Here is a 57,671-nt window from a genome sequence, read left to right on the forward strand (position 1 = left end):
TAGCACTAACGCAAATCACGGTTGATGTCGTGACTACAGTATTGCTGCTGATGAGTTTATCGTTATTGCCACAACTCACCCCGTATGAATCAAGTCGTACTCGTCGTTGGCGCGATGCCATTTTGGCGATTGGTGGTGGTTTTGGTATAGGCTGGATTGCTTGGTTAATTCTGACCCGTGATCATAATTCGATTTCTTGGTTCTTTGCACAGCAATCTATTCCTTTAGGCGGTGGCTCAAATATCGTGAATGTGATCTTGGTCGACTTCCGTGGCTTCGATACCTTTGGTGAAATTACCGTGCTTGGTATTGCAGCCATCGGTGCACTTTGTCTGATGGATGGCATGCGTGCGCATGGTACAACGATGACGCAAGGTCTAACCTTCCGTTTCAATCCTTCACCCTTGATGTTTCGTATGACGGCATCATGGGTACTGCCATTGGCATTGGTGGTCAGCCTATATATTTTTCTACGTGGACACAATTTACCAGGAGGTGGATTTATTGCTGGCTTAATTACCTCTATGGCATTGGTCATTCAATACATCGGTTTAGGTCAAGACAAAGCTGAACAACTCTTACGTGCAAAATCAGGTCGTTTGTATGAAATTTGGATTGGTGCGGGTTTAACTATCGCAGGTTTAACAGGTCTCGCAGCATGGTTCTGGGGACGTCCGTTCCTGACCAGTGCGCATATCTATGTGGAAACTAGTATTTTTGGAAAATTCCATCTCGCATCCGCAGCGGCATTTGACTTAGGCGTATATATCTGTGTGGTTGGCGCAACAATGTTGCTCATTTCAGTGCTAGGCGACTCTCGACATTCGAGTCTTTCTGGCCCTGTACCTAAGGAGTAACTCATGATCAGTCTAGAATTTTTACTCGCTTCAGCCATCGGTTTATTGGTGGCAACAGGAATTTACTTACTGCTTCGTGCACGTACATTTCCCGTGGTATTAGGTTTAGCCATGATCGGCTATGCAGTCAATTTATTCTTATTTGCGATGGGACGAATCAATATCAATGCGCCTGCTGTACTCACTGATGCAAGTAAAGTCACAGATCCTTTACCACAAGCGTTAGTGTTAACCGCAATTGTGATTGGTTTCGCCACAACTGCATATATTGTGCAACTGGCATTACGCAGTCGCTATGAGTCAGGGACAGATCATGTGGACTCCAAAGATGAGCCGAGCAACTTTGACTCTCGTGAGGATGCACCATAATGAATTTTCTTGATTTTTGGCTGTCTCACACGCCTATTTTCAGTATTTTAATTCCTGCCTTTACAGGTTTTATTCTCATTTTACTGGGTAATCCAGGTTCAGGTTCATTAGCAAATGACTGGCGTCAACCGTGGCGACGGAGTATTAGTTTAATTTCTGCTGTTCTCGGTTTTGTTACAGCACTTTACTATCTCTACCAAGCCAATACTGGGCAGATTTTTGTGTATCAGCTCAGTGAATGGTCAGCACCTTTCGGCATTGTACTGGTTTTAGATCGCTTATCTGCACTGATGTTAGTACTCACCTATGCACTTGCTACACCACTGCTTTGGTTTGCCAGTAAAGAATGGGATGAACGTGGACGTTATTTCCATGCCATGTCACATCTGCTTCTTATGGGGGTATGTGGAGCGTTCTTAACAGGCGATTTATTTAACTTATTCGTCTTTTTTGAAATTTTATTAATGGCATCTTATGTCTTGTTGTTGCATGGACAAGGCAAAGCACGCTTCCAACTCGGTATTCATTACGTCACGATTAATCTTTTAGCTTCAGCTCTGTTCCTTATTGGCTTGGGCATGATCTACGGTAGTGTCGGCACTCTAAATATGACTGATGTGGCACGTATTATTCCAACCTTAGAAAATGATCAGCATACGCTCGCTGTTGCAGGTGGATTACTGCTATTTGTGGTCTTTGGTATCAAAGCAGCAATGTTACCTGTAGGTTTTTGGCTACCGAAAACCTATGCCGTTGCTGCAACCCCTGTCGCAGCACTGTTTACCATCATGACCAAAGTCGGAATTTATTCGATTTTAAGGGTCAATGGTACTGTTTTTCAGGATACATGGGGACAGCAAATTTTCAGCAACTATTTGTTGATTATTGGTTTAGTCACCTCTTTATATGGTGCAATCGCGGCGATTGGTACTGAACGTTTAAGACGTTTTGTTGGCTTTATGATTTTGTCTTCAGTCGGGACTATTTTGGTTGCGATTGCATTATTAAATGAACAGGCATGGTCAGCAGGTTTGTATTACATGGTGCACAGTACCATTATTGCGGCATCGTTCTATTTACTCTGTGGTTGGATCACGTCACAACGTGGCATATTCAAAGACCACCTCAAAGTTGCACCTAAAATGAAGCAAGAAAAAGCCGTTTCAATCAGCTTTTTTATCATTGCTTTAATGATGGCAGGTTTACCGCCATTTAGTGGTTTTTTAGGCAAGGTTTTGATTTTGCAAGCAACTGCTGGCTCAGCATATCAATTATGGATCATTATCATTGTTTTATTGGTCAGTTTACTCAGTATCATCGCATTTACCCGTGCTGGCTTTATACTGTTTTGGCGTGCAACAAAACCTGAAGATAATCCCAAAGAAGAAGCCTTTGCTGCTTATCAGCAATTACCTGAAAAATCACCTGCACGAAATGATAAAACCATTTACATTTTATTATTTGGTTTGATCATGTATGTGGTCTGTGCTCAACCGCTTGTACATTATTTAGAATTAACATCGAAACAGTTAAAAGATACCCAACTGTATCAAAAAATGATTTTAAAAACAGATGCTGACCATAATGTCATTAGTGTACAACCCTTTGATCCAAACTACTTACCAGAAACGAAATATGGGGGTGAAAGCCCTGATGCCAATGCTCATCTGATTCCTTATATTGTTTCGCCAAAAACCATGCAAGGCGAGCATATTTCTGAGTTTAAACAACGCCAAATTCAACAGCAAGGACATGAGTTAACCCCTATTGATGACAATAAACTAAAACCGATGGAGGAACAATAAATGGACAATAAAGTTTCATTCCTTGACCGTTATTTTCCTCATCCTTTTATCTCAATAATCGTGGCTTTAAGTTGGCTCATGCTGGGACATAGCTTTGAGTTATTTGATATTTTTTGCGCTTTAATTTTAGGGATCATCATTCCTAAACTGCTTCAACCTTTTGTTGTACGCACACCTAATATTCACTGGACTTTGGCAGCTAAACTATTTTTTGTCGTACTGTGGGATATTATTATTTCTAATATCCGTGTTGCTAAACAAGTACTTGGTCCAACAAAAAATTTACATCCCAAATGGTATCGGGTGCCTTTAGAAACTGATCATGAACATGTCAATACCTTACTGGCCATGATTATTACCACCACCCCAGGCACTGTCACAGCAGGGATCGACCAAGAACGTGGTGATATATTGGTACATTCGTTGAGTTCAGATGATCCTGAAGCGGAAATTCAAGACATTAAAGCTCGTTATGAAGCCCCTCTGATTGCCATTTTTAATGCAACACAAGGAGATGATGCATGATCATTTTGCCTTATGCTTTAGGAATTTGCTTATTGGCATTGGCTATCTCAATGCTATTTTGCCTCTATCGTTTAATCATCGGACCTTCGATCGTTGACCGTTTATTGGCGCTTGATACCTTATTTTTAAATGCCACTTGTCTGGTGGTCTTGCTTGGCATCTATTGGGCAAGCACCAATTTATTTGAAGGGGCATTATTGGTTGCAATGCTTGGTTTTGTTTCAACTGCAGCATTAGCACGTTACTTCACCACTGGTCATGTGATCGATTAGGAGCAAAAAATGGAAATCAATATGCAACTGATCATGGAAATTATTGTTTCATTCTTCCTAATTGTAGGTGCATTCTTCCTGCTAGTCGGTGGCATTGGGATGGTGAAACTGCCCGATTTATTTATGCGCCTGCATGCACCAACTAAATCGAGTACTTTGGGTTTAGGAAGCTTTTTATTGGCTGCGATGATCTATGCAGCTTTTCAAGGTCGTTTTGGATTTGCAGAATTGCTCATCACTTTATTTGCATTTATCACAGCACCTGTATCTGCAAATTTAATTGCACAGGCCGCGATTCACCTACGTTTACGCTCCACCTCAGGTGATGTACCCGAAGCTCTTGACCGCCCTTTACCTTGGCAGCGTCAACGTAAACTTAAACAGTTTGATGATGAAATTTAACTCAAAAGCCAATGATCGACATTGGCTTTTTTATATCAAAGCATTAACTATATAGAGCTGGATGAGCATCTTCTTGGAAGCTTTCCATGCCATAATCATCTGCTAACTTTTCTTTCCAATACGCCACGATTTTTGAATAATCAATTTCATCAGGATGAAAATCTGCTTTGTAATATGACAAATATTCAGGAATTAATGAAATCAACATTTTGGAAATCATATATACACCAAAAAGATTTTGTGGCACTTTAGGTAAGCTTTTCTTCCAATCTTGCATAAATAAACGCGTTGCAGAATAAAACGTCAAACTTGCAAAACCTGTCGTGACATTGCGCATTACACGGCGACGTACTTGATCATCATGGTAAATCGCTTGATACACATCAAAAGCCACTGCACGATGTTCAATTTCCTCAATTGCATGCCATACCCACAGTTTAATTGCATCGTCATCTAAGGTTTGCAGCACTTCAGGATGACGTAAAATATAGCCCCCCAAGAGTGCCGTAAAATGTTCAAAAGCAGCCGTTACCGCAAGTTGTAACTTTGGATGCACGCTCTTAATAAAAGCATCACGACGACCTAACCAAGCTTGAAAACTATCTAAGTTATAGTCATCACGACGCCAAGCATCATTAAAATCAGCATGGGCTTTAGAATGCATCGCCTCTTGACCAATAAACGCCGCAATCTGTGCTTGTAATTTTTCATCCGTGATTTTGTCACGCACATTCCGCACGCTATGAACAAAGAATTGTTCACCAATTGGAAATGTTGAAGACAATGCTGTCAATAAATGTGACATGACTGGAGAATTCGCAAAAAAATGTCTGCGAATATTTTTCGGGTTAAAGCTAGGTTTACGTACTTTAATCCCAATCGCTTTTGGGCGGTTTAAATATGATTTTTCTTTCGCCACTTGTGCAACTGTCATCGGGATAATCCTACATTTGTTGGAATTTAAATCTATACTGACAGATCATTCAAAATTGTATATTGCCAAAATGATCACACAATTGGCATAAACGTTAATTGAGTCATTTCAGCCAATTTAACCGCAGAACACTGGTTATAAATAAAATCATAAACCATTGAATATGAAATGAATAATAAAAAATAAATCACATATATTTTTTTACATTTTACCCTGTATTTCATCATAAAAACAAAACCCGCATGACTGCGGGCTTTGGAAATGGGTCTTTGAATTTTAGACGTATCATCCAATCAAACGTCAAGGTAATCCAAAATACCTTCTGCTGCCTGACGACCTTCCCAGATAGCAGTCACTACCAAGTCAGAGCCACGCACCATATCGCCACCCGCAAAAATTTTCGGATTAGATGTTTGGAATTTATATTCTTGTTTCTCAGCGGCAACAACACGCCCAGAACCGTCAAGGTTAATATTTGCATCTGCAAACCAATCTGCTGGACTCGTACGGAAACCAAATGCCAATAAAACTGAATCAGCTGGTAAAACTTCTTCAGAACCTGGAATTGGCTCAGGGCTACGACGACCACGACTGTCCGGTTGACCCAATTGAGTCGTAACAAATTTAACACCTGTTACTTTTCCATTTTCACCAACAATTTCAATCGGTTGACGGTTAAATTGGAATTCCACACCTTCTTCACGTGCATTTTTTACTTCACGACGTGAACCCGGCATGTTTTCTTCGTCACGGCGATATGCACAAGTCACAGAAGTCGCACCTTGACGAATTGAAGTACGGTTACAGTCCATCGCAGTATCACCACCACCAAGAACGATCACCTTTTTACCTTCAACACTGATGTATTCAGACGGATCTTTTTCCCAACCTTGGGTGCGGTTCACATTCGCAATGAGGAAATCAAGTGCATCGACCACACCATCTAAATCCTCACCTGCAAAACCACCTTTCATGTAAGTGTATGTTCCCATACCCATAAAGACTGCATCATAGTCAGCAAGTAACTGATCAATGGTCACATCCGTGCCAATTTCAGTATTTAAACGGAATTCAACGCCCATACCTGAGAAAATCTCACGGCGACGTTTCATCACATCTTTTTCCATTTTAAATTCAGGAATACCAAAAGTGAGCAAACCGCCAATTTCAGGGCGCTTGTCGAATACAACAGGCTTAACACCATTACGCACTAAAATATCTGCACAACCTAAGCCTGCTGGACCTGCACCAATGATGGCAACTTTTTTATTGGTCCATTTCACAGATGACATATCTGGACGCCAGCCGAGTGCAAACGCCGTATCATTAATATATTTTTCAGCATTACCAATCGTCACTGCACCAAAACCGTCATTTAAGGTACATGCTCCTTCACATAAACGGTCTTGTGGACATACACGACCACACACTTCAGGCAAAGTATTGGTTTGATGGCAAAGCTCTGCCGCTTGGAAAATGCGACCTTCTGCAATCAGTTTCAACCAATTTGGAATGTAGTTATGTACTGGACATTTCCATTCGCAATATGGATTACCACAACCTAAACAACGGTGGGTCTGATTTGCTGCCACTTCGGCTGTAAAAGGTTTATAAATTTCCACAAACTCTGCTTTGCGGACATTGAGATCTTTTTTCTCAGGGTCTTGGCGTGCGACATCCAGAAATTGAAAGTCATTGTTTAGGCGCTCAGCCATGTCTCTCTCCGTGGGTAGGCACAAACAGTGGATTGATCTGTTGTGCCTGCCTATGTATCAGCAGTAGTAGAATTATTGTGGATCAGCTTTGGTTGTTTTTAATAAGGTCTGTAAATTTGCAGCCTTTGGTTTAACCAACCAGAATTTACGACTGTAAAAATCAAACTCATTACGAATTTTATACGCCCAAGCACTACCTGTTTCAGCAATATGTTCATCCAAAATACGAAGTAAGAATTCTTGATGTTCTTCCATCGCTTCTGTAGAAATACGGTTCAATTCGATAAGTTCATGGTTATAGTAATCAACAAAGTCATTATCTAAGTCAAGTACATAAGCAAAACCACCTGTCATCCCTGCACCAAAGTTGTGTCCAACTTTGCCCAGTACTGTCACGATCCCGCCTGTCATGTATTCACAACAATGGTCGCCTGCACCTTCAATTACTGCAAACGCACCAGAGTTACGTACCGCAAAACGTTCACCTGCTGTACCTGCTGCAAACAACTTACCGCCTGTTGCACCATAAAGACAAGTATTACCAATAATCGCGGTTTCTTGAGTTTGGAAAGGTGAGCCTTTTGGTGGGAAAATTGAGACACGGCCACCCGCCATGCCTTTACCCACATAGTCATTCGCATCGCCTTCAAGGCTGATATGCAAACCACCTGCGTTCCACACACCCAAAGACTGACCTGCTGTACCCGTCAAATTCACTTTAACAGGATGGTTTTCCATGCTTAAGTTACCATAACGCTTCGCAATTTCACCTGAAATACGTGCACCGATTGAACGATCACAGTTACCGACAGTAAAGTGATATTCACCGCCTGTACCTGCTTCAATCGCAGGCAACATTTCTGCCACCATTTTCTCTGCAAGAACACCTTTATCAAATGGTGCATTGCCTTGAACTTGACAATATTGCGCTTTACCTTCAGCAGCAGGATGCGATTCTAACAACGCACTTAAGTCAAGGTTGGCATGTTTTTCAGTTTCACCTGGTAACATTTCAAGTAAATCAGTACGACCAATCAAGTCTTTTAAGCTTGCAACACCAAGTGCTGCCAACCATTCACGTGTTTCTTCGGCAATGAAGTGGAAGAAGTTAATCAACATTTCAGGTTCACCAATGTAGTGTTCCTGACGTAAATGATCTTGTTGAGTTGCAACACCTGTTGCACAGTTATTTAAATGGCAAATACGAAGATATTTACAACCCAAAGCAATCATTGGTGTAGAACCAAAGCCAAAGCTTTCAGCACCAAGAATGGCAGCTTTAACCACGTCTAAACCTGTTTTCAGACCGCCATCGGTTTGTACACGCACTTTACCACGGAGATCATTTACGCGAAGCGCTTGGTGAGCTTCAGAAAGACCCAATTCCCATGGCGAACCTGCATGGTGAATCGAAGAAAGTGGAGATGCTGCTGTACCACCGTCATAACCTGAAATGGTAATAAAATCGGCATAAGCTTTGGCAACACCTGCGGCAATCGTACCGACACCTGGCTCAGATACCAATTTCACCGATACCATCGCTTGAGGATTGACCTGTTTTAAGTCAAAGATCAATTGTGATAAATCTTCAATTGAATAAATATCATGGTGTGGTGGTGGAGAAATAAGCGTTACACCTGGTACAGAATAACGTAAACGTGCAATTAAGCCATTCACTTTACCACCCGGTAACTGACCACCTTCACCCGGTTTTGCACCTTGCGCAACTTTAATCTGTAAAACTTCAGCATACGTTAAATAGGCAGGCGTTACACCAAAACGACCTGATGCAATTTGTTTGATTTTCGAGTTACGAATCGTGCCATAACGTGCAGGATCTTCACCGCCCTCACCTGAGTTTGAACGACCACCAATGGTGTTCATGGCAATTGCAATCGCTTCATGTGCTTCAGGAGACAATGCACCCAATGACATGCCTGCTGAGTCAAAACGTGGCAGAATTTCTTCAACCGACTCAACCGCTTCCAATGGAATGGAGTTATCAGTTTTGAGTTTTAATAAATCACGAATGGTTGCAATTGGACGTGTATTTACAAGCTCTGCGTATTCTTTAAAGTCAGCATAATTGCCTGAACGCACTGATTTATGTAAGGCATTGATTACGTCAGGATTAAAGGCATGGTATTCCTTGTCGAAGACGAATTTCAACAAACCACCCTGCTCGATTGGTTTACGTGATTTCCACGCTGTGTCTGCCAGTTTTTTCAAATCATTTTCAAGGTCAACAAAAGTTGCACCTTTAATACGGCTTGGTACACCTGTGAAGCATTTATTGACCACTTCTTCAGATAAACCAACGGCTTCAAACAACTGACCACCACGGTAAGAGGCAACAGTCGAAATCCCCATTTTCGAAAGAACTTTCAATAAGCCTTTTTCAATACCTTTACGGAAGTTGGCTTGTGCATGGATTGGATCGCCCAATAACTCACCTTTCGCGATCAAATCATTGATCACGTCATACGCTAAGTATGGATAAATCGCAGTCGCACCAAAACCAAGCATTACCGCAAACTGATGTGCATCACGTGCTAAAGCAGTTTCAACAATAATGTTGGCATCGGTACGTAAACCCACTTCAATTAAATAATGATGAATCGCACCTGTCACCATCGCAGCATTGGCAGGCAAGAAACCTTCACGGATTTTTTTGTCCGAAATCACCAATAATGTTTTGCCATCACGAATCGCCTGAGCTGCCTCGCTACAAATACGCGTAATTGCTGCTTCCAAACCTTCGTTTTCAGCATAGTTCAAATCGATGTCTGCAATTTCATATCCCTTACGACCAAGGGTACGAATTTGGTGCATTTTTGAATTAGATAATACAGGGCTTGAAATAATCAAACGGTCTGCATGCTCAGGACCTTGTTCAAAGACATTTTGTTCACGACCTAAACAAGTTTCGAGTGACATGACAATTGATTCACGTAACGGATCAATTGGTGGATTGGTCACTTGGGCAAACTGTTGACGGAAATAATCTGTCACATGGCGAACTTGACGTGACAATACAGCCATTGGTGTATCATCACCCATCGAGCCAACAGCCTCTTGACCACTTTCAGCGATTGGGCGAAGCAATTGATCACGTTCTTCAAAGGTCACCATAAACATTTTTTGTGCCGATTTTAAAGCATCGCCTTTTAAACCTTGGTCACATAAATACTCTTCAAGCTCAGGGCTACCTTGTACACGTACTGAATTTTCACGTAACCATTCACGGTATGGACGCATTTTTTTCAGGTGGTTGCTGACATCTTTAGTATCAAGCATTTTACCTGTAAAAGTATCAACAACTAAAATTTGACCTGGTCCCACACGACCTTTAGACACTACATCTTCAGGTTCATAACCCCAAACCCCAATTTCTGATGCAAGTGTGATATAGCCATTTTTAGTAATCACCCAACGTGCTGGTCGTAAACCATTACGGTCAAGCATACAAATTGCATGACGACCGTCTTGAATAACCAGACCTGCAGGACCATCCCAAGCTTCCATATGCTTAGAGTTAAACTCATAGAATGCACGTAAGTCAGCATCTAGAGTTTCCACGTTTTGCCAAGCTGGTGGGACTAACATACGTAATGCACGGAACAAGTCCATACCACCACCGACCAAGATCTCAAGCATATTATCCATACTTGAAGAATCCGAACCTGTACGGTTTACAATCGGATTTAAATCAGTTAAGCCTGGTAATAATGGATTTTCGAATTTCGGGGTACGTGCTGCAGCCCAATTGCGGTTTGCAGTAATGGTGTTGATTTCACCATTGTGTGCCAAATAACGGAATGGCTGTGCCAATGGCCAACGTGGCAATGTATTGGTAGAGAAGCGTTGGTGAAACACTACGATATGCGAATCTAAACGCTCATCTGCAAGGTCAGTATAGAAGTCTGCAATATAAGCAGGCATCATTAACCCTTTATAACTGATCACAGTTGAACATAATGTAGTGACATAAAAATATGGATCATTCGTGATTTTTTGTTCAGCACGACGACGTGCCATAAATAACTTACGGTTAAATTCCGCTTCAGTCACACCCATTGGGCAATTGACAAAAATTTGTTCAAATGCAGGTAAAGACTGCATTGCGATCGAACCAAGTGCATCATTATTAGTTGGAACGACACGCCAACCAATCACACGACAACCTTCTTCTTCGATTTCTTTGGTCAGTACTTGTTTTGCATGTGCTGCTAAAGCAGGATCTAAATTTAAAAAGACGGTTCCGACCGCAAAAATTTCACTCAGGGTAATATCACTGATTTTTTTTGCTTCTTCACGAAAGAATGCTTTTGGCATCGCTAAGAGTAAGCCACAACCATCACCGGTCTTACCATCTGCAGCAATACCACCACGATGCGTCATACAACTTAAACTATGAATTGCGGTCTTGACGAGGTCATGACTTGCATCACCCTGCATATGGGCGATCAAACCGAAACCACAGTTATCTTTAAACTCATCCGGTTGGTATAAACCTTGAGCGGGAGCTACAGTATTAGGCGATGGCATGTGCATAGCGTACCCTTCTTTTAACAAAGGCCCATAAGGGCAAAAATCTAATATATAAAACCAGTGAGAGTATTGACTAATCATTAGTAATACACTTTCGGTTCTCACTACTCCAGTTCGTTTTGAATTAAATTGCAAATAGTTTTTACTTGTTCACTCTGCACTTATTTAAAGCAATCCAACTGGTTTCAAGCATCAATTGATTTAATCAGTTTGCGCCAAAATAGGGACAACTTCATCAATCAATGCACCAATAAAGCAATAAATATGCCAAAACCTATTTTTATTCACCATTTAATGCAAATCTAATAAAAATAAAGCTTCTTTTCAGTATTTATTCTTTATTTCTTTTATACATCATTGCACCATTCTTGTGCAAATGCTTTTATTTAGCCCCAAATTCGCTCTATTTTAGTACCATTCAGTTAAATGGGTCACTAATTTCCTGCGTAGTTGGTTTTCGTTCTATTGTTGGTGCAGTTGTTGTATTCGTTGTAGGCGTTGTGGTTGTCATTGGCCGCTTTTGCTCTGTAGCTGCTGGATCTTTATTTACTGGAGCTGTAGAGGGTGTCGAAGTTGTAGGTGCGACTGTTTTGGTTGTACTAGAAGAAGATGGCGCAACAGGCTTAGGCTGTGCCAACAAAGACTCATCAATAATAGGTAATGCAGCAGGTCTTAAGTTGATATTATAAAGTTTATTTCCACCCAACATTTCCTCTGAACCCAAATCATTGACCAAACTTGCATATTGCTCCAAACCAACTACTTGCGGTTGAATCGTATTTGGTAATTTTAATGTGGTTAGTTGTTGTAATGCTGCTTTGGCTTGATCATCATTTTTATAAACACCATATGCCATGACATATTGTTCAGCTTGATCTTCAGCACTTAAACGAAAATAAATCAAATTTTTACGGTCTGCTTGCTTCAATAAAAAACCACGAATCACATCTTCATTCGATGATTTAAACAATTCAATAATATAATTTTTCTTATTTTCCTCAAAAAATTTAGTCCCACGAAACTCAGGCTCATGATTACCTGAAGCAACCACTCGCGTGGTCATTTCAAGTGGGCGGACTTCATCCATTAATGCACCAAGATGGGTCGTTGCAGCAACTTTCTCAGGTTGGATTTGAACTTGAGTTTCCTCAATTGGATTACTGACTTCAACCAACTCTTTGGTATCCGTCATGGCCCAAAAAATCAGTGCAGCAACAAAGCACAGCAATCCCATTATTAACCAAATATAGTGTTGAATATTCTGCCAATTTAAACGAATTGCTGCCATTGCCTGAACCTTATTATGCTTGGTTAGCGAGAATTGCCTGTTTCATCAACTCTACATCAAAATCTTTGGTAATTACTGCTTGCCCAAGTTGCTTCATGAGCACCAAACGCAATTGACCATTTAACACTTTTTTGTCGTGTGACATATATGCCAAAAACTCCTCAAGTGGAATTTTAGGACATACTATAGGTAATTTGGCACGTTGTATGATTTTTTTTGTACGTTCTAAATCATCAGCACTGATCCACCCCATCCGCTGAGATAGATCAGCCGCCATGACCATACCTGTTGCTACAGCTTCGCCATGCAACCATTCACCATAACCAAGATAGGATTCAATTGCATGCCCAAAGGTATGCCCTAAATTGAGCAATGCACGTTCACCTTGTTCTTTTTCATCATTAGCCACAATACGTGCTTTATGCGCACATGAACGATAAACTGCTTCTGCTAATAATTCAGCATCTTGTTTCAGCAAACCCTCGATATTCTGCTCAAGCCATGTTAAAAATTCTGCATCGCCCAACAAAGCATATTTGATCACTTCAGCCAAACCTGCTGATAACTCACGCGGTGGCAAGGTACTCAGCTGTGCCATATCGGCTAAAACCACCTGGGGTTGCTGAAATGCACCAATCATGTTCTTGCCGAGTGGATGATTAATTCCTGTTTTACCACCCACACTTGAATCAACTTGCGACAACAAAGTTGTCGGAACCTGAATGAAATAAACACCTCGTTGAAAACATGCTGAAGCAAAACCAGCCATATCTCCAATCACACCACCGCCCAGTGCTAATACCGTTGCATCACGGTTAAAACCATTTTCCAATAAAGCATCAAAAATTAAATTCAAATGTTCAATATTTTTATATTTCTCACCATCAGGCAACACGCATGTGGCAACTTTTTTTCCTAATTTCTTAATCGCTTCAACATAATATTCTAGATATAAAGCTTGTACAGTTGTATTTGTCACAATCATCACTTGCTGCCCCTGAATATAAGGTTCGAGTAATTCTTGCGGGTTTAAATGACTACCAATAAAAATTGGATAACGACGATCACCAAGTTCAACATGTAAAGTTTGCATGAATACCTATGCCTAACAACCAAGATTAAATAATATCTTTAGAAATAATCAATTGTAAAATACGTTGTGCTAAATCTCGCGCAGCACCTTGATTGGTCTCAATAATATAATGTGCGACCTCTCGATATAAAGGATCACGAACATTTAACAGGTCTCTTAATTTTTGCTCTGGATTTTCCACTTGCAATAAAGGACGATTTTTATCACGGTAGGTTCGTTGTAATTGAAGTTCTACAGGCGTATATAAATAAATGACGATACCACGATGTTTTAAATATTCTCGATTCACCGCTTGTGTGACTGCACCACCACCTGTAGCAAGAACTAAATTCTTTTTGGTCGTTAACTCGTTAATTACCACTGACTCACGAGAACGAAATCCCGTCTCCCCTTCCTTTTCAAAAATCCAAGGAATGGTTGCACCTGTTTTACGCTCAATTTCATGATCACTGTCTAGAAATTCACGTCCTAACAAATCTGCTAAATGTCGACCAACAGTTGTTTTTCCTGCTCCCATTGGCCCTACCAAATAAATATTTGGTAGGGTTTCAAACTCTTTGCTTGGCAAGGAGTCACCTATTGAATTGCTGTCATTGAAAGTATATTAATGATTTCTACTACGACTGTCATTAATAATTCGAGGAGTCACAAAGATTAACAACTCTCGTTTGTTTTCAACTTTAGCATCGTTACGGAATAAACGCCCGATATAAGGTAAATCACCAAAGAATGGAACTTTCGTTGTGGTATTTTGCGTTTCTTGTTCAAAAATACCGCCTAGCACGACAGTTTCACCATTATCAACAAGCACATTGGTATTGATTTCATTTTTATTTAAAATCACTTCACCATTTGGTGCTGTATCACCACGTGAATCGCTGGTAATGTTCAATTGCATTTGAACTTTCCCATCAGGTGTAATACTTGGTGTCACATCTAAACTCAGCAATGCATCTTTAAATTCAGTGGTTGCTGTTGAACCCGCAGCAGAATTTGTCGTTGTGGTATATGGAATCTGTTGACCTGAAGACACTTTCGCTTTTTGCTTATCGGCTGTCATAACTTTTGGTGTCGAAATCACCTCACCATAACCATCTGCTTGTAAAGCAGATAATTCTAAATCCAACATAAAATCAGACAAACTAATCAAACCAAATGCAATTTTACCTGCAGCATTGGCCACACCTAAGTCAACGTTTAGGTTATCTGGACGAGTAATGGTAATTTTCCCATCATCATCAGGATTTTTTAAATCTGTTAATGTCTGATCACTCCCACCAACTAGCAAGTCATTATTACGAGGTACACCTTGCGATAAAATCCCCCATTTTACGCCCATCTCTTTCGAGAAGCCCGTAGATGCACGGACAATACGCGCTTCAATCATCACTTGCTTCACAGACACATCAAGCAAATCGACCATTTTACGAACTTTATCAATATTCTGTGCAGTATCATTGATAATCAATGTATTGGTTCTTGTATCTGCAACAGCACTACCACGTGAACTAAGTAAACTTTCAAGTGCTAATGAGTCAGTATTTGTTGTGCCATTTGTCTGTGCATTTTTAACGCTGCGCGAATCCTCTAATAATTTTAGTACATCGGCAACTTTGGCATAACTGAGTTGAATGTATTCAGTTTGAATCGGTGCGAGTTTAATGCTCTGCGCAATCGCTTTAGCTTCATCTTCTTCTGACTTGATCAACTCAGGTACAGGTGCAATCCAAATTACATCACCACTACGGCGTTTGTCCAAGTTTTTGGTTTTCAGGATAATATCAAGTGCCTGATCCCAAGGGACATCTTTTAAACGTAAGGTAATATTGCCTTGCACAGAGTCTGCAGCAACCATGTTTACTCCGGTAAAATCAGCCAACAGCTGCAATACACGGCGTACTTCAATATCTTGGAAGTCTAAAGAGATTTTCTTACCTGTATACGTTTGACTTGAACTCGGTTTGTTTGGACGTGTGTCTTCAGGGCGTTTCAGACTGACTGTGAGTTTATCTTCAGCTTGGTATGCCATATATTCATAGCTACCAGTGGACTGAATGGTAATCACACCATTATTACCATCATTGTGTGCATCAATAGTTGCTACAGGTGTTGCAAAATCATTGACATTTAAACGGCGAATTAAGTGTGTCGGAATTTTATTACCTAACACGCGCACAACAACTTTACTGCCCTGTTGTTGTACATCGACAGGAGTATTCACACCTGCCAAATTGATACTCACCTGACCTTCACCTTTGCTACCACGTTGGAAGCCAATATCCGATACACCTTGTGCAGATTTTGCTGTTGCTGGTGCAAAATTTTCAAGAGTATTGCTTTGATTGGCACTATTAATTTTTAAAATAAAAGTATTGCCTTCAACACGTGTTGTGAAAGTACTTTTATTATTGAGATTAACAGTCAAACGTGAACGCTGTGCATCCGAAGCAACATTAACTGCCGAAGCTTCTGAAGTAGACACAGGAATTGCTGCTTGTGTTAGTCCTTGTTTCGTATCATTAAAGTCAAGTACTAAGCGAGAGGGTGACTCTAATTGGTATGCTTGAGGTTGTGGTGGTAAACCATTAAACATGACACGAATTTCTGTACCTTGCCCAGGTAGTTGCATGGGTACTACATTGGTCATTGTCACTTGTGCAGCAGCTGCTTGCATCACCGCAATCGATACTGCCGCCATTGAAAATTGACGTAAATAAGTGTTCATAAATATGCCGTCCCCACCCCAAAAGTTTTTAATGCTATTTTTCATTTTTATTCCTTCATGCTCAATCTAACTGACCGATCAAGACTAGACTACGTGGTCGTTCAATATAACCATCACGCCCGTCAGGTATAATCTCTAATAAATCAATTCGTGTCGGAGTGATTGAAATAATTCGCCCCTGATTCATTCCCAAATAGTTGCCTATTTGTACACGTTCTACTTCTCTATCAGGTGTTTGAATCAGACCCACGATTTGCCCTGAATTTGATTTCATACTGCCTTTAAAACTTAAAGTTTCAAGCGCATAACTTTCTAAAGGTTGTGGCTGTCTTGAGAAGTTTGGATAAACACGCTTCCCTGACATAATTTTCAATTCATTTGCCAATGAACTCGGTAGAAATGGGCTACGTAATTGTTGAGCAGAATAGTTAAAGCTTGGTACAGGCTCAAAAGTCGGCGCAGGTTCAATCGGTAATGGTGGCTGATTTCGAATTTCTGCCATTTGTTGATTGACTGCATCAATACGTGAATCACATCCAACCAATAAAACAGCAAGAGAGAGTCCACTGATTAATTTAAATAAATTCATGCTTATCTTCTCCCCTTGTTATTTGTTGTTTGTGAAGAGTTATTTGAGCTTGAAGTTGTACTTGCTGCTGCTGAAGTCGTTGTTGCTGTCGTACTTGTATCAGAAGCGACTTGACCAGAAGCAGGTGTAGTTTCAATATCTGTACCGATGTAACGATAAGTCTTAGCTTTTAAAACATAATTGACTAAAGGCACATCAGACTTCGCATCTTTTGGCGCTTCAGCTGTAATGGTAAAATCATGCAACGTCACAATTCGCGGTAAAGCAGCAATACTGCTCACAAAACCACCAAAAGAATGATAATCGCCTGTTGCTTCAATTGAAATCGGTTGTTCAATAAAAAATTCTTGCTGAATTTCATCTTCGAGTCTGATGTTTTTAAATTTCAAACCAGAACTCACACCTGTGACGTTAATATCTTCAACCAAACCTGGGATTTCAGTTTCTTTCGGCAACTGCTCCAACTGTTGTGTAAAGTCCATTTGCATTTGCTGCAATTGTGCTTGATATTGTTGAAGGTTTCTAAGTTTTGAATCTTTTTCTTTAAATTCATTTAATAAGGTTTGTTCTTGTGCACGCGCTGAATCAATCGCATCAAGTTTTGGTTTGATCACCAGAAAATAACCAATTGCACACACGACAAATAGGATAAATAACCAACAGGTAATTTTGACCGAAATTGGCCAGCTCCCGTAGTTATTCATATCTAAAGTATTAAATTGCTGAAAAAATTTATCTACAGACATTTTTTTCTTTTGCGGAGTATCTTTGACTGAATCTGCTTTTTCAAGATCTAAACGACTCATTTAGCACCTCCAGCTGCTTGTGCCTGTTCTGCATCAGGTTTCGCCGCTTGTGCAATTTCCCCGATATCCACACTCACAACAAAACTTCCATAAGATTCTTCAGCTCTCGGGACAACCGAAGTCGCTGGTTTATTTTTGTTTTCTTCTGCCGCCAAGAATGAATTCATGAAGGCATTTCGATACCATTCTGATGCTTCTAAACCACGTAAAAAATCTGCGACCGTATTTGGACTTTCTGCTTTACCTTCAATGGTAAACTTATCTCCAGTCCGACTAAATTTAGTGATATACATTGCAGGTGGTACAACACGAACTAACTCATCCACTAAACGCACAGTTACAGGACGCTGCCCTTGTAAACCTTGAATTAGTTTCATACGTTCAATAATCGCATTACGCTGTTCTTGCAAACCATCTAATGTTTTTAATTGCGTATCCAAGTTCTGATTAGTGCTAGTAACCAATTGATTTGCTTGTTCTTGATCATCTAATCTTTGATTAAAATACATCCAAGCCAATAATACGATGATAAACCCCAATACAGCGATTCCAATACTAATCGCAACAAATTGCTTTTTTCGTTGTTCTCTTAGTTCTTCACGCCATGGGAGTAAATTAATCTTTGCCATTAATCAAAACTCCTCATTGCTAAGCCACATGCGACCATTAAGGAAGGTGCGTCATTTTCTATTTTTTTCAAATCGATTTGTGGTGAAAAACCCATTTGTAAGAAAGGATTTGCCACAGTGACTCGATAACCCAATTTTTGTTGTAATAATTTCGCAAGTCCTGGAATATTGGCATTGCCTCCAGCCAATAAAATATGATCAATTTCATTAAATTGAGAGGATGAGAAAAAGAATTGTAATGAGCGTGCTGCTTGTTGAACAACAGCTTCCAAAAATGGAATCAACACTTCTGTTTCATAGTCATCAGGCAATGAGCGATCTTTTTTGGCACGGCCCGCTTCTTCATAAGAAAGACCATAACGCGCTTGTACATCTTGGGTCAGCTGTTTCCCCCCAAAGACTTGTTCACGCGTATAGATAATTTTACCGTTTTGCATGACAGACAGTGTAGTCATGGTATGCCCGATATCTAAGATCCCGACCATATTCGCGCCAATAGGTAAAGTATCCGCGAATACTTCAAAGGCACGCTCCATGCAATAGCTCTCTGTATCAACCACTTTTGCAGTCAATCCAGTAATCTCAAGTACTTCAACGCGCGAGTCGACATTTTCAGTACGTGTTGCAACAAGCAATACATTCACCCGATTTGGGTTAGGTAACTTGTCAGGTAAAACCTCAAAGTCTAGACTGACTTCATCTAATGGGAATGGAATATATTGCTCTGCATCCATACGAATTTGAACTTCGCGTTCTTCATCGTTCATGTCTGCATCCATTTCAATGACTTTTTGAATCACCATAGAGTTAGTCACTGCTACAGCCGCATTCGTGGATTGAGGATTGGCAATATTCATCGCACGCTCTAAAGCATCCGAAACTGCTTCTGGGTTGAGAATATTCTTCTCAACCACACTTCCATCTAACAATGGACTTAATCCATAGCTTTCCACCCAATAACGACCGTTTTTAACAGAGAGTTCTAATATCTTTACAGAGGTTGAACTGATATCTACCCCTATAAGCCCCTTAACTTGCTTACGACTTATTCTAAGCACGACAGAATTCCTATTATTTTTATCCCCAAAAACGTCACAAACTGATTGCAATTGGTCTAAATTTTTTATAGATACAATAAGTCATCTAACAATCTGCTAAACGAAAAGCTATACTGACCATCAATTAGTTTGCTATTAGCTCTTATTAAAACTTACTTGTTATGAAAAAGCTATCTCGATCAGGGTATGTTCATCCATTTTTTTTGCTGATTATCATTATTTTAATAGCAATCCCGATGGGTTTTTATGGAATGTACCTCTATATTGCACCATCTTTACCAGAAATGAGCTCTTTAAAAAAGGCGCCATTACTTAAACCTATGCAGGTATATACTGCGGATAATCAATTAATTGCGGAATATGGTGGCAAACTTTCTGTACCCGTTGAATACAATCAAATCCCAAAAAACTTTATTCATGCGTTCTTGGCTGCTGAAGATTCATCTTTTTTTGAACATAGCGGTGTAAGTTTTAAAGGTTTAGGGCGTGCTGTCAGTGAATCTGTCACTGGTGGTGCACAAACAGGTGGTTCAACGATCACCATGCAGGTGGCTAAGAATTATTATTTATCACCTGAACGTACTTTAAAACGAAAATTAACAGAAGTTTTTTTAGCAAGAAAGATTGAACAAAATTTATCAAAAGAAGAAATTATGACACTTTATGTCAATAAAATCTTTTTAGGTAAAAATGCTTATGGGATCGCAGCAGCAGCAAAAATTTATTATGACAAGAGCTTAGATCAACTCAGTATTGCGCAGATGGCAATGATTGCTGGATTACCCAAAGCACCTTCAAAATATAATCCTGTTGCTAATCCTGAACGTGCTTTAGAACGCCGTAATTGGATTTTAGGACGTATGTTGCAATTGGGGTATATCAATCAAGCACAATACAACAAAGCTGTGGCAGAACCTGTCAGTTTGAGTATGCCTGACCGTGGTATAAACAATAAGTTTCCATATGTTGGTGAAATGGTTCGTTCCGAATTGGTTGAAAAATTTGGCGAAATTGCAGTAGATTCTGGCTATAAAGTCTATACGACGATTGACAGTAAACGTCAACAATATGCTGAAGATGCTGTACAAAAAGGCTTAGAAGATTATGACCGTCGTCATGGTTGGCGTGGTCCAGAAGCACATGATAAGCCTCTTAATGAGTTTTTACCATATGCGAACACCTATCCTGCTGAAGTGGTTAAAGTCTATGCCAATAGTTTTGATGCCCTAATGCAAGATGGCTCTAAAGTCACTGTTCCTTGGTCAGGCATGTCATGGGTCCGTCCATATCGTAATGCCAATAGCGTTGGTGGTGGATATAGCCGTGCATCACAGATTGTCAAAGTCAAAGATATTATTCGTTTACGTCCTAATGATGAAAAAACTGCGTGGGCATTGGTTCAAGTGCCTAAAGTTCAGGGACAATTGATTGCAATCAATCCGAATGATGGTGCGATCGAGGCCATTGTCGGTGGTTATAACTTTTATCAATCTAAATTTAATCGAGCTTTACAAGGTTGGCGTCAACCTGGTTCTACAATTAAGCCTTTCATCTATGCATTGGCACTTGAGCGCGGCATGACACCTTATAGTATGGTGAATGATAATCCTATTACCATCGGACGTTGGACACCGAAAAACTCAGATGGTCGTTATTTGGGTATGATTCCTTTGCGCCGAGCGTTGTATTTATCACGAAATACGGTATCAGTACGTTTATTGCAAAGTGTTGGTGTAGAGCGTGCACGTCAATTATTAATGGACTTTGGTTTACAAGAGGATCAAATTCCACGTAACTTCACCATTGCTTTAGGTACACCGCAAGTCTTACCTGTGCAAATGGCAACAGGTTATGCTGCAATTGCCAATGGTGGGTATCGTGTACAACCGCATTTCATCAGCCGTATTGAAGATGCATATGGCAAAACCATCTATGAAGCCAAACCTGAATATGCATGTATTTCATGTATTAATGAAAAAGATACAGATGTTGATGCAGAAGCAACAACCCCTGATGATGAAGTCATTGAAATGACCAATCAAACTGTAGAAGAAACACCTGCGCCTAAAGCGCTCAGTAAAGAAGAGCAAAGCCAATATCGTCAAGCACAACGTATTTTAAAATCACAATCTGCTTATGATATGGCCAATATTTTGCGTGATGTTATTGTGCATGGTACAGGTCGTGCTGCATTGAAAATTGGTCGTAGTGATATTGGCGGGAAAACAGGTACAACCAATGATGCAAAAGATGCTTGGTTTGCTGGGTTTAATGGTAAGTTAGTGACGATTGCTTGGGTGGGTTTTGATAAACCATCAACCCTTGGTCGCCGTGAATACGGTGGTATTGCTGCACTTCCAATTTGGACTAACTTCATGGGTAAAGCTCTCGAAGGGACACCATCAGCATGGGTACATTTCGATAAAAATGCTAAAGACCCAGTTTCAAGAGAACAACGTGGTCTATCTGAAAATGGAGAAAATACGCAAGCGAAGAAAGAACAGTATCGCACCTCACCGCCATTAGCACGACCTATTTATCGTCCTGCACCTGTGGCACCTGTTCGTAATCCATCCAATGACTTTGATGATTTACCAGGCCAAAGTAATGATGTAGAGCGCGTATTAACACCTACACGTCAAGCACCACCTGCGATGAATAATTCGCACTCTCAATCCTCTAATCATCAAGAATCACATGATTCTTTAGAAAAATTGATCAATGAAGTGCAATAAACTGCTATAAGGCATGCATAAAAAGAGCGTATTTGATATACGCTCTTTTTATTACCCTATGTAAATATCAAATAAAAAATTAAAAAGAGCATTAATGAATACACTTAAAATCAGTATAGTTATCAGCCTTTCGCTTATTGCAAAAAATTGCTAAACATATATTTTTTATAATTTTAAAATCAAAACCCTTCGTTTACGTTCGCTATATTCTTTTCTAATTTCAAACAATGACCTTAGCGTGAATGCAAGAACAAGTAAACGACATAGCTCATATCGCTTCATACAATCGCATCACCAACCAGAAAATGGCGCTTATAAAAAATCACTTTCAAAATGCAGATCAATTGCAAAGATGATGATAAGAGTGCAATACAAGCTATTTTTCAAACAAAAAAATAAGCTGCACACGGCAGCTTATTGCAGAGAAGATGATTTAAAACGATCAATCATCATCTTGTGGTTTTTCCAAGGGCACAATATGAACTTTATCAATCTTATGTCCATCCATTGTGACCACTTCAAACATATAGCCATCTGCTTCAAACTTCACACCACTTTCAGGCAAACGCCCTAAATGAAATAAAATATAGCCAGACAGTGTTGAATATTGTTCAGACTCATCAACAAGATCTCGTCCTAAAAGTAAAGACACATGACGAATGTCAGTTGACCCTTCAAGCATCAATGAACCATCTTCTAAACTTTCAGCTGCAGCCTCTAATTCATCTTCATCAGGGAATTCACCTGCGATCGCTTCTAACACATCGATGGGTGTAGCAATCCCTTCGATTGAACCATATTCATTCAGTACAATTGCCATCTGTAAAGGAGCTTGACGTAATTGCTCCATCACCATCAATACTTGTGCATTTTCATGCACAATTACAGGCTCTCGTAGATGTTTTTCGAAATCTAAAATACCCGTTTCAATATAATCGTTGAGTACTTTATGGGTGGGTACAATCCCTGCGATATTGTCCAATTCACCATGTGCCAAGATTAAACGTGAATGTGCCATCGACATTAAATTTTCTTTAATAGTGGCTTCATCTTCATCTAAATCTAACCACTCTAGCTCTGGACGTGGTGTCATCACTGACTTTACAGGACGCTCAGATAAACCTAAAACACCTTGCACCATGACACTATGATAAGCACTATTTTCTGAATCAAAGATTTCATCAGCTAAAGCTTGTGTCGCAAGAACATCTTCAGGCTTATGACTTTGAATATCAGAACTTGCCGCACTTTTTCCACCTAACATACGCATCACTGCGGAAGCTGTACGAAAGCGTAAATCTGTAGTCGTTACTGATTTTTCTTGGTTTTTACGCATGGTTTGGTTAAAGAACTCAATCATGACTGAGAAACCAATCGCTGCATATAAGTAGCCTTTTGGAATGTGATAACCAAATCCTTCCACAATGAGCGAGAAGCCGATCATCATCAAGAAACATAAACATAAAATCACGATGGTTGGATGCTTATTCACAAACTCCATCAATGGCTTAGATGCCCATAGCATGATGCCCACGGCGATTACAACTGCAATCATCATCACAGAGAGTTCTTTCACCATGCCCACGGCAGTAATGACACTGTCTAATGAAAATACTGCATCCAATACCACGATCTGAACAATTACCATCCAAAAAGCGGCATGTACAGGATTTTCTTCTTTGATCGGACCATGACTTTCGAGCTGTTCTCGCAGTTCCATTGTGCCTTTAAACAGTAGGAACACACCACCAAATAGTAGAATCAAATCTCGCCCTGAAAATGGATGTTCTAAAATATAGAATAAAGGATTGGTCAGCGTAATTACCCATGCAATGGACGCTAACAAGACCATCCGCATACACAATGCGAGCATTAGCCCTAAAATACGTGCTTTATTACGTTGTTCAGGGGGCAATTTTTCTGCAAGAATTGCAATAAAAACAAGGTTATCAATCCCAAGAACGATTTCTAGGACCACAAGCGTTGCCAAACCCACCCATGCGGAAGGATCGGACATCCATTCTAAAATCATGACTGTACCTCTCTAGACCAGAGAAGCACGATGCTTTTGCGTAAACTGCAGCTTAGATTCAATGGATGGAATACTTTTGTTATGTGAGAAGAATATGTTTTTTCGGAGCGATGACAACCACTACCCATGTTGATTCATTTGTTTGTTGTAAAACAGATGCCAATTATATCAAGACTCTTTAGGAATTCATCCTTTTTTTCAAAATCTCTATAAATCAGGCTTTTCACAGTAAATTCAAACACAATACATTACAAAACATTGCAAACAAAACATAACTGCATACAACCTTGTCATATTTATGGCGTAGAATCGTAATGAAAAATAAAGATTTAATGATGAAGGTGAAAAATAATTTATGAATAATGCATTAAGCAATCCACTTGATCCAACTCTATTAGCCGAACATCAAACAACACAAGTTTTAATTGCGCTCTATTGTGGTTCACGCTTTGGTCATCACCCGATTTATCAAGAAAAAGCCATTCATTTGGCAACCGGTATTGCTGAACATGGTTTTGGTATTGTCTATGGTGGTGCAAGTATTGGCTTGATGGGACAAGTTGCAGATACAGTCACTGAACATGGCGGAGAAGTTGTTGGCGTCATTCCTGAGTTTATGTTGGACTATGAAGTTGCGCATAAAAATCTAACGGAATTACATATTGTTAAAAATATGCATGCTCGAAAAGCCATGATGGCAGAGCGTGCGAGTGCTTTTGTTGCGCTACCTGGCGGTTTAGGAACATTTGAAGAAATTTTAGAAATTGCCACTTGGGGGCAACTTAATCAACACCAAAAACCAATGATGTTATATAACGTCAATGGTTTTTATAACCACATGATTGCACAGCTTGATCATGCAGTTCAGGAAGGTTTTTTACCGCCACAACACCGTGCAAAATTAATCGTTTGTGAAACAGAAGATGAAATTTTCTCTGCCATTCGTAATTTACATGCACCGAAAAAATTTGTGATTTAAACTTTTAGACAAAGCAGTCAAACAAAAAATCGAGCCAACGACTCGATTTTTTAATTTCAATATTTAAGATGTGATCCAACCATATAACCATGGCAACGCCGTTGCTAATAAAATACTGACCGCCAAACCAAACATTAATTTCATTGCATCCTTACTGACATTACGAGACGTCCGATACTTATTGACTTCGTTTAAATGCATTGCCATAGCAAACTCACGCCCTGCCAGCAAACCTAAAAACACCCATGTCGTACTCATGGGAATATTGCTCACTTCTTTAAAAATCAAAAGAATGAATGCATACATAAAGTCAATAATGGTTGCAGAGCGCACATCTTGCACTCCAGTTTTGGTATCAATGATATTTTGAATTGCCCCACCACGCTGATAGAACACTACGCCAAGTAACGTAATAAATACAACGATCGCAAATAACATAAACCACAACGGCACAACACGCGGTACATAAACGAAGATATTTGCCAAATCTTGAATTAACCACTGACTCCATAAAAAGCCTGTTGCTACCCACTGAATAGCAATCCACGTTTTGGGTGTGGGTTCATGTCGTGTTTCACTAAAATAAATCGTGACTTTTTTCACCACAAAACGATAAATCAAAATAGCCGCAACGAATGCAACGGCATATCCCATCATCGACTTCGTCAGCATGGCACTCAAACTGCTTGGTGAAAAAATGGTGAGTACTAAAAATGTAGTACTGACAGGAATACCAAAACGCGTAAGAAATAACAAAATGAGAGGTGGAATCACATACAACCATGTCATGCCCTCTTTGGGAAATGGAATGGTTTCTAATCGCCCATAAGATGCATCCCCCACACCTGATACCCACCAGCCATACAGCAGTACAAGGGTTAAAATCGTACTGGTATATAACCATAACATCCACCAAGGACGATGAGCATTGGAGGAAATAAATGTTCCTAAAGTCTGTGGTACGTCGTTGCCCACAATTGAATAAGCTGCTAAACAAAAGCCAATGATCATTAAAATATCAATGCTCACAGTGCCATACCTTTATGTAGACGCATATACGACATTCTTCAATTTGATAAAGTATGCGAGATTATGACACTTTTATGAATTTGCAAAATTTAAATTTCTCATATTCTGCAAAAATCAAAAGAAAAACGCAGAAATAATAGTTATAAGCATTTGAAAATGATAAATAATGATTAAAATAATAGATCGAATACACTACCTTGTTAACATCATATGCAAAAACCAGTGGGATCAAGTTTTAGGCCTATTGTATACACAGTCGCTCAATAGATCTGTGGATTGTGGTTATCATGCCCCCCTTAATGAAATGATGAGCATTTATTCACCCAAAACAAAACATGCTTTTTACAGCTTTCATATAACGTTTACTTTAGAATATTAAAAAATCTAACTTTTGCAGAGCTATGACCACCACGCCATCGCATCAAAAATTACAGCCTGAGTTTTATCTATTGGTCTTTTTGGTGTCCATTGGCTTTTTCATGCAAGGTTTAGACACCACCATTATCAATACTGCACTCCCCTCTATGGCAGAAAGTTTGCAGGAAGATCCATTACGCATGCATGGTGTGGTGATCAGTTATGTACTATCTGTTGCAGCCTGTATTCCACTCAGTGGCTGGCTTGCTGATCGTTTTGGTGTGAGAAATGTTTTCTTTGCTGCCATTGTGATTTTTACACTCGCCTCTCTCGGTTGTGCATTTTCAAGTAGTTTCAATACTTTAATTGCATTTCGAGTACTACAAGGTATTGGTGGTGCATTGCTGCTGCCGGTTGGTCGTTTGGCAATGTTACGCATTATTCCCCGTGAACAGTTTTTGTCTGCGATGAGTTTAATGAGTTTGGCGGGTTTAATGGGACCACTCATGGGACCAACTTTAGGTGGTTGGTTGGTAGAGTTTGCTTCATGGCATTGGATTTTCCTGATCAATTTACCCATTGGACTGTTAGGCATATTTGTTACTTTTAAAGCCATGCCCAATGCCACCGAACCTTCAGTGAAAAAGTTTGACTTCAGTGGCTTTATTTTATTGGTCATTGCGATGGTAGGTATGGCATTGGGTATTGAAAATATTGCAAGTCGTGAAGTTTCAAAAAGCGTCAGTCTTGCTTTATTGATAAGCGGTTTGATTGCCGCCATAATCTATGCCTATCACGCCCATACCCATCAAAATGCACTATTTCGCAGTAAATTATTTAAGAATAAAATCTATGCCCTTGGCATTTTGGGCAATTTCTTTGCACGTTTCGGCAGCAATGCAATTCCATTTATTTTACCTTTGATGTTGCAAGTGGCTTTTCAGATGGAACCACTGATGACCGGCCTTATGCTGACACCCATCGTATTGGGCTCGCTCTTTTCTAAACCGATCATCCGTCCGATCATCTCTAAAATGGGTTATCGAAGATTCTTACTGATCAATACTTTTTTGGTCGGTGCATGTATTGCAAGTTTTGCACTGACGACAGCAGACACACCAACATGGCTAAGAGCATTACATTTCTTTGTTTTTGGCACGCTAAATTCTTTACAGTTTGTTGCCATGAATACATTAACCCTCAAAGACTTACCTCAACAAGATGCCAGCAGTGGTAATAGTTTTTTGTCCATGATCATGATGCTCTCGATGAGTATCGGAATTGCTTTAGCAGGAACCTTACTCAATGTGTTCACGCACTTTTTAGGTGAAGCACAGGTTACACAAGCCTTTCATTACACTTTGATTTGTTTAGGTTTAATCAACATTTTTACTGCTATTATTTTCTATCAGATCCCTAAAGATCAGGCGATTTAAAAGATAGCTCATCATGGTCATGGTTTTGCCAAACAGTTCACGTTAAACTATAAATCTCGCCTCTTTTAGAATGACAATGCTCAAAAACTCAGCCAAGACTACAAAGCTCACTCATCATCGCATCGCATTGATCATGCTGATACTGTGCTGTGTGATCGGCTTCATTTTGATCATGTTACAGATTAAGATTGCCGCTGCTGAGCCTTATCCAATTCAAGGTTTTGATGTGTCACATCATCAAGGGCAAATCAATTGGCAAAAAATCTCACCACAACAATATCAATTCGTCTATCTCAAAGCCACAGAAGGCGGCGATTTTAAAGATACACAATTCCAAAACTATTGGCTCAAAGCACGCGAACGTGGCATGCGAGTAGGTGCTTATCATTTTTTCCGTCTGTGCCGTGAGGGTGAGATTCAAGCGCAAAATTTTATTGAAACTGTGCCAAACAAGCCTGATGCGCTACCGCCCGTCATCGATTTAGAATATGACAGTAACTGCATCAATATGTTTACGAAAGAACAACTGCTCAAACAAATCAAAACCATGCATGACCGTTTACAACAGCATTATGGTAAACAACCCATTTTTTATACTTCTAAAAATTTTTACAATATTATTTTAATCGGTGAATTCCAAACCACCCCGATTTGGATTCGTGAATACCACGATAAGCCAGACCTAAAAGACAAAAGACCTTGGACATTTTGGCAAACGACCAATCAAAGCAAAATTTCAGGCATCAATAAAAATGTAGATTTAAACGTTTTTTATGGTGATGAGACACAATGGCAGCAATTTTTGCAAAGCAACCATTTAAAACCTTAATACCATAAAATATGACGCACACAGATTTTAAAGATGAGTCCTCCGCCCAATTCAGTTAAGATAAAATCTATCTCGTCGCTTTGACTTGAGCATGTATGCGAAAAATCATTCATATTGATATGGACGCTTTCTACGCTTCAGTAGAATTGCGTGAATGCCCAGACCTCAGACACTTACCTGTTGTCATTTCCTCGCATCACCCACGGGCGGTGATTGCCGCAGCATCCTACCCTGCTCGTCAGTTTGGACTACGTTCTGCCATGTCGATGTCACAAGCCAAAAAACTGTGTCCTCAAGTTGTCGTCATCGAACCTCATTTTGAAAAATATCGAGAAGTTTCAGCACAAATTCATCAAATTTTCCAATACTACACCCCTCTCATTGAACCCTTATCTTTAGATGAAGCCTATTTAGATGTGACTGAAAATTTACACAATATTCCCAGTGCGACCGAAGTTGCTGAAAGGATCCGTGCTGATATTTTTCGTATCACAGGACTGACGGCGTCCGCAGGTGTTGCGCCCAATAAATTCCTCGCGAAAATTGCCTCTGACTGGCATAAACCGAATGGAATTTGCATCATAAAACCAAGCCAAGTGAAAGATTTCATTCATGATCTACCACTCAATAAAATTCCAGGTGTTGGCAAAGTCACGCAAGAAAAACTTAAAAATCTACACTTAGAAACACTCGGAGATTTACAAAAAATCGAGGAAAACATACTCATTCAACATTTTGGCAAATATGGCAAGCAATTATTTTTATATGCGCAAGGCATTGATGAGCGTCCTGTACAAACCGAACGGCAACGACAACAAATTTCCAATGAAACCACCTTTGATGATGATCTCACTTTGGAACAATGTAGCCTCTATTGGGACAATTTGATTGAGCGTGTATGGCGAAATTTAGATAAAAAAAACATGCAAGCACGTGGAGTGACGGTTAAATTAAAACTTAAAAATTTTCAGGTTTTACAACACAGTAAAAGCTTCAAACAGGCTTTAAATTCACAACATGATATGCAAAAAGTGGTGCAAATTTTATTATCAGAAATGCAGATTCCTGAACATTTTCAATTTCGCTTAATTGGTGTCGGACTGTATCAACTCTCAGCGCAACAAGAAGAATCACAATTATCGCTATGGTGATTTAGGAAAACTAAGAACCTCTGCAATCACCTGCCTACTTTTCAAGCAAATGGATTAATTTCAACCAAATATTCTCCCACCTGACTGAAAATTAGAGTACTCTATTTCGCGCAATACATTATCCATGTATCTGCTGAGTCAGTAGAAGTCACCAATACTTTTACTCTGCTGTCCTGTGATTGGCGTGACGATCAAATCCGAATGTTACAGGGCACTCAGAATAATATGGGTAAATTGTTCCCACCTTTGCACAATTCCGCATTTTAGTTTTTCTAAAGTTCACACAAACTTCATCTAAATTTCATTCGCCTAAAAGATTGATTTTCAGTACACTCAAATCGATTCAATGAAATTCTAAGTCCGATGAATAATAAAAAACAGATTTTATGTATTGAAGATGATGCCGCTATTTTAATGCCTTTACGTTATGCACTTGAACGTGAAGATTGGCAAGTCACTTGGGCAAATACAGGCACACAAGCAATTGCCGATGTGCAACAACAAAACTTTGATTTTATTATTTTAGATGTGGGTTTACCCGACTTAAATGGCTTTGATGTCTGTAAAAAAATTCGTCAATTTAATCATACTCCATTGTTATTTTTAACAGCACGCGATGATGAAATTGATCGTATAGTCGGTTTAGAAATCGGTGCAGATGATTACTGTACAAAACCCTTTAGTTCACGGGAAATTGTCTCTCGCATCAAAGCCATTTGGCGCAGAATGGAAATTCAAAATCAATTACAACATACGCCATCTAATGAAAATGTCCGTACTGAAATAACGATAGAGCCCCTCACAGCATCTGCTAAAGTTTGGCACTGTGTCGAAGAAGCTCTACAAATTTATTATTTTGGAACAATGTTGCAACTGACCCGTTATGAATATCGTTTATTGAAATTGTTCATTGATCATCCTGAACAGGTGTTTAGTCGGCAACAATTGATGGATCATATTTGGGAACATCCTGAACATAGTTTGGAACGCACAGTCGATACACATATCAAAAGTTTAAGACAAAAACTCAAACTGATTACAGCTATACACGATCCGATTCAAACTCATCGTGGTTTTGGTTATAGCCTAAAAAGAATGCAATAACATGTCCATTTTCATTCGTATTTGGTTTTTCTTTGGTTTGATCATTTTGCTCGGACTGTGGTTTATGTCCTATACATTTAACCAACAAGTCAAACCCAATGTACGCCAAGTGGTTGAAGATACACTTGCAGAAAATGCCAATATTATCGCGATGTTAGTCGCTGAAGATGTATATGAGCATAAAGTCAGTACGGCACAATTTGATCAAAAAATCCAACAAGCCCTGAACCGCAAACTCAATGCCACCATTTGGCAGCACAACAAAAAAGAGATTAACCAACAGATTTATATCACTGACGCAAAAGGCATTGTGATCTATGATTCTCAAGGCATCGCCACAGGGCAAGATTATTCCCAATGGAATGATATCTATCTGACGTTACAAGGGAAATACGGCGTACGCTCAACCCGCAATTATGATATGAAAGGCAATGATCTTGGCAGCAGTAATAGCACCATGTTTATTGCTGCACCGATTTATTATCAGGTCAAGCAACAGCAGCAACTGATTGGCGTGGTCAGTATCGGTAAGCCAAATCGTTCTGTTCAACCTTATATTCAACGTTCTGAAAATCAGCTTTTCCGTCAAGCAGCATGGATTACGCTGCTGAGCTTATTTCTCGCCAGTTTGGTCGGTTATTGGCTCAAACACAGTATTGACCGTGTGCGTAAATATGCCCAAGCCCTTGCCCCTGTCAATCAAGCACCACATTTTCGTTCTGCACAAGAGTTAAATCTTGTGTCACAAGCGATTGAAACGATGAGAGAAAAACTTGAAGATCGTGCCTATGTCGAGCACTATGTCAACACACTCACGCATGAACTAAAAAGTCCATTAACCGCCATCCAAGCAAGTGCCGAATTACTTAAAGAAGATCTGCCTTTACAGCATCAACAGCAATTTGCCACTCATATCCATGAACAAAGTCAACGTCTAAAAATTTTGATTGATCGAATGCTCTTACTGACACGTTTAGAAAAATCTAAACATCAAATCGAACGCCAAACTTTTAATTTATCCGCGTTGATTCAACAGGTTTTGCAGCAATATACCAGTCAGATGCAGCATAAAAAAATTCAATGTTTACTTGAGATTGAAAATGAATGCATGATCCAAGCAGATCGTTTTTGGTTACAACAAACCATTGCCAATGTCTTGGATAATGCTTTGGACTTCGTACCGCATTCAGCCAAAATTTTGCTTCAGCTACATCACAAAAAAAACCATCAGGGTATTGAATTTAAAATATTTAATGAAGGAGAATGGATTCCTGACTACGCCCTATCGCAAGTCTTTAATACTTATTTTTCTTTGCCTCGTCCGCTTTCACAACAACGGAGTTCAGGTATCGGGCTCAGTATCGTCAAACAAGTGATTGAACAACATCATGGGCAGATTTTCATTGAGAATATTCAGGAAAATCAAATCGCTGTGATTCAACCCCATCAACGGGGTGTCATGCTGAGTATTCAATTACCTTAAAATCATTGCACGAAAACTTCACCCAAACTTCATATAAAACTCAACAGCACATCAAATAAAATACATCAGCGTTTTACAGACTATTTCCTGACACTATAAGATTCAGGAAAAACTTATGCGTTCTAATTTTCTCACATTAAAGATCATTACGATGATGATTTTAATGGCAATTTTTTGGATAGGACTATTATTTATCAGTCACTTGGTCTCAGAACGTCAAAGCTATCAACAAGATTTTATTCGTGATATTTCAAGTACACAAATCAGCCCTCAAAGTATCATCGCGCCCTATGTTCGAGTTCCCTACAGTGAAGAAAAAGTCTGTGTTGATGAACAAAAAAAATCTTTCCCATGTACTGAAGAACACTTTAGCTACTTTGGCGCAGATCACACCCATTGGCTAGCCAACTTCAAAGTCACAGATGATACCTATAAACGAACGATTTATCGTGCTGTCAGTTATCAAGCAGACTTGTCAGCAAAAGGTCACTTTGCAAAACCTGAAATCACACATAAAAAATATCATTGGAAACGTGCACAGATCATTTTACCTGTCAAAGACCCTCGTGGTTTAGACCAACAACCCAGTATACAAATTTTCAATCAAAACTATCCATTTCAAATCAGTGATCAAGGCAATAGTGAATCAGGCTTTGATTTTATGCACATTTCGGTAGACAAATATCCTGAAATTCTCAAAGCTATTCAAAATGGATTTAACTTTAATCTACAGCTTAAGCTTACGGGTTTAAGTCAGTTTAACCTCATTCCAACCAGCCAACATGTCACTTACGATGCAAAAGGCAATTGGGCAGATACGAAATATGATGGACAAAGTTTACCTTATACCAAAATGAGTCAGACTGAACAATTCAGTGCACAATGGAAAAATATTGCTCTCGGGCAGCAAAATCTCAATAAAATCGCAAATTGTGAAAATAGCGAATGTATGCGTCAGCTCAGCAATGCTTATTTAACACATAACCATCATGATTCTCCTGATGAAGAGACCAACACTGTTGAAAAAATTGGGCTGTCTACTGAGTTTTTAGAGTCAGTCAATGTCTATACGCAAACGGATCGTGCCATCAAATACGGCATCGTGATTATTCTGATTACTTTTGGTTGCTTCTTTATCTTTGAAGTACTGAAAAGTCTACGTATTCACCCGATTCAATATGCATTGGTTGCAATGGCACAAGGTATTTTCTTTGTTCTACTCCTGTCCATGAGTGAATATTATGCTTTTACATGGGCTTACCTTGTTGCAGCAATTGCCTGTATCAGCCTCATGACATGGTACTTATTCTTTGTTATGCGTGGTGTTAAAGCTGCTGCCGTCTTTAGCCTCATTTTAAGTATGCTTTATGCCGTGATCTACCTGCTATTACAGTCAAATGGTAAAACTTTCCTCATTGGCTCAGTCATTTCTTTCATTGTCCTTGCAGCCATTATGTTTATCACCCGACATATCGATTGGTATCAAGTCAGCACAAAACCAAAATCAGAACTTAAACACGATACAGCAACAGCACACCACTAAAACAGTATGCAAATGGAGGTGTATAGCCTTCATTTTTAATAACCTTGATAGGTGAAAATATGAAAAATCAGATGTTTACGCTTGACAATATTCATGGGCTACCACAACTGTGCCCCACACATAGCTCTATTGCTTTTTGCTTAAATCAACTCAGACAAGCCCATATCGTATTTTTCAACTTAGGTAATATCATCATTTGTCCTGAACAAAAAATTATGATGATTTTTAAAGAAAAATATTTATCACATATGGAAAAAATTTACCTATTTCCCTAAAAACACATATTCATACGCAAGATCATCACGTAAAATTCAGCGATAAAAAAATAGATGAGTATTCGCATGACTGTACAACGTTTACACATTACTCCACGCTTTTCAGAAGTGGCAATTTCAGGAAATTTAGTACATTTGGCAGGTCAATTGGCAAGTGATTTAAGTTTAGACATCAAAGGTCAAACCCAACAAACTTTTGATATGATTGATCGTTTCCTCGCAGATGCAGGTACAGACAAAAGCCAGATCATGTCCGTAACGATCTATTTAAAAGATATAGAAAAAGATTATGCTGCGTTTAATGAAGTTTGGGATGCATGGGTTGCAGATATTGAAGCACTGCCACGTACCTGTGTAGAAGCACAATTATATGATCCCAAGGTTTTAGTTGAACTTACAGTAGTTGCTGTAAAAGCCTAATTTTAATACTACACTTTAATGACATAAAAAAGTGCATGGTGTATACATGCACTTTTTATTAGCCAAAGACACGAGGACGAGCTAAACGTTCTGCATATTCTTCTAAACCAGCTGCTGGTTGCGTGGTCAAAGTCTCATGACTCTGTGCACCGACTGCCATGAAGTCTTCACGTAATTGTTGATACTCTGGCACACCTTGATAACGAATCACACGATAACCCGCCATTTCAAGTAAAGTATCTTGGTTTTGTTCGGTATTCATCCATTTCATAACATTCGGATCATCTAATGTAATGACCGCAATGACTTTAAATTCATGATCTAACACAACGAAATCTGCAAACATTTTTTGATATTTACGGCGTGTATGTAAATATTTAGTGGTCAACAATGCATCAAAAGATACATGTGCTAAAATATTTGCAGAAGGTAAAATTTCTTGAATACGTGTATACGTCATTAATTCATGCGAATTAAAAACAGCACGCTGTCTTAAAGGACTATCTATTTTTTGCTTATTCTTCAATCCATTATAAGCAATAACACTTACAACAGCCAATATTGCAAGCGTTACAAGTAACAGTAAATCCATGAGTTAAATTCCTTATCTATTTTTATAATTTATCGGTTTTTATACCGCTTTTTATTTCACTTTTCTATCAATAAGTTAAAGGTATCATCTAAAGTATTAGATTTCATATTCACTTTAAAATTCACCTATTGGCTTATAGTTATCTTACTTTTGTTCAATTGATCAACAATTTTATGTTACAACGCTAAGATACGCTTTTCTTATGACAAAAAAATGACATTCCCATATTTCATTTATAGCGATAATCATCAGAAATTTCAACTTTTACCGATAAAAGATAGGTCATATTGTTTGACAATTTATGTAATATTAAAAAAGGATGCTTAAGCACCCTCTTTTAACCTAGCACATCTTCTAAAATTTAAGCTCTATTTTTTGGCTTAGACTTTCCTTTACCATTACCGCCAAACGGTTTTTTATCACCTGTTTCACGTGGTGGTAAACCTGTATGTTGTGTCAAGATCTGCCCACGTTCAGGACGTTTTTTCGTATTCGATGGACGTGACTGAGTTTGTCCCACTTTGCTTCGAATACCTTGTTCACCTGTGCGTTTTTGTGAGTCGCCCGCCACGCTTGAGTTTTTCTTACGTGCAGACTTGTACTCACCCTCAACACTTGCAGGCTGATAAGTCGGAATCAAATGTTGTTTTGAGTTACCAATCAAATCCTGACGACCCATTTCCTTCAATGCATCACGCAATAAAGGCCAGTTGTTTGGATCATGATAACGCAAGAATGCTTTATGCAGACGACGACGTTTCTCACCTTTCACAATGTCAACATCTTCAGTATAACGTGCCACTTTCGCAAGCGGGTTTTTACCTGTGTAGTACATGGTGGTCGCTGTTGCCATCGGTGATGGATAGAAGGTTTGTACCTGATCGGCACGGAAACCGTTCTTTTTCAACCAGATCGCCAGATTCATCATGTCATAATCAGTCGTACCTGGATGCGCAGCAATAAAGTACGGAATCAAATACTGCTCTTTACCCGCTTCCTTACTGAAACGGTCAAACATTTGTTTGAAACGGTCATACGTTCCGATCCCAGGTTTCATCATCTTCGACAATGGACCTTTTTCGGTATGTTCAGGCGCAATTTTTAAATAACCACCGACATGATGCTGTACAAGCTCTTTGACATATTCAGGGTTCAATACCGCTAAGTCATAGCGTAGTCCCGAACCAATCAAAATCTTTTTAATGCCCGGTAAAGCACGTGCTTTACGATACAACTGCGTTAATGGTGCATGATCCGTATGTAAGTTCTGACAGACACCCGGAAATACACATGAAGGCTTACGACAGTTTTTCTCAATTTCAGGATCTTTGCAAGCCAAGCGATACATATTCGCCGTTGGGCCACCTAAGTCTGAAATAATACCCGTAAAGCCCGGTGCTGTATCACGGATTTTTTCCACTTCACGTAAAATGGATTCTTCGGAACGGTTCTGGATAATACGCCCTTCGTGTTCTGTAATCGAACAGAAGGTACAACCACCAAAACAGCCGCGCATGATATTTACAGAGAATTTAATCATGTCGAATGCAGGGAAACGTGCCTCACCATAGGCAGGATGTGGCAGACGTGCGTATGGCAAGTCAAACACATAATCCATTTCTTCCGTGGTTAATGGAATTGGCGGTGCGTTTAACCAAACATCACGCTCACCATGCTTCTGAACCAGAGCACGTGCATTCCCCGGATTGGTTTCCAAATGCAAAATACGGTTGGCATGTGCATACAAAACAGGATCATTCGCCACCTCTTCAAAAGCAGGTAAACGAATGACTGCCAATTCACGGGGTGGCAATTTGTGTTTAATGGCTTTAGAGGCAGGTTGTAATTGAACAATCTGCGTATTTTCATCCAGGTTGTCACCTTCTCGGACAATTGGATTCGCCACAATTTCTTTCTGGAAATTTTGATACTGGGTTAAAGAGTTGCCCTTATCTTTTTCAATTTCACAGCCATCCAAATCTTCCGTCATCACATAAGGATTGATGATTGGATCTACACGACCAATCGCATCGACATCATTGGAGGCAATTTCTACAAACTGTGCTTTAGAGGCACGATTATTTTTATTGATAATAAATGCTGTACCGCGAACATCGGTGATTTCATGGATTTTTTGACCCTTAGCAAGGCGATGCATGACTTCTACGATTGAACGCTCACCGTTACCGTACATCAACAAATCTGCTTTTGAATCCATCAATACTGAACGGCGGACTTTGTCGGACCAGTAGTCATAATGTGCAATACGACGTAAAGAAGCTTCAATCCCACCTAACAACACTGGCACATCAGGAAAGGCTTCACGGCAACGCTGACAATACACAGTTGCAGCACGGTCTGGACGTTTGTTGGGTTGATTATCTGGAGAATAGGCATCATCTGAACGAATTTTACGATCTGCCGTATAACGGTTGATCATAGAATCCATATTACCTGCGGTCACACCCCATGCAATATTCGGCTTACCCAAGACTTTGAATGCTTCAGCCGAAGTCCAGTCGGGCTGTGCAATAATACCAACACGGAAACCTTGCGCTTCAAGCACACGACCAATAATGCCCGAAACAAAAGACGGATGATCAATATAAGCATCGCCACAGACTAAAATAAAGTCACAACTGTCCCAGCCGAGTAAATCCATTTCCTCACGTGACATCGGCAAAAATGGTGCAGGATCAAAACATGATGCCCAATATTTGTCGTAATCAAACAACGCCTTAGGCGCCGTCTGCATGGTATAAGCAGTAGACATGGCTAGCAATTCTCGGCTGGCAGAAGGAAGATCTGATATCAGATAAAATCTGATCAAAGATGAAAGCTGATCATTTTACCATGAATTTGATTCATGATGTTTGATTATAATTTACACAGAACAAATAAGTCGAAAAAGTCAGCAAGATTTAAGCTTTGTTGCAAAATTCCAACCTTTTCCGACAAATGACGGATTTAAAGAAATTTAAAATTTCCTTATAAATCATAAATAAAATATCAATACTTGCATTTTTGTTCATTTTATAACAAATAAATAATACTTTTTGCATATTTCTTCACGCGCGAATCAGACTAATCTATCTCAAAATAAAAATGAGAAATAGGTCATGTTTTTAAAACGTATCCTGCTGTCTTTTCTAATGTTTTTTCAAACCTTAGGTTGGTCAGCACCAATCAAAGAAAAATTTTATAAAAATCAACAAGCATGGAAAGATTTACAAACCCGTTTGCCTGAAGCTTATCAACTCGATAAAAACAATCAGCCACAAGAATATTTTTGGCAATGGCAAAAAACCAATGTTCATGTTGACTACTATCCACAACCCAATGCATCTGCAAAAGTGATCTTATTACATGGTGTTGGGACAAATGGACGACAGCTCAGTCTGATTTTAGGTCACCCCTTAGCACAGGCAGGCTATGAAACAATGGCATTGGATTTACCAGGTTATGGGCTTACACAATACCCATCAAAAAGTGCTATTCGTTATGATGATTGGGTGCAATTGGTCAGTGATTTTATTGATGCTGAAGCACAAAAAGATCAACGTCCAATTTTCCTGTATGGCTTATCTGCAGGCGGCATGCTCACTATGCATGTCGCAATGCAAAATAAACATGTCAAAGGGATCATTGGAATGACTTTTTTAGACCAACAACGTTTAGCGGTAAAAAAAGGAACGATGCGTTTTAGCTACTTAAGCCCTGTACTTTTACCAGGCATGAAAATTGGCGCAATAACGCCTGTAGTGAACAGTGTTCCTTTACCTATGTCCTTAGTGTCTAAAATGTATGCACTTACCAACGACCCACAAGCTTTAAAAATTATGCTCAATGACAATACTTCGGCAGGTAATGCCATGTCGATCAAGTTCTTAAACAGCTATATGAACTATAAACCTAAATATAATTTATCCAGTTTTACCCAATGCCCTGTGCTCCTAACACAACCTGCGGAAGACCATTGGACACCCTTACAACTGAGCCAACCTGTACTTGAACGTTTGTCTGTTCCACATCAAGTGGTGATGCTACCCAAAGGTGGGCACTATCCTGTAGAAGCTGAAGCATTGGAGCAACTGAAAAAAAGCAGTATTGAGTTTATTCAAAGTCACTTAAATCATTAATCACTTGTCGTAATTTTCTGCATTTGATATAACTTGTAAGCTATACATACGCCAAGTAATAAGATCACTGTGATGGTAAGGGTTAATCCAAACCATCCATATTTTTCCCAAACCAATCCATTGGCACTGCCTAAAAAACTAGAACCCAAATAGTAGAAAAATAAATACAGTGATGATCCTACTGCACGATATTTTAGAGACTGAACCGATACCCAACTGCTTGACGTTGAATGTGCGGCAAAAAATGAAAAAGTAAAAATCAACAAACCCAGCAAAACCACCCAAAGTGATGGAATCAACATGATCCACAAACCCAAGATCATGGTGCAAAACATCGCAATCAAGACTTTATCACGTCCAAATTTACGGCTCCAACTTGCAGCACGCGGCGAACTGTAAATTCCTGATAAATAAGCAATCGAGATCAGGCCAATCCATGTTTGAGACAACTCAAAAGGTTTTTCTAACAAGTGATAACTCATGTAATTAAAAACTGTAACAAAACAGCCCATGAGAATAAAACCTTCGATAAACAATAAGCGTAGTTTGCGATCTGCTAAGTTTTTTCGAAAAGACTCAGTAAAGCGCTTCAGTTGAATCGGATAAGCTTTAAAATGTTTCGAACTTGGCAAAGCAATATAAAAAACGAAAGCAATCAACAAATTTAACAAACCAATGATCAGCGTTGCCTTTTGCCATGAGATAAAGTCCAATAACACCCCAGCAATTAAACGCCCACCCATGCCACCGATAGCGGTGCCTGAGATATACAATCCCATCGCAAAACCCACATCTTTTTGTGCAATTTCCTCACCAATATAAGTCATCGCCACTGAGGCAACACCACTGACTGCTAAACCAATCATCATTCGAGTTATGAGAAAAATTTCCCAATACGGTAAAAATGAACTGATCAATAACAAACTTGCTGTGGAAAATAAAGCAATGACCATGATCTTCTTACGACCAAATCTGTCCGAAATAAGACCTGCAAATAACAAACCTAAAGCCAAAGCAATGGTCGAAAATGACAGTGGAAAACTACTATGTGTAGGGCTAATTTGAAAAAATTTAGCTAAAAAAGGCATCATCGGTTGTACACAATACAGCGATGAAAAGACAGCGAATCCTGCTAAGAATAGCGACAATAAAATGGCATAAAAAGGACGTGTGCCATATTCGATATAAACCGCAGACTCAACTGTGTCAGACATAATTACTCCTGATGTCGGTACAGTATACGCCTGTTTATCATGCAGATAAAAACAAAGCGCCTAATTTAGGCGCTCAGCTTGACGCATAGAACTTAATACAAATCTTTAGGCAATCGAATTTGAATCATCTCGTTATTGTCTGCTTTATTTGCATTACGTCCTGAAGAGCTCGGAAAATTATTGTCATTCAACACTGTAAGTGTATTTTTATTTTCAATAATCAGATCTTCTATGGTAAAGAATGGAAATGCAAAATTTACACCTGTGCCCACATCTCCTGTACGCGCCGTCCCATACAGTGCATTGGGATTGTGAATCTTCATCAAATCAACCAATTCATGACGCTGAATCGTTTGCCCTGATTGACCCAATTTCACATGAATAAGCTTCTTATAACCCTCTAATTTATTTTCAGAATCATCACGTTCAATTAGAATACCAGCGTCATTACTATATAGTTGGAAATCACCAATCGCAGTGGCTTTATCATGTAAATCAAACAAATAATATTTGCCTGTATATGCCTTTTGCCTAAGATCAAACTGAGAAATGATCAACTGACGTTGTGCTGAATTTTTAAGTGGCTTTTCTAATAATGGATACAGATATTGACCATCTTTAGACAGTGCCATGCCTTCAAAACCACCACTTTGCTGTACCAAGGGGGCAACATAATCAATATTCGCTTTATTCAATTGATTTTGTGGCGAACGTAATTCAGTTCCTGGTTGTAATGGATTTGGCAATGAAATCGGCGCATCTAATAACACACCGTCTTTGTCAAAATGCAGTAAATATGGACCAAACTCATCCCCAATCCAGTAACTACCATCTTCTGTTCTTTGAATAGATTCAGGATCAAAATCTGCACCTGTCAACAGACGCTCAGTGGTATTTTGATTGATAATATCAAAAGGAATCAATTTATTCGGATCACGTAACTGTATAAAACTCATCACTTGAACTTGAGCTGAACCCGTAGTTTTTGTTCTAAAATCAGGTTTAATTTGATAAATACGTAATAAGAAATCGGCTGAATTGTCTTGTGCACCAAAACCATTGTCTGCCATGACCATATACGTCCCATCAGTATTTTTTAAAGCACCTGAAAAACCTTGTACAGGCTGACCTTTAAAGGGTGGAAAAATACCATTCCCTCCTTTCACAGCCAAACCTGAGTTCGGGCCTGCGGCATAAGTTTCAACATCCAATTGTGCAAAAGACACTAACGTTGGCTCTTTTATATTGGAGTCAGCTATCACGTTGTGATCATCGTCATTACATGCTGTTAAAGTGAAAAGACCCGTAGTTAACAGTGCAATGTATAATTTCTTCATCATATGAATGGTCACTTATTTTCATCAATAAATGCTTTCATTTAAACCTATAGAAATGACCGTTTTAGGTAAATTTGATGACAAATTGAGGTCATTCTTTTCATTTTTCTAAGATAAAAAATCGTTCAAAAGCACTTCTTTTAATATCAATTGTGTTGTAATCCATTGCGTACAAAAACTGAGGTTTTTGACAGCTTTTCCTCATCCTATGTTTTGGATATTCTACATACATCAGGAAACAGGAAGTTTCCATATAACAAAAAGCCAATAGGGAATTTGGCAAAGCTCATCAGGGATAGATGACATTTGGGGATGAATAATAAAAAATACACGAATAAGTGAAAAAGAAATTTATAAGTAGAAACGACAATAAACAGATCATAGAAAAGCCCCGATCAAAAATCGGGGCTTTTTTCAATTACAAAAGATTGATTATGAAAACACTTAAAATCAAATCATGATATTGCCATCACCATGTAAGAAATCACCTACATCAATTACAGAAAATCTCCTCTAGTAAGATCATTCTAAATTATCTATTCTAGACACATAGGGAACAGGAAGTTTCCCAGACATAAAACAATAATCATCAGTCTGAGCATCAGGAACGTGAGATTCGACAGGAGTCAAATCTAACTCACCAATACAAAGAAACCCCGTCAGGATGATGGGGTTTCTTTTTTAGTTTTGAAATTTTTATGATTTTAAATTTTTTAAGTAGGTGACGATTTGCGTATTGTCAGCCATTTCAGCAAGTTCTAAAGCAGTATATTCAGCTTTATATGCCACATCTGCGCCATGTACTATCAATAATTTTACAACAGCTAAATGATCATTTTCAGCAGCAGCATGCAAAGCACTATAGCCTTCGTCATCTGTAGTATTTACATCAATCCCATCAGCAAGACATTTCTCAACTTGTTCTAGATCACCTAAAGATGACCAATAAACTAATGCTGGAAGATGCAGTTCTTCATCATCTTCAGGAATAGGTGAAAATGAATTTAATTTCATTAGAATAACTCGATGCTCAAGATCAATCTTTATATTATGTATTCATTCCATACAAAGCAATGTGCAACTTTTGTTGTGGCCTCAAAAAAAGACCTCCAATAAATGGAGGTCTTTAGTATAGAGTGCAATTAAGCTTTTGCAGCAACGCCTGAGCTTGCAGCTACTTTTTCAGATTCATCATCATGCATAATTAAAGCAACTGCAATTGCAGTAATTAATACAGGTAAACCCACTGCAATAAAATTAAAATGTGCAGGCAAATTCATCCCTAACAAGCCACCAATTAAAATGGGTCCAACAATTGCACCCATACGACCAATTGCCGAAGACCAACCAATTCCTGTTGAACGAATCGCTAAAGGATAATATTGTGCAACATAGCTATATAACAACATTTGCGAACCAATTGAGGCCGCACCTGCTAAGAAAACTAAAATGTATAACAAGAATTGATTTGATTGGAAGCCCATTAAACTCATGACAATCGCACCCATCATGCCAAGAACCATCAAAACAGGTTTTAAATGGAAACGATCCGCAAGGATACCACCACCTACAATCCCAACAACCGCACCGACATTCATGACCATCATAAACATCAAGCTATTGTCCATTGAATAACCTGCTGCCATCATCAATTTTGGTAACCAACTACTCAATGCATACATCGTCAATAAACATGTAAAAAATGCTAACCAAAATAGGAATGTATTGGTTGCGCGCCCACGACGAAATAAGCTGACCACGTTGGCAGCTTCAGGTACTTCAACTTTAGGTAAAGTAAAATTTGTCCCATCTGTCACCGTCACATTCGGCGCTAAACGACGCACAATACTTCTGGCTTTTTCTTGCTTATTTTCTTTTACAATAAATGCCAAAGACTCTGGTAGAAACTTCCAAATTACAGGCAATAAAAATAATGGAATCCCTGCAATAAAGAACATGATTTGCCAACCAAAACTTGGGGTAAACCATGAACCTAATAAAGCAGCCATGACACCACCAACGGCATAACCACTGAACATGGTTGTAACCAATGTACTGCGCATTTTAATGGGTGCATATTCAGAAGTTAATGCAACCAAATTTGGCATGACACCGCCAATTCCTAAACCTGCTAAAAAACGCAAAATTGCAAATTCAGTTGGATTTGAAGCAAAACCACCTGCGAAAGTTAATCCACTAAAAAGTACAATACAGATCATAATGACTTTTTTACGACCAATCTTATCGGCTAAAGAGCCAAAGAACATTGCACCAAACATCATACCTGCTAATGCAGTGCTGGCAAGCATTCCTGCTTGCATCGCAGATAGCCCCCAATCTTGCATTAAGAGTGGCAATACCACACCATTAATCGCTAAATCATAGCCATCAAACAAAATAATCAATAAACACCAAGCCACTACATTGAAGTGGAACGGGGTAAATTTTGCTTTATCGACTATCGAGTTAATATCTAAATTTTCCGTCGTCATCGTTCTCATCTCCCATGAGTACTTGTCCAATATTTCAGATGAATTTTTAAGTAAAATTCAAGGTTTCGAAATATAATCAGAGCAAGTTTTAGGGACAATTAGACAAAGGGATAATAAAGATTTATAGTCATATAAATCTAATAAATATATGATTTTAAATAATATAAAATTTATCAAAATATGATTTTTAATGCTTAATTTTTATTGATTTATATTTATTTTACACACTGATTATCTTTAATTTTTCTAAATAGATTTGCAATCCTATTTGAATAAAATAAGAAATTATCATTGAAGAGTTGAAAAATTTTATGAATCATCTTCCTTTAATAACTGCTCAACTCTTTTTTCATAATTATTTAAAAAATCACGTGTAATTCTAAAATGATCTGTTTCCTCATACTTTACTTTTTTAATTCCAGTATCAGAAAATTGATAAATCGTTGCATTGGGATAAGCAAGTAAAATTGGTGAATGTGTAGCAATGATAAGCTGTGATTGATCTTTACATAATTGATCTATAACTGCCAATGCTGTCATTTGCATATAAAGAGATAAAGCTGCTTCTGGTTCATCAAGCAAATATAAGCCATTCCCTCTTAATTTATGGCTCAATATTTTAAAAAAAGCCTCCCCATGCGACCGTTCATGAATATTTCCACCATACCCGTCAATATAACCTAATTCATTCATATACGTGCCAACGTTATAAAAGCTTTCAGCACGTAGAAAATAGTAATCCTTCGGCTTTTTATAGCTTTTAATCAGTTTTAGAGCTTCATACAAGTTGGAACTACTACTTGCAGAATTTAATTGCACATTTAAAGTCCCTCCCTCTTCTGAAAATCCAAGTGCTAATGCAAGCGACTCTAATACTGTAGACTTACCAGAACCATTATCCCCTACAAAAAATGTTACATCAGCATGAAAATCAATATTTTCCATATCATTAACAGCAGGAATATTAAATGGATAAAGTGACCAATCATGTTGATTTGGTTCTTTTATTTCTACATAACGTAAATAAGGCTTAGCTTGCATAGGAATTGATGATCTGATTAGCATTTAAATCATAAATTAACCGAAAAAACTTTAGGATAAAATATTTAAATTCAACCAAACGACTCATCAAGTCGTACATTTTTCTTTTTACTTTAGACAAGCATAAAAAACACCCCCAACCTTTCAGTTGAGGGTGTTTAGATTTAAAAGCTGGCGATGACTTACTCTCACATGGGTAATCCCACACTACCATCAGCGCTAAGAGGTTTCACTTCTGAGTTCGGGAAGGGATCAGGTGGTTCACTCTTGCTATTGTCGCCAGCAAACTGTTATGGACCTTATTCGGGTCTTATTTAAACTGTGATTTACAGTGTATGCCTTACTTCGTACCAAATGAGTTATTAACAGGATAATTTGAGTTGCTATTGTAACTAGCTTTTGAACTAAATCAAGCATTTTGCTTTGAATTCATTGAAACATACAACTGTTTGGGTGTTGTATAGTCAAGCCTCACGAGCAATTAGTATTGGTCAGCTTCATGCATCGCTGCACTTCCACATCCAACCTATCAACGTCGTAGTCTTCAACGGCTCTTTAGAGGACATAAAGTCCTAGGGAAATCTTATCTTGAGGTAGGCTTCCCGCTTAGATGCTTTCAGCGGTTATCCCTTCCGAACATAGCTACCCGGCGATGCGACTGGCGTCACAACCGGTACACCAGAGGTTCGTCCACTCTGGTCCTCTCGTACTAGGAGCAGATCCTCTCAAATTTCCAGCGCCCACGGTAGATAGGGACCGAACTGTCTCACGACGTTCTAAACCCAGCTCGCGTACCTCTTTAAATGGCGAACAGCCATACCCTTGGGACCTGCTTCAGCCCCAGGATGAGATGAGCCGACATCGAGGTGCCAAACACCGCCGTCGATATGAACTCTTGGGCGGTATCAGCCTGTTATCCCCAGAGTACCTTTTATCCGTTGAGCGATGGCCCTTCCATACAGAACCACCGGATCACTAAGACCTACTTTCGTACCTGCTCGACTTGTGGGTCTCGCAGTTAAGCGCGCTTTTGCCTTTATACTCTACGCGTGATTTCCGACCACGCTGAGCGCACCTTCGTACTCCTCCGTTACTCTTTAGGAGGAGACCGCCCCAGTCAAACTACCCACCAGACATGGTCCTCGCTCCAGATAATGGAGCAGAGTTAGAACCTCAATATTACCAGGGTGGTATTTCAAGATTGGCTCCACCGAAACTAGCGTCTCGGTTTCAAAGCCTCCCACCTATCCTACACAAGTAAGATCAAAGTTCAATGTCAAGCTGCAGTAAAGGTTCACGGGGTCTTTCCGTCTAGCCGCGGGTACACCGCATCTTCACGGCGATTTCGATTTCACTGAGCCTCTGCTGGAGACAGCGCCCCCATCATTATGCCATTCGTGCAGGTCGGAACTTACCCGACAAGGAATTTCGCTACCTTAGGACCGTTATAGTTACGGCCGCCGTTTACTGGGGCTTCGATCAAGAGCTTCGCTTACGCTAACCCCATCAATTAACCTTCCAGCACCGGGCAGGCATCACACCCTATACGTCCACTTTCGTGTTTGCAGAGTGCTATGTTTTTAATAAACAGTTGCAGGGGCCTAGTTTCTGTGGCTGCTCTCAGCTCAGGAAGCAAGTTCCATCACCAAAAGCAGCGTACCTTCTCCCGAAGTTACGGTACCATTTTGCCTAGTTCCTTCAGCAGAGTTCTCTCAAGCGCTTTGGTCTACTCGACCTGACCACCTGTGTCGGTTTCGGGTACGATTCCTGTGTAACTGAAGCTTAGAGACTTTTCTTGGAAGTATGGTATCAGCCACTTTACTGTACAAGTACAGCTTGCTATCAGTTCTCAGCATAGAGTACCCCGGATTTGCCTAAGATACATGCCTACAACCTTTCACCTGGACAACCAACGCCAGGCTGACTTAACCTTCTCCGTCCTCTCATCGCATTACACAGAAGTATTGGAATATTAACCAATTTCCCATCGACTACGCCTCTCGGCCTCGCCTTAGGGGTCGACTCACCCAGCCCCGATTAACGTTGGACTGGAACCCTTGGTCTTTCAGCGAACGGGTTTTTCACCCGTTTTGTCGTTACTCACGTCAGCATTCGCACTTCTGATACCTCCAGCAGACTTCTCAATCCACCTTCATCGGCTTACAGAACGCTCCCCTACCACGTATACATAGTATACATCCGCAGCTTCGGTACTATATTTTAGCCCCGTTACATCTTCCGCGCAGGCCGACTCGACTAGTGAGCTATTACGCTTTCTTTAAAGGGTGGCTGCTTCTAAGCCAACCTCCTAGCTGTCTATGCCTTCCCACATCGTTTCCCACTTAATATAGATTTTGGGACCTTAGCTGGCGGTCTGGATTGTTTTCCTCTTGACTACGGACGTTAGCACCCGCAGTCTGTCTCCCGGATAGTACTCATTGGTATTCGGAGTTTGCATCGGTTTGGTAAGTCGGGATGACCCCCTAGCCGAAACAGTGCTCTACCCCCAATGGTATTCGTCCGAGGCGCTACCTAAATAGCTTTCGGGGAGAACCAGCTATCACCGAGTTTGATTAGCCTTTCACCCCTATCCACAAGTCATCCCCTGGCTTTTCAACGACAGTGGGTTCGGTCCTCCAGTTAGTGTTACCCAACCTTCAACCTGCTCATGGATAGATCACCCGGTTTCGGGTCTATACCCAGCAACTATACGCCCTATTAAGACTCGATTTCTCTACGGCTCCCCTATACGGTTAACCTTGCTACTGAATATAAGTCGCTGACCCATTATACAAAAGGTACGCAGTCACCGAACAAGTCGGCTCCCACTGCTTGTATGCATGCGGTTTCAGGATCTATTTCACTCCCCTCACAGGGGTTCTTTTCGCCTTTCCCTCACGGTACTGGTTCACTATCGGTCAGTCAGGAGTATTTAGCCTTGGAGGATGGTCCCCCCATATTCAGACAAGGTTTCACGTGCCTCGCCCTACTCGTCATCATTATATGTGCCCTTTCGTGTACGGGACTATCACCCTCTACGGTCGCACTTCCCAGAGCGTTCCGCTAAAACACATATAACTTAATGGGCTGATCCCCGTTCGCTCGCCGCTACTGAGGGAATCTCAATTGATTTCTTTTCCTAAGGGTACTGAGATGTTTCACTTCCCCTCGTTCGCCTCGTATGACTATGTATTCATCATACGATACCTACCTTATGGTAAGTGGGTTTCCCCATTCAGAAATCTCCGGATCACAGGATATTTGCCGCCTCCCCGAAGCTTATCGCAGGCTATTACGTCTTTCATCGCCTCTGACTGCCAAGGCATCCACCACATGCACTTAATTACTTGACTATACAACCCCAAACAGTCGTTCATCCCTACAAGTAGGATGAGCAACAGATCAACTAATTACTCAGTCAATCATACAGTTGGCGTCTTGTGCACTTAAGCACTGTACAGCTTCAATCTAAATTCATATACCAAAACGCTTGATTCAGTTTTATCGCTAGTAACTCATTTCTTGTAGTTGCCTACTTGAAACGAGTATGAACAATTTATTTCAACTCAAATATATTCTGTTAATGATTCACTACGTCTTCGTCAGATCGCAGTCAACTGTGATAAATCACAGAGCTTAATAACAATGCAGCGTATTATACGCTTCTTTATCACTAAGCTCTATAAGCTATCATTTTATTTGCTTGTTTATTAGCTAGTTAACATTCTGTAAGAATGTGGTGGAGACTAGGAGAGTCGAACTCCTGACCTCCTGCGTGCAAAGCAGGCGCTCTACCAACTAAGCTAAGTCCCCAGCTTAAGATCTAAAATATCTAATTCCCTGTACTCAATATTTAATTTTTCAATTAAATAATGTGTTCGTCAGAATGGTGGGTCTGACAAGACTTGAACTTGTGACCCCACGCTTATCAAGCGTGTGCTCTAACCAACTGAGCTACAGACCCTCAGATACTTCAATGAAGAACAACTTGTTGTGGATTCTTACCGATCGTCAATCTTTCGTTAAGGAGGTGATCCAGCCGCAGGTTCCCCTACGGCTACCTTGTTACGACTTCACCCCAGTCGTCGGCCACACCGTGGTAAGCGTCCTCCTTGCGGTTAGACTACCTACTTCTGGTGCAACAAACTCCCATGGTGTGACGGGCGGTGTGTACAAGGCCCGGGAACGTATTCACCGCGGCATTCTGATCCGCGATTACTAGCGATTCCGACTTCATGGAGTCGAGTTGCAGACTCCAATCCGGACTACGATCGGCTTTTTGAGATTAGCATCCTATCGCTAGGTAGCAACCCTTTGTACCGACCATTGTAGCACGTGTGTAGCCCTGGTCGTAAGGGCCATGATGACTTGACGTCGTCCCCGCCTTCCTCCAGTTTGTCACTGGCAGTATCCTTAAAGTTCCCACCCGAAGTGCTGGCAAATAAGGAAAAGGGTTGCGCTCGTTGCGGGACTTAACCCAACATCTCACGACACGAGCTGACGACAGCCATGCAGCACCTGTATGTAAGTTCCCGAAGGCACCAATCCATCTCTGGAAAGTTCTTACTATGTCAAGACCAGGTAAGGTTCTTCGCGTTGCATCGAATTAAACCACATGCTCCACCGCTTGTGCGGGCCCCCGTCAATTCATTTGAGTTTTAGTCTTGCGACCGTACTCCCCAGGCGGTCTACTTATCGCGTTAGCTGCGCCACTAAAGCCTCAAAGGCCCCAACGGCTAGTAGACATCGTTTACGGCATGGACTACCAGGGTATCTAATCCTGTTTGCTCCCCATGCTTTCGTACCTCAGCGTCAGTATTAGGCCAGATGGCTGCCTTCGCCATCGGTATTCCTCCAGATCTCTACGCATTTCACCGCTACACCTGGAATTCTACCATCCTCTCCCATACTCTAGCTTCCCAGTATCGAATGCAATTCCTAAGTTAAGCTCAGGGATTTCACATCCGACTTAAAAAGCCGCCTACGTACGCTTTACGCCCAGTAAATCCGATTAACGCTCGCACCCTCTGTATTACCGCGGCTGCTGGCACAGAGTTAGCCGGTGCTTATTCTGCGAGTAACGTCCACTATCTTTAGGTATTAACCAAAGTAGCCTCCTCCTCGCTTAAAGTGCTTTACAACCATAAGGCCTTCTTCACACACGCGGCATGGCTGGATCAGGGTTCCCCCCATTGTCCAATATTCCCCACTGCTGCCTCCCGTAGGAGTCTGGGCCGTGTCTCAGTCCCAGTGTGGCGGATCATCCTCTCAGACCCGCTACAGATCGTCGCCTTGGTAGGCCTTTACCCCACCAACTAGCTAATCCGACTTAGGCTCATCTATTAGCGCAAGGTCCGAAGATCCCCTGCTTTCCCCCGTAGGGCGTATGCGGTATTAGCGTCCCTTTCGAAACGTTGTCCCCCACTAATAGGCAGATTCCTAAGTATTACTCACCCGTCCGCCGCTAGGTCCAGTAGCAAGCTACCTTCCCCCGCTCGACTTGCATGTGTTAAGCCTGCCGCCAGCGTTCAATCTGAGCCATGATCAAACTCTTCAGTTTAAAATCAATAGCACCTATAAGGGTGCCAATCTTGGCTCATCAATTACTGACAAAAATTGCTCAAATAAACTTCGAGTAATTTCTACCATCAATCAATGAAAATAATTTCGATCAATCAACCAGTAAAAATCCACACAAGTTGTTCTTCATATTCTCTTAATGATCTTCTTAATGCTTCGTCAGCATCAAGCTAGGTCAGCTATATTACTCTCTATCTCTAGAAAGTCAACATGTAATGAAAATTATTTTTAATCCTTCCTTCTAAAACCCAACTTAATCAATTCAATCAAGTCATTGTTTTATCAGAAGTTTTAATCTTCATCACCGCCGATGGATGTGCATTCTACAGCATTTCAGATATGACACAACCCCTTTTTTTAAATTAAGTATTTACATGTCTAACTTTCAATCAATAAACAAACTAAACTTATGTTTTTAATTAATTTTTTATTTATTATTTTATTTCATTTATATTTTCCACCTCTAAATAAGCCAATATCATCATGGTCAGTTCTTTCTTAAGCTGTTGTTCTGAAATAAGAAAACTATTGTTACTCACATAGCGCATCATGGTAAATAACGTGCTATTAACGATCACAAATGACTTATTTTTCAGCATTTCGAAACTCCAATGCTGAAAAAACTGATTAAACACATAGATACCCACTTCAAAAAAGTGTTGTTCAACGATCTGCGCTGCTTCTGAGTTAATATATTGATGCCAATGTTTTAATACTTCGATAAAAAAACCGTTATCGGCTTTCATCATATCAAAACCAAACTGAATGCTGATTGGAATCAATTGCTCTAAAGGTCGTTGTTTTTGTTGGGTTGTAAGTTCTTTCAGTGCCATCCCAAGATTTTCACTCTTTCGACGCAGAAGTTCATCAATAATTTGTTCTTTATTTTCAAAGTACTGATAGATTGAGCCAACACTAACACCTGACTTTTCTGAGATCTTGGGTGTGGTCAGTTGGTGTATCCCCTGTTCGACTATGCAGTATTGTGTCGCTTCTAAAATATCATTCACAATCTGAATAGCTCTTTGTTGTTGGGGTTGTTTTCTCATTTATTGTCTCTTTTATGAGTGATTTAGTGCATTTTCAAAATGCGAATTGAATGCGAATAATTATTCATATTAAAGTTTGAACAAATAATAATCAACAAGAGACTGCTATGTCAGAACCAATGATTGCGAAACGTTTGGCATCATTTGAAAAAATGCGTCACAGCGACTTGATTTCAAAAATCTTAAATCATTTCACTGATCAGCACTTTATTCCAAGCTATGAGGATTATCTTGAATTAAATCAGAGTTTGTTCACAGGTGATGTTGCCATGGACAAAGTGATGCAATGGGTAATGGAGAATCCACGGCGCAATCGTAAGTTATTTGAAACAGCCTTGTATCAGGGGGTAGAAAAGCTTGATATTGATGAACCCGTTTTAACTGATTTTTTCGACTTGGTGACCACCCCACCTGTATGGCTTGAACCTGAGAAATTAACCACAGCAGTTAAGTTTACCCATCGGCTTGGGCATAACAGTACATTTATTTTACGGGATGCTGCTCTGATGGTCGGTTATCAATTCCCGGGATTTAATCAACCCTTGATTATGACGGGTGCATTAAATCAATATGCAGGCAAGCGTTTAGCCGAAACGCAAAAATGGTGGCTCGATGTCAATCAACAGCAAAGTTTTCAGCGTTTCAACTCAGGTTTTATCTCAACCATTTATGTCCGTTTTATTCATGCCTTAGTACGTTTTCAGCTCAATAAATCTAAAGATTGGGATCATGCATTTTGGGGTACACCCATTAATCAGTATGACCAAGCGATGACCAATATTGCCTTTAGTGGTTTGTTGTTAATCGGTTCACGTGTTTTAGGGATTTTTCCAAGTAAAGCCGAATCGGAAGCGGTATTACATTTTTGGAAATATACAGGATGGTTAATGGGTATTGATGAAAAATGGCTCGTCAACAAAGAATCTGAAGGATGGAAATTACTGCAATGGATGAATTATGCCCATCCTGCGACTGATGACAGTAGTCGTACCTTAGCCGTCAGTTTATCTAAAGAACCTTTCGAACGACAATATCCATATTTCAAAACCTTTTTACAGAAAAAAGCCTATCGTAATCATTTAGATATTACCCAATGGTTTATTGGTAAGAAAAAAATGAAAGCGCTCGGTTTAAAACCACGCGCTGTAGCATGGTATCCATTGTATTTATTTGCGAAGAATACAATGATTTATGGAAGCGCCCGTTATAACGCACGTTTGCAACAGTTTTTACAACAACATGGTCGGGCGCAACAGGAGTATTCTAATACTTTATATCAAAATGCAGGTCAGCAATTGGCAAGTATGTATCAGTAATTTTGGGTGCAATAGGACTACAAATTGATGTATATCTTTGTCATGCAATTGAACGATGTTCTAGTCGATTTTTATAAATATTCATCACGACATCACTAAATTGATTCAGTACGTATTGAACCCATAAATCACTATACCAATTCATGTCAGTACTTAAACGATAATCCATGCTCAAAATAAGTTGGGTTTGCTGTGGTGAAATCTGTACTAGACGATATTCACTGGATAAAACATCAAAATATTGCCCACCGATTTCGATATGATCATCTAAAGAACCTTGGGGAAATGACGCTTTGTTAAATTCAGGTTTCCATGCTAAAACATAAGGTGGCTCAAAACGGGTGACTTTTTCTTGGAAATAAATACCCCGTTGCCAATAAATATGGCGTAGCAAACCTGCCTGAGTTGCTTCATTTTGCCCAAGCATTGGTTTTGGAAAACCCATGGTAAAAATAAAATTATGGGCAATCTCATGTTCTTGAACTTTCTGCACATCTGAAATTGCATCAAAAGTCTGCTGAATCGGGGCATTGATGACTATTGTACGTTCAACTTTTCCAAATTGATCAGTACTGTGTTTCGGTAAAAAACCAATCAATAAAAGTGGCAGTAATGCCAAAGAATAGATTTTGTTGGTCGGCTTCCATAAATACTGACATAAACTACGCATCAATAAAGCACCGATCACCAGTGCAGCGAAAAGCAAGGGCAATGCCATAATTACGCAAATCGTACCTTCTTTGAGTACAAAAATACTGATGACCAAGATAATAAGCATGATCCACAATTGGGTTTTTAATACATTTTTGACACTTGCAACACGTTTGCTACTCACGCTACGCACGTATTCAAATAATGCTCCCATCACAAAAGGCATGCTGATTAAAAATGTCGCCGATAAAAAGGCATCTTTATATTTTGCAAAGAATGCAGTGAGTAAAAATAGGGTAAATAATAAGAGGAAAGGTACACTTCGCCTTAAAAAACTTGCTTGACGATATTCTGCTTCACAGGCTTTAGCTGTTTGATGAGAATCCAGACACAGCAAATAAAGTGTTTCACCCTGCTCTTTACGCAGTAATCGATAGACTTTAAACGGTTCATCGGTATATTTTTTTAATGCATGGGCTAATGCAGCTTTGCGATGCTCATCCCAATGTAAAGCCGAAATCTCATATTCTTGACATGCAGCTAAAGTACGGGCGATTTCATCAATATTAATTGTCATTTCTAAAATTAAATACTTTATTTTTATAGATTTTGACAGAAGCCACTGCATGAAAACAATGGCTTTTGTCGTGAATTATTTTACAGCATTGTGCTTAAAACTTCATACTGATCCGTGCCCAGTAATTGCGTCCAATATTATTGAACTGTTCTGTGCTGGCAAAGCCGAAACCTGAACTGCCTGCTTTATTGAGATGCTCGGTATAGGTTTTATCGAAGACATTATCTACACCAATTGCAAGATTGACATCATCTACAAGATTATAAGATGCGTTCAGAGCCAATGTATTAAAGCTCTTACTTTCCGCCATATCATAGCCCACAATATTGCCTTGATTTAGACTAATACGGTCTTGTTTTGCCACCACACGCCACAATAAACCCAACGTATATTTGTCTTGAACATAACGTAAATTAAAACGTCCTTCTAGAGGTGCAATTTGTGGTAATGCCGTATGAGCTGTCGTATTTTCACCCCAAGCATAGGCAAGACTAAGATCTGACTGTAGTGCTTCAGTAAAGTCATAACCAATCCCTGCTTCTGCGCCTGCAATGGTTGCATCGACATTTTTAGCACCTGCACTGAAGGATGAACCATGCTGATGATAACTCATTAAAATATAGTCATCGATTAGACCTGCATATGCAGATGCCCATGACTTAAATGCGCCATGTTGGTGTTGATATCCTAGATCTAACTGCAAAGTTTTTTCAGTATTTAAATCATTAAAAGTCGGTTTAGACATGCCTGAATTGCCATGTGCTGTACTAAACAGTTCCCAGTAATCAGGCACACGTTCGACATAGCCAAGACCGATATAGGTTTTAGCATCGTGTTCAGGGTGTTGATTTTCTAAACGAATAAATACACTTGGTAAGGTTTCTTTACGGTCATCATTTAGCTTTAATGCATCAATTTTGACTTGGTCAATACGCGCACCTGAAACCAGCTTATAACGATCATTGAATTTATATCCCAACTCACCAAAAACACCATAGGATTCAAATTTCATATTGGTTGTTAAAGGCTTGTTCATCATACTGCCTGCATGATGATTTTGTTGTGTATCCACCCCTGTGATGAAGCTCAGTTTGTCCCATTCAGACGTTACCGCAAGTCGCGAGTTTAACGTACGGCGCGTCACTTGCATTTCAGATGGACCTTTCATACTGCCATGATCTGCATCACCATGATGCATACCCATATCCATATCGTCATGATCCATATCCATCATTGGCGGTGTCCGCAGTCTAAAATTATCCATTACATGGTCGTTATAGCTATAGTTCACTTGCCCTTCGACCTTTTTAATCACATCGGTCAGATTCTTTTTCTCAAATCTTAAACCTAAACTTTCACGGGCAAATTGCGAACCATCCATGTCACGCCCTGCATACAGTGCTTCACCATCAGATTTACCGCCTGTCAACTCTACCCACGTGTCTGCATCAGGCGTCCAACCTAAAGCGACATCCGCATTCCAACGCTCCCAAGCTGAAGGAACTGTACGACCATCACCATCTTGATAACTATTTGACTCTGAACGTCCTGCATTTAAACGCATATATTTTTGTTCATCACCAACAATGGCTTCAATATTCTGATCAATGCGTCCATACGAGCCGACCAATGCACTGGCTTGTCCTTGGTAATGATGATCTTCAGAAAGTTTTGGTTTTTGACGTTCAAAAATCACCGTTGCCGCAGAGCCTGTATTGGCATATTGAACGGTTTGTGGTCCTTTAGTGACTGTGATTCGGTCAAAACTTTCAGGCTGAATATAAGACGTTGGCGCATCCATACGTGATGGACATGCACCTAAATTTTCCGTGCCATCGGTTAAAATTTTAATACGTGAACCAAACATTCCTCTAAACGTTACATCACCGTTGGTACCACCATTCTTGATTGAGCTAAAACCTGCAATGCTTTGTAGATAATCAGCACCATCGGTTGCAGGTACAGGCTGAATCGGCTGTTTAGGATCAGCACGAACCACCAAACCATTGGCATCATTGGCTTTTTGTGCAGTTAAGACCACAGGTGCTAACTGCTGAATATGTGGTTCAGTCTCAATTTGTTCTGCCTGAACACTTCCCGAATAACACGCAACACAAATCGCAGCCGTCAGTGGCTGTAAAAAGAATTTTGGCTGAGCCATTTTCATTTCTCACTTAAATTTTAAATAAATCTCGACTGGAGCCTATGCAGACCCAGAAAAAAAGAATTGGATTTAAGCGAAAATTGGTGGGGCTCGCCCTTGTGGAATGAGAAATAAGCGCTGTAAAACGAACCAAACATGACTAAATGTCTGTTGAAATGCGAGTAAGCGAACTTGTATACGATCCAGAACCTGCTTCACCTCAAGCTCAGGAGGTAAAACCAAGTTGCCATACACTGTACAATACTGACATTGGTGGTTTGGATCATGATGGTCATGCCCAAGATTGGCAGGTTTCTCTTGCATGGCATGAACAAAAGATTCATGAGAAGTATGTTGATGGTGAGTTGAATGTTGATGCTTATTATAAAAATCAGTTTGTATTAAAACCTGAGAAATGGTTTCACAGACCGGCGCAATTTGATATTGCTTCGGTAGCAAAGGCTGTAAAAAAACAGCGATCTGTAAAAATACTGCTAAGCTACTTAGCAATAACCCATTTCTTAACAACATTTCAACATGTTTAACCCA

General features: G+C 39.8%; 42 protein-coding genes, 2 tRNA genes and 3 rRNA genes (1 of these 47 running past the window's edge). 18 read left to right on the forward strand and 29 right to left on the reverse strand.

Going from position 1 to position 57,671, the window contains the following annotated elements; translation table 11 throughout:
• The 6 genes in view from HUV91_RS11820 to HUV91_RS11845 are tightly spaced (at most 21 nt apart) and all read left to right on the forward strand, a layout consistent with a single transcriptional unit that may run on beyond the window.
• A protein-coding gene (locus HUV91_RS11820; RefSeq protein WP_174493481.1) for a monovalent cation/H+ antiporter subunit A crosses the window boundary here: on the forward strand, positions 1 to 857 show its end. It extends 1,981 nt beyond the left edge of the window; the window shows 857 of its 2,838 coding nt (coding positions 1,982-2,838); the start codon falls outside the window, past its left edge; it ends in the stop codon at positions 855 to 857.
• 3 nt (positions 858 to 860) lie between these two features.
• Positions 861 to 1,226 (forward strand): Na+/H+ antiporter subunit C, encoded by a 366-nt coding sequence (locus tag HUV91_RS11825; protein ID WP_130074439.1) that lies wholly within the window; start codon positions 861 to 863, stop codon positions 1,224 to 1,226.
• Positions 1,223 to 3,031 (forward strand): monovalent cation/H+ antiporter subunit D, encoded by a 1,809-nt coding sequence (locus tag HUV91_RS11830; protein WP_174493643.1) that lies wholly within the window; start codon positions 1,223 to 1,225, stop codon positions 3,029 to 3,031. Before HUV91_RS11825 ends, HUV91_RS11830 begins: the two co-directional genes overlap by 4 nt.
• Positions 3,032 to 3,556 carry a Na+/H+ antiporter subunit E gene (locus HUV91_RS11835; protein WP_130074437.1) on the forward strand — a complete coding sequence of 175 codons (525 nt, stop codon included), beginning with the start codon at positions 3,032 to 3,034 and terminating at the stop codon, positions 3,554 to 3,556. It begins immediately after the preceding gene.
• A complete protein-coding gene (locus tag HUV91_RS11840; RefSeq protein ID WP_130074436.1) occupies positions 3,553 to 3,828 on the forward strand; it encodes a monovalent cation/H+ antiporter subunit F in 276 nt (91 codons plus the stop codon). Before HUV91_RS11835 ends, HUV91_RS11840 begins: the two co-directional genes overlap by 4 nt.
• Before the next feature lie 21 nt (positions 3,829 to 3,849).
• The gene (locus HUV91_RS11845) at positions 3,850 to 4,230 is read left to right on the forward strand and encodes a Na+/H+ antiporter subunit G (RefSeq protein WP_130074527.1); all 381 of its coding nucleotides are present in this window, start codon (positions 3,850 to 3,852) and stop codon (positions 4,228 to 4,230) included.
• A gap of 43 nt (positions 4,231 to 4,273) precedes the next feature.
• Here HUV91_RS11845 and HUV91_RS11850 read toward each other — a convergent pair whose 3' ends face one another.
• The 11 genes from HUV91_RS11850 to HUV91_RS11900 form a co-directional block, all read right to left on the reverse strand.
• Entirely contained in the window at positions 4,274 to 5,164 is an 891-nt protein-coding gene (locus HUV91_RS11850) for a metal-dependent hydrolase (protein WP_130074435.1), read from the reverse strand.
• A 293-nt stretch (positions 5,165 to 5,457) separates the two neighbouring features.
• Positions 5,458 to 6,879 (reverse strand): FAD-dependent oxidoreductase, encoded by a 1,422-nt coding sequence (locus tag HUV91_RS11855; protein ID WP_130074434.1) that lies wholly within the window; start codon positions 6,877 to 6,879, stop codon positions 5,458 to 5,460.
• A 72-nt stretch (positions 6,880 to 6,951) separates the two neighbouring features.
• Positions 6,952 to 11,427: a glutamate synthase large subunit gene (gltB, locus tag HUV91_RS11860; RefSeq protein WP_174493482.1), complete on the reverse strand. Its 4,476-nt coding sequence runs from the start codon at positions 11,425 to 11,427 to the stop codon at positions 6,952 to 6,954.
• A gap of 421 nt (positions 11,428 to 11,848) precedes the next feature.
• The gene (locus HUV91_RS11865) at positions 11,849 to 12,718 is read right to left on the reverse strand and encodes a hypothetical protein (protein WP_174493483.1); all 870 of its coding nucleotides are present in this window, start codon (positions 12,716 to 12,718) and stop codon (positions 11,849 to 11,851) included.
• Between the two features lie 13 nt (positions 12,719 to 12,731).
• The gene (gene aroB, locus HUV91_RS11870; protein WP_130074431.1) at positions 12,732 to 13,811 is read right to left on the reverse strand and encodes a 3-dehydroquinate synthase; all 1,080 of its coding nucleotides are present in this window, start codon (positions 13,809 to 13,811) and stop codon (positions 12,732 to 12,734) included.
• A gap of 25 nt (positions 13,812 to 13,836) precedes the next feature.
• The gene (gene aroK / locus HUV91_RS11875) at positions 13,837 to 14,379 is read right to left on the reverse strand and encodes a shikimate kinase AroK (protein ID WP_130074430.1); all 543 of its coding nucleotides are present in this window, start codon (positions 14,377 to 14,379) and stop codon (positions 13,837 to 13,839) included.
• Positions 14,380 to 14,415: 36 nt separating this feature from the next.
• A complete protein-coding gene (gene pilQ / locus HUV91_RS11880; protein ID WP_174493484.1) occupies positions 14,416 to 16,581 on the reverse strand; it encodes a type IV pilus secretin PilQ family protein in 2,166 nt (721 codons plus the stop codon).
• Between the two features lie 16 nt (positions 16,582 to 16,597).
• Positions 16,598 to 17,125 carry a pilus assembly protein PilP gene (locus HUV91_RS11885; RefSeq protein WP_130074428.1) on the reverse strand — a complete coding sequence of 176 codons (528 nt, stop codon included), beginning with the start codon at positions 17,123 to 17,125 and terminating at the stop codon, positions 16,598 to 16,600.
• Between the two features lie 2 nt (positions 17,126 to 17,127).
• A complete protein-coding gene (locus HUV91_RS11890; RefSeq protein ID WP_174493485.1) occupies positions 17,128 to 17,931 on the reverse strand; it encodes a type 4a pilus biogenesis protein PilO in 804 nt (267 codons plus the stop codon).
• Positions 17,928 to 18,560: a PilN domain-containing protein gene (locus tag HUV91_RS11895; RefSeq protein WP_130074426.1), complete on the reverse strand. Its 633-nt coding sequence runs from the start codon at positions 18,558 to 18,560 to the stop codon at positions 17,928 to 17,930. The genes HUV91_RS11890 and HUV91_RS11895 overlap by 4 nt, the downstream gene beginning before the upstream one ends.
• On the reverse strand, positions 18,560 to 19,618 hold the full coding sequence (locus HUV91_RS11900; protein ID WP_130074425.1) for a pilus assembly protein PilM: 1,059 nt from the start codon (positions 19,616 to 19,618) through the stop codon (positions 18,560 to 18,562). The genes HUV91_RS11895 and HUV91_RS11900 overlap by 1 nt, the downstream gene beginning before the upstream one ends.
• A 161-nt stretch (positions 19,619 to 19,779) precedes the next feature.
• On the opposite strand from HUV91_RS11900, the gene ponA reads away from it, so the two are divergent.
• On the forward strand, positions 19,780 to 22,353 hold the full coding sequence (gene ponA, locus HUV91_RS11905; protein WP_174493486.1) for a penicillin-binding protein PBP1a: 2,574 nt from the start codon (positions 19,780 to 19,782) through the stop codon (positions 22,351 to 22,353).
• Positions 22,354 to 22,795: 442 nt separating this feature from the next.
• Here ponA and HUV91_RS11910 read toward each other — a convergent pair whose 3' ends face one another.
• Entirely contained in the window at positions 22,796 to 24,385 is a 1,590-nt protein-coding gene (locus tag HUV91_RS11910; RefSeq protein WP_174493487.1) for a TerC family protein, read from the reverse strand.
• 355 nt (positions 24,386 to 24,740) lie between these two features.
• Between HUV91_RS11910 and HUV91_RS11915 the strand changes: the two genes are divergently transcribed.
• Positions 24,741 to 25,364 (forward strand): TIGR00730 family Rossman fold protein, encoded by a 624-nt coding sequence (locus HUV91_RS11915; protein ID WP_174493488.1) that lies wholly within the window; start codon positions 24,741 to 24,743, stop codon positions 25,362 to 25,364.
• Positions 25,365 to 25,427: 63 nt separating this feature from the next.
• Here HUV91_RS11915 and HUV91_RS11920 read toward each other — a convergent pair whose 3' ends face one another.
• Complete coding sequence (locus tag HUV91_RS11920; RefSeq protein ID WP_130074421.1) at positions 25,428 to 26,393, reverse strand: hypothetical protein; 966 nt, start codon at positions 26,391 to 26,393, stop codon at positions 25,428 to 25,430.
• A gap of 401 nt (positions 26,394 to 26,794) precedes the next feature.
• Here HUV91_RS11920 and mdtD point away from each other — a divergent pair, with 401 nt between their 5' ends.
• The 8 genes from mdtD to HUV91_RS11960 all read left to right on the forward strand — a co-directional run bounded on the left by mdtD (position 26,795) and on the right by HUV91_RS11960 (position 34,991).
• On the forward strand, positions 26,795 to 28,186 hold the full coding sequence (gene mdtD / locus HUV91_RS11925) for a multidrug transporter subunit MdtD (RefSeq protein WP_174493489.1): 1,392 nt from the start codon (positions 26,795 to 26,797) through the stop codon (positions 28,184 to 28,186).
• Positions 28,187 to 28,262: 76 nt separating this feature from the next.
• Complete coding sequence (locus HUV91_RS11930) at positions 28,263 to 29,015, forward strand: GH25 family lysozyme (RefSeq protein WP_174493490.1); 753 nt, start codon at positions 28,263 to 28,265, stop codon at positions 29,013 to 29,015.
• Between the two features lie 95 nt (positions 29,016 to 29,110).
• Positions 29,111 to 30,166 (forward strand): DNA polymerase IV, encoded by a 1,056-nt coding sequence (dinB, locus tag HUV91_RS11935; protein WP_174493491.1) that lies wholly within the window; start codon positions 29,111 to 29,113, stop codon positions 30,164 to 30,166.
• 363 nt (positions 30,167 to 30,529) lie between these two features.
• Entirely contained in the window at positions 30,530 to 31,270 is a 741-nt protein-coding gene (gene creB, locus HUV91_RS11940; protein ID WP_174493492.1) for a two-component system response regulator CreB, read from the forward strand.
• Between the two features lies 1 nt (position 31,271).
• A complete protein-coding gene (gene creC, locus HUV91_RS11945; RefSeq protein WP_174493493.1) occupies positions 31,272 to 32,753 on the forward strand; it encodes a two-component system sensor histidine kinase CreC in 1,482 nt (493 codons plus the stop codon).
• 115 nt (positions 32,754 to 32,868) lie between these two features.
• Positions 32,869 to 34,296, forward strand: a complete 1,428-nt coding sequence (gene creD / locus HUV91_RS11950) for a cell envelope integrity protein CreD (RefSeq protein ID WP_174493494.1) — start codon at positions 32,869 to 32,871, stop codon at positions 34,294 to 34,296.
• Between the two features lie 59 nt (positions 34,297 to 34,355).
• Positions 34,356 to 34,571, forward strand: coding sequence for a hypothetical protein (locus HUV91_RS11955; RefSeq protein ID WP_227554759.1), 216 nt, complete (start codon positions 34,356 to 34,358; stop codon positions 34,569 to 34,571).
• A 66-nt stretch (positions 34,572 to 34,637) separates the two neighbouring features.
• Entirely contained in the window at positions 34,638 to 34,991 is a 354-nt protein-coding gene (locus HUV91_RS11960) for a RidA family protein (RefSeq protein WP_174493495.1), read from the forward strand.
• A 58-nt stretch (positions 34,992 to 35,049) separates the two neighbouring features.
• Here the strand turns inward: HUV91_RS11960 and HUV91_RS11965 are convergent, their stop codons facing one another.
• Positions 35,050 to 35,583, reverse strand: coding sequence for a DUF2726 domain-containing protein (locus HUV91_RS11965; RefSeq protein WP_174493496.1), 534 nt, complete (start codon positions 35,581 to 35,583; stop codon positions 35,050 to 35,052).
• A gap of 361 nt (positions 35,584 to 35,944) precedes the next feature.
• A complete protein-coding gene (locus HUV91_RS11970; protein ID WP_174493497.1) occupies positions 35,945 to 38,356 on the reverse strand; it encodes a YgiQ family radical SAM protein in 2,412 nt (803 codons plus the stop codon).
• A gap of 346 nt (positions 38,357 to 38,702) precedes the next feature.
• Between HUV91_RS11970 and HUV91_RS11975 the strand changes: the two genes are divergently transcribed.
• Positions 38,703 to 39,722, forward strand: coding sequence for an alpha/beta hydrolase (locus HUV91_RS11975; protein ID WP_217431198.1), 1,020 nt, complete (start codon positions 38,703 to 38,705; stop codon positions 39,720 to 39,722).
• On the opposite strand, the gene HUV91_RS11980 is transcribed toward HUV91_RS11975, so the two are convergent.
• The 11 genes from HUV91_RS11980 to HUV91_RS12030 all read right to left on the reverse strand — a co-directional run bounded on the left by HUV91_RS11980 (position 39,719) and on the right by HUV91_RS12030 (position 52,435).
• The gene (locus HUV91_RS11980) at positions 39,719 to 40,936 is read right to left on the reverse strand and encodes an MFS transporter (protein ID WP_174493498.1); all 1,218 of its coding nucleotides are present in this window, start codon (positions 40,934 to 40,936) and stop codon (positions 39,719 to 39,721) included. The two genes, HUV91_RS11975 and HUV91_RS11980, sit on opposite strands and share 4 nt — an antisense overlap.
• A gap of 92 nt (positions 40,937 to 41,028) precedes the next feature.
• Positions 41,029 to 42,276, reverse strand: a complete 1,248-nt coding sequence (locus HUV91_RS11985) for an esterase-like activity of phytase family protein (RefSeq protein WP_174493499.1) — start codon at positions 42,274 to 42,276, stop codon at positions 41,029 to 41,031.
• 693 nt (positions 42,277 to 42,969) lie between these two features.
• Positions 42,970 to 43,287: an ankyrin repeat domain-containing protein gene (locus HUV91_RS11990; RefSeq protein ID WP_174493500.1), complete on the reverse strand. Its 318-nt coding sequence runs from the start codon at positions 43,285 to 43,287 to the stop codon at positions 42,970 to 42,972.
• Between the two features lie 128 nt (positions 43,288 to 43,415).
• A complete protein-coding gene (locus HUV91_RS11995; RefSeq protein ID WP_174493501.1) occupies positions 43,416 to 44,765 on the reverse strand; it encodes an aromatic acid/H+ symport family MFS transporter in 1,350 nt (449 codons plus the stop codon).
• Between the two features lie 309 nt (positions 44,766 to 45,074).
• Positions 45,075 to 45,806 carry an AAA family ATPase gene (locus HUV91_RS12000; RefSeq protein ID WP_174493502.1) on the reverse strand — a complete coding sequence of 244 codons (732 nt, stop codon included), beginning with the start codon at positions 45,804 to 45,806 and terminating at the stop codon, positions 45,075 to 45,077.
• Between the two features lie 169 nt (positions 45,807 to 45,975).
• Positions 45,976 to 46,090, reverse strand: a 5S ribosomal RNA gene (gene rrf / locus HUV91_RS12005).
• 176 nt (positions 46,091 to 46,266) lie between these two features.
• Positions 46,267 to 49,159, reverse strand: a 23S ribosomal RNA gene (locus HUV91_RS12010).
• A 384-nt stretch (positions 49,160 to 49,543) separates the two neighbouring features.
• Positions 49,544 to 49,619 (reverse strand) — tRNA-Ala (locus HUV91_RS12015).
• Between the two features lie 74 nt (positions 49,620 to 49,693).
• A tRNA-Ile gene (locus HUV91_RS12020) sits at positions 49,694 to 49,770 on the reverse strand.
• 59 nt (positions 49,771 to 49,829) lie between these two features.
• Positions 49,830 to 51,366 (reverse strand): 16S ribosomal RNA (locus HUV91_RS12025).
• Together the 16S, 23S and 5S rRNA genes with 2 tRNA genes alongside form the textbook arrangement of a ribosomal RNA operon.
• Before the next feature lie 454 nt (positions 51,367 to 51,820).
• A complete protein-coding gene (locus HUV91_RS12030; protein ID WP_174493503.1) occupies positions 51,821 to 52,435 on the reverse strand; it encodes a TetR/AcrR family transcriptional regulator in 615 nt (204 codons plus the stop codon).
• Positions 52,436 to 52,542: 107 nt separating this feature from the next.
• Between HUV91_RS12030 and HUV91_RS12035 the strand changes: the two genes are divergently transcribed.
• On the forward strand, positions 52,543 to 53,751 hold the full coding sequence (locus tag HUV91_RS12035; RefSeq protein ID WP_174493504.1) for an oxygenase MpaB family protein: 1,209 nt from the start codon (positions 52,543 to 52,545) through the stop codon (positions 53,749 to 53,751).
• Positions 53,752 to 53,791: 40 nt separating this feature from the next.
• Here the strand turns inward: HUV91_RS12035 and HUV91_RS12040 are convergent, their stop codons facing one another.
• From HUV91_RS12040 to HUV91_RS12050, 3 genes are all read right to left on the reverse strand, one after another.
• Complete coding sequence (locus tag HUV91_RS12040) at positions 53,792 to 54,979, reverse strand: hypothetical protein (protein WP_174493505.1); 1,188 nt, start codon at positions 54,977 to 54,979, stop codon at positions 53,792 to 53,794.
• Positions 54,980 to 55,073: 94 nt separating this feature from the next.
• Positions 55,074 to 57,140 (reverse strand): TonB-dependent copper receptor, encoded by a 2,067-nt coding sequence (locus HUV91_RS12045; protein WP_174493506.1) that lies wholly within the window; start codon positions 57,138 to 57,140, stop codon positions 55,074 to 55,076.
• Between the two features lie 72 nt (positions 57,141 to 57,212).
• The gene (locus HUV91_RS12050) at positions 57,213 to 57,653 is read right to left on the reverse strand and encodes a DUF2946 family protein (RefSeq protein WP_130074794.1); all 441 of its coding nucleotides are present in this window, start codon (positions 57,651 to 57,653) and stop codon (positions 57,213 to 57,215) included.
• Between the last annotated feature and the right edge of the window lie 18 nt (positions 57,654 to 57,671).

This window comes from Acinetobacter sp. Marseille-Q1623 (genome assembly GCF_902809895.1).
Taxonomy (GTDB): domain Bacteria; phylum Pseudomonadota; class Gammaproteobacteria; order Pseudomonadales; family Moraxellaceae; genus Acinetobacter; species Acinetobacter piscicola_A.

Coding starts and splice junctions, on each gene's coding strand:
- HUV91_RS11825 (WP_130074439.1), top strand. CDS start 861: ATGATCAGTCTAGAATTTTTACTCGCTTCAGCCATCGGTTTATTGGTG.
- HUV91_RS11835 (WP_130074437.1), top strand. CDS start 3,032: ATGGACAATAAAGTTTCATTCCTTGACCGTTATTTTCCTCATCCTTTT.
- HUV91_RS11840 (WP_130074436.1), top strand. CDS start 3,553: ATGATCATTTTGCCTTATGCTTTAGGAATTTGCTTATTGGCATTGGCT.
- HUV91_RS11845 (WP_130074527.1), top strand. CDS start 3,850: ATGCAACTGATCATGGAAATTATTGTTTCATTCTTCCTAATTGTAGGT.
- HUV91_RS11850 (WP_130074435.1), bottom strand. CDS start 5,164: ATGACAGTTGCACAAGTGGCGAAAGAAAAATCATATTTAAACCGCCCA.
- HUV91_RS11855 (WP_130074434.1), bottom strand. CDS start 6,879: ATGGCTGAGCGCCTAAACAATGACTTTCAATTTCTGGATGTCGCACGC.
- gltB (WP_174493482.1), bottom strand. CDS start 11,427: ATGCCATCGCCTAATACTGTAGCTCCCGCTCAAGGTTTATACCAACCG.
- HUV91_RS11865 (WP_174493483.1), bottom strand. CDS start 12,718: ATGGCAGCAATTCGTTTAAATTGGCAGAATATTCAACACTATATTTGG.
- aroB (WP_130074431.1), bottom strand. CDS start 13,811: ATGCAAACTTTACATGTTGAACTTGGTGATCGTCGTTATCCAATTTTT.
- pilQ (WP_174493484.1), bottom strand. CDS start 16,581: ATGAAAAATAGCATTAAAAACTTTTGGGGTGGGGACGGCATATTTATG.
- HUV91_RS11885 (WP_130074428.1), bottom strand. CDS start 17,125: ATGAATTTATTTAAATTAATCAGTGGACTCTCTCTTGCTGTTTTATTG.
- HUV91_RS11890 (WP_174493485.1), bottom strand. CDS start 17,931: ATGAGTCGTTTAGATCTTGAAAAAGCAGATTCAGTCAAAGATACTCCG.
- HUV91_RS11895 (WP_130074426.1), bottom strand. CDS start 18,560: ATGGCAAAGATTAATTTACTCCCATGGCGTGAAGAACTAAGAGAACAA.
- ponA (WP_174493486.1), top strand. CDS start 19,780: ATGAAAAAGCTATCTCGATCAGGGTATGTTCATCCATTTTTTTTGCTG.
- HUV91_RS11910 (WP_174493487.1), bottom strand. CDS start 24,385: ATGATTTTAGAATGGATGTCCGATCCTTCCGCATGGGTGGGTTTGGCA.
- HUV91_RS11915 (WP_174493488.1), top strand. CDS start 24,741: ATGAATAATGCATTAAGCAATCCACTTGATCCAACTCTATTAGCCGAA.
- mdtD (WP_174493489.1), top strand. CDS start 26,795: ATGACCACCACGCCATCGCATCAAAAATTACAGCCTGAGTTTTATCTA.
- HUV91_RS11930 (WP_174493490.1), top strand. CDS start 28,263: ATGCTCAAAAACTCAGCCAAGACTACAAAGCTCACTCATCATCGCATC.
- dinB (WP_174493491.1), top strand. CDS start 29,111: ATGCGAAAAATCATTCATATTGATATGGACGCTTTCTACGCTTCAGTA.
- creB (WP_174493492.1), top strand. CDS start 30,530: ATGAATAATAAAAAACAGATTTTATGTATTGAAGATGATGCCGCTATT.
- creC (WP_174493493.1), top strand. CDS start 31,272: ATGTCCATTTTCATTCGTATTTGGTTTTTCTTTGGTTTGATCATTTTG.
- creD (WP_174493494.1), top strand. CDS start 32,869: ATGCGTTCTAATTTTCTCACATTAAAGATCATTACGATGATGATTTTA.
- HUV91_RS11955 (WP_227554759.1), top strand. CDS start 34,356: ATGAAAAATCAGATGTTTACGCTTGACAATATTCATGGGCTACCACAA.
- HUV91_RS11960 (WP_174493495.1), top strand. CDS start 34,638: ATGACTGTACAACGTTTACACATTACTCCACGCTTTTCAGAAGTGGCA.
- HUV91_RS11965 (WP_174493496.1), bottom strand. CDS start 35,583: ATGGATTTACTGTTACTTGTAACGCTTGCAATATTGGCTGTTGTAAGT.
- HUV91_RS11970 (WP_174493497.1), bottom strand. CDS start 38,356: ATGTCTACTGCTTATACCATGCAGACGGCGCCTAAGGCGTTGTTTGAT.
- HUV91_RS11975 (WP_217431198.1), top strand. CDS start 38,703: ATGTTTTTAAAACGTATCCTGCTGTCTTTTCTAATGTTTTTTCAAACC.
- HUV91_RS11980 (WP_174493498.1), bottom strand. CDS start 40,936: ATGTCTGACACAGTTGAGTCTGCGGTTTATATCGAATATGGCACACGT.
- HUV91_RS11985 (WP_174493499.1), bottom strand. CDS start 42,276: ATGATGAAGAAATTATACATTGCACTGTTAACTACGGGTCTTTTCACT.
- HUV91_RS11990 (WP_174493500.1), bottom strand. CDS start 43,287: ATGAAATTAAATTCATTTTCACCTATTCCTGAAGATGATGAAGAACTG.
- HUV91_RS11995 (WP_174493501.1), bottom strand. CDS start 44,765: ATGACGACGGAAAATTTAGATATTAACTCGATAGTCGATAAAGCAAAA.
- HUV91_RS12000 (WP_174493502.1), bottom strand. CDS start 45,806: ATGCAAGCTAAGCCTTATTTACGTTATGTAGAAATAAAAGAACCAAAT.
- HUV91_RS12030 (WP_174493503.1), bottom strand. CDS start 52,435: ATGAGAAAACAACCCCAACAACAAAGAGCTATTCAGATTGTGAATGAT.
- HUV91_RS12035 (WP_174493504.1), top strand. CDS start 52,543: ATGTCAGAACCAATGATTGCGAAACGTTTGGCATCATTTGAAAAAATG.
- HUV91_RS12040 (WP_174493505.1), bottom strand. CDS start 54,979: ATGACAATTAATATTGATGAAATCGCCCGTACTTTAGCTGCATGTCAA.
- HUV91_RS12045 (WP_174493506.1), bottom strand. CDS start 57,140: ATGGCTCAGCCAAAATTCTTTTTACAGCCACTGACGGCTGCGATTTGT.
- HUV91_RS12050 (WP_130074794.1), bottom strand. CDS start 57,653: ATGTTGTTAAGAAATGGGTTATTGCTAAGTAGCTTAGCAGTATTTTTA.